63 protein-coding genes (1 of these 63 running past the window's edge) are annotated in these 57,671 nt (G+C 38.3%); 24 read left to right on the plus strand and 39 right to left on the minus strand.

Annotated features, from left to right (window positions below):
• A partial coding sequence (locus J2Z82_RS08305) for a hypothetical protein (RefSeq protein WP_209480342.1) occupies positions 1-248 on the minus strand: 248 nt, incomplete at its 3' end.
• Between the two features lie 436 nt (positions 249-684).
• On the opposite strand from J2Z82_RS08305, the gene tagD (J2Z82_RS08310) reads away from it, so the two are divergent.
• The 4 genes from tagD (J2Z82_RS08310) to J2Z82_RS08325 all read left to right on the plus strand — a co-directional run bounded on the left by tagD (J2Z82_RS08310) (position 685) and on the right by J2Z82_RS08325 (position 3,912).
• A complete protein-coding gene (gene tagD / locus J2Z82_RS08310) occupies positions 685-1,083 on the plus strand; it encodes a glycerol-3-phosphate cytidylyltransferase (protein ID WP_092502352.1) in 399 nt (132 codons plus the stop codon).
• A 112-nt stretch (positions 1,084-1,195) separates the two neighbouring features.
• Positions 1,196-2,260, plus strand: coding sequence for a CDP-glycerol glycerophosphotransferase family protein (locus J2Z82_RS08315; RefSeq protein ID WP_245251291.1), 1,065 nt, complete (start codon positions 1,196-1,198; stop codon positions 2,258-2,260).
• Between the two features lie 112 nt (positions 2,261-2,372).
• Entirely contained in the window at positions 2,373-2,765 is a 393-nt protein-coding gene (gene tagD / locus J2Z82_RS08320) for a glycerol-3-phosphate cytidylyltransferase (protein ID WP_209480344.1), read from the plus strand.
• Complete coding sequence (locus J2Z82_RS08325) at positions 2,758-3,912, plus strand: CDP-glycerol glycerophosphotransferase family protein (RefSeq protein WP_209480345.1); 1,155 nt, start codon at positions 2,758-2,760, stop codon at positions 3,910-3,912. The genes tagD (J2Z82_RS08320) and J2Z82_RS08325 overlap by 8 nt, the downstream gene beginning before the upstream one ends.
• Positions 3,913-3,916: 4 nt before the next feature.
• Here J2Z82_RS08325 and pssE read toward each other — a convergent pair whose 3' ends face one another.
• From pssE to J2Z82_RS08350, 5 genes are all read right to left on the minus strand, one after another.
• Entirely contained in the window at positions 3,917-4,396 is a 480-nt protein-coding gene (gene pssE / locus J2Z82_RS08330) for a PssE/Cps14G family polysaccharide biosynthesis glycosyltransferase (RefSeq protein ID WP_209480346.1), read from the minus strand.
• A complete protein-coding gene (gene pssD, locus J2Z82_RS08335) occupies positions 4,393-4,863 on the minus strand; it encodes a PssD/Cps14F family polysaccharide biosynthesis glycosyltransferase (RefSeq protein ID WP_209480347.1) in 471 nt (156 codons plus the stop codon). The genes pssE and pssD overlap by 4 nt, the downstream gene beginning before the upstream one ends.
• Positions 4,864-4,876: 13 nt before the next feature.
• Positions 4,877-5,977, minus strand: coding sequence for a glycosyltransferase (locus J2Z82_RS08340; RefSeq protein ID WP_245251293.1), 1,101 nt, complete (start codon positions 5,975-5,977; stop codon positions 4,877-4,879).
• Between the two features lie 15 nt (positions 5,978-5,992).
• Positions 5,993-7,318 (minus strand): O-antigen ligase family protein, encoded by a 1,326-nt coding sequence (locus tag J2Z82_RS08345; protein ID WP_209480348.1) that lies wholly within the window; start codon positions 7,316-7,318, stop codon positions 5,993-5,995.
• A 129-nt stretch (positions 7,319-7,447) separates the two neighbouring features.
• Positions 7,448-8,764 carry a UDP-glucose dehydrogenase family protein gene (locus J2Z82_RS08350; RefSeq protein ID WP_209480349.1) on the minus strand — a complete coding sequence of 439 codons (1,317 nt, stop codon included), beginning with the start codon at positions 8,762-8,764 and terminating at the stop codon, positions 7,448-7,450.
• A gap of 172 nt (positions 8,765-8,936) precedes the next feature.
• Here J2Z82_RS08350 and J2Z82_RS08355 point away from each other — a divergent pair, with 172 nt between their 5' ends.
• Together J2Z82_RS08355 and J2Z82_RS08360 are read left to right on the plus strand one after the other, a co-directional pair.
• The gene (locus tag J2Z82_RS08355) at positions 8,937-10,019 is read left to right on the plus strand and encodes a bifunctional glycosyltransferase family 2/GtrA family protein (RefSeq protein ID WP_209480350.1); all 1,083 of its coding nucleotides are present in this window, start codon (positions 8,937-8,939) and stop codon (positions 10,017-10,019) included.
• Positions 10,020-10,065: 46 nt separating this feature from the next.
• Entirely contained in the window at positions 10,066-11,835 is a 1,770-nt protein-coding gene (locus tag J2Z82_RS08360; protein WP_209480351.1) for a hypothetical protein, read from the plus strand.
• Between the two features lie 41 nt (positions 11,836-11,876).
• On the opposite strand, the gene J2Z82_RS08365 is transcribed toward J2Z82_RS08360, so the two are convergent.
• The 3 genes from J2Z82_RS08365 to galU form a co-directional block, all read right to left on the minus strand.
• Positions 11,877-13,337 (minus strand): APC family permease, encoded by a 1,461-nt coding sequence (locus J2Z82_RS08365; protein WP_209480352.1) that lies wholly within the window; start codon positions 13,335-13,337, stop codon positions 11,877-11,879.
• A 125-nt stretch (positions 13,338-13,462) separates the two neighbouring features.
• Positions 13,463-14,611, minus strand: a complete 1,149-nt coding sequence (locus J2Z82_RS08370) for an acyltransferase (protein ID WP_209480353.1) — start codon at positions 14,609-14,611, stop codon at positions 13,463-13,465.
• 293 nt (positions 14,612-14,904) lie between these two features.
• Complete coding sequence (galU, locus tag J2Z82_RS08375) at positions 14,905-15,789, minus strand: UTP--glucose-1-phosphate uridylyltransferase GalU (protein ID WP_209480354.1); 885 nt, start codon at positions 15,787-15,789, stop codon at positions 14,905-14,907.
• A gap of 342 nt (positions 15,790-16,131) precedes the next feature.
• Between galU and J2Z82_RS08380 the strand changes: the two genes are divergently transcribed.
• Together J2Z82_RS08380 and J2Z82_RS08385 are read left to right on the plus strand one after the other, a co-directional pair.
• Positions 16,132-17,049 carry a sulfotransferase family protein gene (locus tag J2Z82_RS08380; RefSeq protein WP_209480355.1) on the plus strand — a complete coding sequence of 306 codons (918 nt, stop codon included), beginning with the start codon at positions 16,132-16,134 and terminating at the stop codon, positions 17,047-17,049.
• Positions 17,050-17,132: 83 nt separating this feature from the next.
• Positions 17,133-20,708, plus strand: a complete 3,576-nt coding sequence (locus J2Z82_RS08385; protein WP_209480356.1) for a CDP-glycerol glycerophosphotransferase family protein — start codon at positions 17,133-17,135, stop codon at positions 20,706-20,708.
• A 153-nt stretch (positions 20,709-20,861) separates the two neighbouring features.
• On the opposite strand, the gene J2Z82_RS08390 is transcribed toward J2Z82_RS08385, so the two are convergent.
• From J2Z82_RS08390 to J2Z82_RS08415, 6 genes are all read right to left on the minus strand, one after another.
• The gene (locus J2Z82_RS08390) at positions 20,862-21,938 is read right to left on the minus strand and encodes a glycosyltransferase family 4 protein (RefSeq protein WP_209480357.1); all 1,077 of its coding nucleotides are present in this window, start codon (positions 21,936-21,938) and stop codon (positions 20,862-20,864) included.
• 290 nt (positions 21,939-22,228) lie between these two features.
• A complete protein-coding gene (locus J2Z82_RS08395) occupies positions 22,229-23,089 on the minus strand; it encodes a permease (protein WP_209480358.1) in 861 nt (286 codons plus the stop codon).
• Positions 23,090-23,158: 69 nt separating this feature from the next.
• Complete coding sequence (locus J2Z82_RS08400) at positions 23,159-23,482, minus strand: ArsR/SmtB family transcription factor (RefSeq protein ID WP_209480359.1); 324 nt, start codon at positions 23,480-23,482, stop codon at positions 23,159-23,161.
• Between the two features lie 132 nt (positions 23,483-23,614).
• Positions 23,615-24,250 (minus strand): TetR/AcrR family transcriptional regulator, encoded by a 636-nt coding sequence (locus J2Z82_RS08405; protein WP_209480360.1) that lies wholly within the window; start codon positions 24,248-24,250, stop codon positions 23,615-23,617.
• An 18-nt stretch (positions 24,251-24,268) separates the two neighbouring features.
• A complete protein-coding gene (locus tag J2Z82_RS08410; RefSeq protein ID WP_209480361.1) occupies positions 24,269-25,285 on the minus strand; it encodes an ABC transporter permease in 1,017 nt (338 codons plus the stop codon).
• On the minus strand, positions 25,263-26,003 hold the full coding sequence (locus J2Z82_RS08415; RefSeq protein ID WP_209480362.1) for an ABC transporter ATP-binding protein: 741 nt from the start codon (positions 26,001-26,003) through the stop codon (positions 25,263-25,265). Before J2Z82_RS08415 ends, J2Z82_RS08410 begins: the two co-directional genes overlap by 23 nt.
• Before the next feature lie 249 nt (positions 26,004-26,252).
• Here J2Z82_RS08415 and J2Z82_RS08420 point away from each other — a divergent pair, with 249 nt between their 5' ends.
• From J2Z82_RS08420 to J2Z82_RS08430, 3 genes are all read left to right on the plus strand, one after another.
• Complete coding sequence (locus J2Z82_RS08420) at positions 26,253-26,684, plus strand: DUF2935 domain-containing protein (RefSeq protein WP_209480363.1); 432 nt, start codon at positions 26,253-26,255, stop codon at positions 26,682-26,684.
• 280 nt (positions 26,685-26,964) lie between these two features.
• Complete coding sequence (locus J2Z82_RS08425) at positions 26,965-27,702, plus strand: threonine/serine exporter family protein (RefSeq protein ID WP_209480364.1); 738 nt, start codon at positions 26,965-26,967, stop codon at positions 27,700-27,702.
• Between the two features lie 42 nt (positions 27,703-27,744).
• The gene (locus J2Z82_RS08430) at positions 27,745-28,182 is read left to right on the plus strand and encodes a threonine/serine exporter family protein (RefSeq protein WP_209480474.1); all 438 of its coding nucleotides are present in this window, start codon (positions 27,745-27,747) and stop codon (positions 28,180-28,182) included.
• Between the two features lie 12 nt (positions 28,183-28,194).
• On the opposite strand, the gene J2Z82_RS08435 is transcribed toward J2Z82_RS08430, so the two are convergent.
• The 5 genes from J2Z82_RS08435 to J2Z82_RS08455 form a co-directional block, all read right to left on the minus strand.
• Entirely contained in the window at positions 28,195-28,485 is a 291-nt protein-coding gene (locus J2Z82_RS08435) for a hypothetical protein (RefSeq protein ID WP_209480365.1), read from the minus strand.
• A gap of 441 nt (positions 28,486-28,926) precedes the next feature.
• On the minus strand, positions 28,927-31,992 hold the full coding sequence (locus J2Z82_RS08440) for an efflux RND transporter permease subunit (RefSeq protein WP_209480366.1): 3,066 nt from the start codon (positions 31,990-31,992) through the stop codon (positions 28,927-28,929).
• A gap of 3 nt (positions 31,993-31,995) precedes the next feature.
• Positions 31,996-32,856, minus strand: a complete 861-nt coding sequence (locus J2Z82_RS08445) for an efflux RND transporter periplasmic adaptor subunit (RefSeq protein WP_209480367.1) — start codon at positions 32,854-32,856, stop codon at positions 31,996-31,998.
• A 24-nt stretch (positions 32,857-32,880) separates the two neighbouring features.
• Positions 32,881-33,735 carry a TetR/AcrR family transcriptional regulator gene (locus tag J2Z82_RS08450; protein ID WP_209480368.1) on the minus strand — a complete coding sequence of 285 codons (855 nt, stop codon included), beginning with the start codon at positions 33,733-33,735 and terminating at the stop codon, positions 32,881-32,883.
• Positions 33,736-33,977: 242 nt separating this feature from the next.
• On the minus strand, positions 33,978-34,478 hold the full coding sequence (locus J2Z82_RS08455) for a competence protein ComK (protein ID WP_209480369.1): 501 nt from the start codon (positions 34,476-34,478) through the stop codon (positions 33,978-33,980).
• Between the two features lie 118 nt (positions 34,479-34,596).
• Here J2Z82_RS08455 and J2Z82_RS08460 point away from each other — a divergent pair, with 118 nt between their 5' ends.
• From J2Z82_RS08460 to J2Z82_RS08515, 12 genes are all read left to right on the plus strand, one after another.
• Positions 34,597-34,785: a YjfB family protein gene (locus J2Z82_RS08460; protein ID WP_092491486.1), complete on the plus strand. Its 189-nt coding sequence runs from the start codon at positions 34,597-34,599 to the stop codon at positions 34,783-34,785.
• A gap of 250 nt (positions 34,786-35,035) precedes the next feature.
• Positions 35,036-35,515: a hypothetical protein gene (locus J2Z82_RS08465; protein WP_209480370.1), complete on the plus strand. Its 480-nt coding sequence runs from the start codon at positions 35,036-35,038 to the stop codon at positions 35,513-35,515.
• 93 nt (positions 35,516-35,608) lie between these two features.
• On the plus strand, positions 35,609-35,875 hold the full coding sequence (gene gvpJ, locus J2Z82_RS08470; RefSeq protein ID WP_209480371.1) for a gas vesicle protein GvpJ: 267 nt from the start codon (positions 35,609-35,611) through the stop codon (positions 35,873-35,875).
• A gap of 65 nt (positions 35,876-35,940) precedes the next feature.
• A complete protein-coding gene (gvpO, locus tag J2Z82_RS08475) occupies positions 35,941-36,210 on the plus strand; it encodes a gas vesicle protein GvpO (RefSeq protein WP_209480372.1) in 270 nt (89 codons plus the stop codon).
• 65 nt (positions 36,211-36,275) lie between these two features.
• Positions 36,276-37,037: a GvpL/GvpF family gas vesicle protein gene (locus J2Z82_RS08480; RefSeq protein ID WP_209480373.1), complete on the plus strand. Its 762-nt coding sequence runs from the start codon at positions 36,276-36,278 to the stop codon at positions 37,035-37,037.
• A complete protein-coding gene (locus J2Z82_RS08485) occupies positions 37,034-37,273 on the plus strand; it encodes a gas vesicle protein GvpG (RefSeq protein ID WP_209480374.1) in 240 nt (79 codons plus the stop codon). Before J2Z82_RS08480 ends, J2Z82_RS08485 begins: the two co-directional genes overlap by 4 nt.
• Entirely contained in the window at positions 37,266-38,075 is an 810-nt protein-coding gene (locus J2Z82_RS08490; RefSeq protein WP_209480375.1) for a GvpL/GvpF family gas vesicle protein, read from the plus strand. Before J2Z82_RS08485 ends, J2Z82_RS08490 begins: the two co-directional genes overlap by 8 nt.
• Positions 38,072-38,317: a gas vesicle protein gene (locus J2Z82_RS08495; RefSeq protein WP_209480376.1), complete on the plus strand. Its 246-nt coding sequence runs from the start codon at positions 38,072-38,074 to the stop codon at positions 38,315-38,317. The genes J2Z82_RS08490 and J2Z82_RS08495 overlap by 4 nt, the downstream gene beginning before the upstream one ends.
• On the plus strand, positions 38,304-38,594 hold the full coding sequence (locus J2Z82_RS08500) for a gas vesicle protein K (protein WP_342453613.1): 291 nt from the start codon (positions 38,304-38,306) through the stop codon (positions 38,592-38,594). The genes J2Z82_RS08495 and J2Z82_RS08500 overlap by 14 nt, the downstream gene beginning before the upstream one ends.
• A gap of 13 nt (positions 38,595-38,607) precedes the next feature.
• Entirely contained in the window at positions 38,608-38,898 is a 291-nt protein-coding gene (locus tag J2Z82_RS08505) for a gas vesicle protein (RefSeq protein ID WP_209480378.1), read from the plus strand.
• A 22-nt stretch (positions 38,899-38,920) separates the two neighbouring features.
• Positions 38,921-39,148, plus strand: coding sequence for a YtxH domain-containing protein (locus tag J2Z82_RS08510; RefSeq protein WP_209480379.1), 228 nt, complete (start codon positions 38,921-38,923; stop codon positions 39,146-39,148).
• Positions 39,145-39,408 carry a hypothetical protein gene (locus J2Z82_RS08515; protein ID WP_209480380.1) on the plus strand — a complete coding sequence of 88 codons (264 nt, stop codon included), beginning with the start codon at positions 39,145-39,147 and terminating at the stop codon, positions 39,406-39,408. Before J2Z82_RS08510 ends, J2Z82_RS08515 begins: the two co-directional genes overlap by 4 nt.
• 53 nt (positions 39,409-39,461) lie before the next feature.
• Here the strand turns inward: J2Z82_RS08515 and J2Z82_RS08520 are convergent, their stop codons facing one another.
• From J2Z82_RS08520 to mreB, 6 genes are all read right to left on the minus strand, one after another.
• Positions 39,462-39,764, minus strand: coding sequence for a hypothetical protein (locus tag J2Z82_RS08520; protein ID WP_209480381.1), 303 nt, complete (start codon positions 39,762-39,764; stop codon positions 39,462-39,464).
• A gap of 143 nt (positions 39,765-39,907) precedes the next feature.
• Positions 39,908-40,327 (minus strand): 3-hydroxyacyl-ACP dehydratase FabZ, encoded by a 420-nt coding sequence (fabZ, locus tag J2Z82_RS08525; RefSeq protein WP_209480382.1) that lies wholly within the window; start codon positions 40,325-40,327, stop codon positions 39,908-39,910.
• 134 nt (positions 40,328-40,461) lie between these two features.
• Positions 40,462-40,815, minus strand: a complete 354-nt coding sequence (locus J2Z82_RS08530) for a DNA-directed RNA polymerase subunit beta (RefSeq protein WP_209480383.1) — start codon at positions 40,813-40,815, stop codon at positions 40,462-40,464.
• A 29-nt stretch (positions 40,816-40,844) separates the two neighbouring features.
• Positions 40,845-41,675: a flagellar hook-basal body protein gene (locus J2Z82_RS08535; protein WP_209480384.1), complete on the minus strand. Its 831-nt coding sequence runs from the start codon at positions 41,673-41,675 to the stop codon at positions 40,845-40,847.
• Between the two features lie 10 nt (positions 41,676-41,685).
• Entirely contained in the window at positions 41,686-42,489 is an 804-nt protein-coding gene (locus tag J2Z82_RS08540; RefSeq protein WP_209480385.1) for a flagellar hook-basal body protein, read from the minus strand.
• A gap of 120 nt (positions 42,490-42,609) precedes the next feature.
• Positions 42,610-43,611, minus strand: a complete 1,002-nt coding sequence (mreB, locus tag J2Z82_RS08545; protein WP_209480386.1) for a rod shape-determining protein — start codon at positions 43,609-43,611, stop codon at positions 42,610-42,612.
• Between the two features lie 245 nt (positions 43,612-43,856).
• Between mreB and J2Z82_RS08550 the strand changes: the two genes are divergently transcribed.
• Positions 43,857-44,858 (plus strand): nuclease-related domain-containing protein, encoded by a 1,002-nt coding sequence (locus tag J2Z82_RS08550; protein WP_245251296.1) that lies wholly within the window; start codon positions 43,857-43,859, stop codon positions 44,856-44,858.
• Positions 44,859-44,933: 75 nt separating this feature from the next.
• Here the strand turns inward: J2Z82_RS08550 and J2Z82_RS08555 are convergent, their stop codons facing one another.
• The 13 genes from J2Z82_RS08555 to J2Z82_RS08610 all read right to left on the minus strand — a co-directional run.
• Complete coding sequence (locus tag J2Z82_RS08555; protein WP_209480388.1) at positions 44,934-45,155, minus strand: hypothetical protein; 222 nt, start codon at positions 45,153-45,155, stop codon at positions 44,934-44,936.
• A gap of 195 nt (positions 45,156-45,350) precedes the next feature.
• The gene (spoIIID, locus tag J2Z82_RS08560) at positions 45,351-45,635 is read right to left on the minus strand and encodes a sporulation transcriptional regulator SpoIIID (RefSeq protein ID WP_342453614.1); all 285 of its coding nucleotides are present in this window, start codon (positions 45,633-45,635) and stop codon (positions 45,351-45,353) included.
• Positions 45,636-46,043: 408 nt separating this feature from the next.
• Positions 46,044-46,172: a hypothetical protein gene (locus tag J2Z82_RS19585; RefSeq protein WP_280922985.1), complete on the minus strand. Its 129-nt coding sequence runs from the start codon at positions 46,170-46,172 to the stop codon at positions 46,044-46,046.
• 77 nt (positions 46,173-46,249) lie between these two features.
• On the minus strand, positions 46,250-47,287 hold the full coding sequence (locus J2Z82_RS08565; RefSeq protein ID WP_209480390.1) for an AimR family lysis-lysogeny pheromone receptor: 1,038 nt from the start codon (positions 47,285-47,287) through the stop codon (positions 46,250-46,252).
• Between the two features lie 221 nt (positions 47,288-47,508).
• Positions 47,509-48,396 carry a stage II sporulation protein SpoIIQ gene (gene spoIIQ, locus J2Z82_RS08570; protein WP_209480391.1) on the minus strand — a complete coding sequence of 296 codons (888 nt, stop codon included), beginning with the start codon at positions 48,394-48,396 and terminating at the stop codon, positions 47,509-47,511.
• Positions 48,397-48,651: 255 nt separating this feature from the next.
• A complete protein-coding gene (spoIID, locus tag J2Z82_RS08575; RefSeq protein ID WP_209480392.1) occupies positions 48,652-49,782 on the minus strand; it encodes a stage II sporulation protein D in 1,131 nt (376 codons plus the stop codon).
• A 127-nt stretch (positions 49,783-49,909) separates the two neighbouring features.
• Positions 49,910-50,926: an ABC transporter ATP-binding protein gene (locus tag J2Z82_RS08580; protein WP_209480393.1), complete on the minus strand. Its 1,017-nt coding sequence runs from the start codon at positions 50,924-50,926 to the stop codon at positions 49,910-49,912.
• Positions 50,927-50,928: 2 nt separating this feature from the next.
• Positions 50,929-51,870: a C40 family peptidase gene (locus tag J2Z82_RS08585; RefSeq protein ID WP_342453615.1), complete on the minus strand. Its 942-nt coding sequence runs from the start codon at positions 51,868-51,870 to the stop codon at positions 50,929-50,931.
• 26 nt (positions 51,871-51,896) lie between these two features.
• Positions 51,897-52,991 carry a mandelate racemase/muconate lactonizing enzyme family protein gene (locus tag J2Z82_RS08590; protein WP_209480394.1) on the minus strand — a complete coding sequence of 365 codons (1,095 nt, stop codon included), beginning with the start codon at positions 52,989-52,991 and terminating at the stop codon, positions 51,897-51,899.
• 21 nt (positions 52,992-53,012) lie between these two features.
• Positions 53,013-53,933: a S66 peptidase family protein gene (locus J2Z82_RS08595; RefSeq protein ID WP_209480395.1), complete on the minus strand. Its 921-nt coding sequence runs from the start codon at positions 53,931-53,933 to the stop codon at positions 53,013-53,015.
• Positions 53,934-54,344: 411 nt separating this feature from the next.
• Positions 54,345-55,988 (minus strand): peptide ABC transporter substrate-binding protein, encoded by a 1,644-nt coding sequence (locus tag J2Z82_RS08600; protein WP_209480396.1) that lies wholly within the window; start codon positions 55,986-55,988, stop codon positions 54,345-54,347.
• A 23-nt stretch (positions 55,989-56,011) separates the two neighbouring features.
• Positions 56,012-57,016: an ABC transporter ATP-binding protein gene (locus tag J2Z82_RS08605; protein WP_209480397.1), complete on the minus strand. Its 1,005-nt coding sequence runs from the start codon at positions 57,014-57,016 to the stop codon at positions 56,012-56,014.
• A 9-nt stretch (positions 57,017-57,025) separates the two neighbouring features.
• Positions 57,026-57,671 carry the 3' portion of an ABC transporter permease gene (locus tag J2Z82_RS08610; protein WP_209480398.1) on the minus strand. 308 nt of this gene lie beyond the right edge of the window, so only the last 646 of its 954 coding nucleotides appear in the window; its start codon lies beyond the right edge, outside the window; it ends in the stop codon at positions 57,026-57,028.

The raw sequence follows: 57,671 nt of genomic DNA on the forward strand, positions 1-57,671 counted from the left end.
GATCCGTCTTCCGTTGTGCTATCTCCAGATCCGTCTTCCGTTGTGCTATCTCCAGATCCGTCTTCCGTTGTGCTATCTCCAGATCCGTCTTCCGTTGTGCTATCTCCAGATCCGTCTTCCGTACTTGTAGTCTGATTTACAGTTTCAGTCTTTTCGTCTTCATCTGCAGTTGTTTCTGCAAGCACATTAATAGGGAAAACTGAACTGAAAATTAGAAATGCAATCAATATAATGGATAACTTTCTCATTTAATACCTCCATGATGATAAATGCTAATTTGACAACTATAAAAAAGTATCCCTTTTCATCACCCCGCCTCTACTTTAATAGATTAATAGTAGTTAAAATTATTAATAAAACGTTTTTTTTAATTTATAACTACAATTTAGTATGTAACAATTACATGTACTATTAATCTATTCTATTATACTAAGAATAACCAATTTTGAATATAAAATATGACAATTTTATTGCAAAATAATCAAAAAGTAACAGATTGCTTACATTAAAGTGGAAATTTGTAATATTACTACGAAATTTGTAATCCACGTTTTTATTATTTCAGTTTCATAGTATAATTAGATATGACATTATTTAACTACTAATTGATAACTGATTGTTACGTTATTGTAAAGATAATATAGTATAATATAAATATCGTAAATTTACATGGAGGGTTTTTCAGTGAAAAAAGTAATCACATACGGAACATTCGATTTACTTCATACTGGGCACATCAATATTCTACGCCGTGCAAAGGAATTCGGCGACTATTTGATTGTTGCCATTTCAGCAGATGTCTTTAATAAAATTAAAGGTAAAAAAGCATATTATAGCTTTGAACAACGTAAAGCGATTCTGGAAGCTATACGGTATGTTGACGAAGTCATTCCTGAGTATAATTGGGAGCAAAAAGTAGAAGACGTGCAAAAGCATGACGTTGATGTATTTGTAATGGGAGACGACTGGACCGGTGAATTTGACTTCTTAAAAGAGCATTGTGAAGTTGTGTATTTACCAAGAACAGTTGGGATATCAACCACAAAAATTAAATCAGATTTGAACAATACTAACAATGGCTAGAGAACTGGCGATTACATTGTACCTTTCTGTTTTTCGTACACTCTTTCTTATCTTTAAAATGTTTCCCCAGAAGAAGAAAACAACATTTGTTGCTTCATTTGGGGATAATATTTTGTATACTGTCAATGAGCTTGAAAAACAGACTGATGATCAGGTTGTTATTCTCAAAACCTCCCATTGTAAGATTAGTTTTGATGATTTGTCGAATAGAAAAGTCCTAGACTTTGAGAGTTTAAATATTATAGATTGGGTTCTGTCCATCTACCATCTGTCAACCTCGGAAAAGGTCATTGCTGACAATTATTATGGTTTTTTAGCAGTGACAGAGTTTAAGGCTAATGTTCAGTGTATCCAACTTTGGCATGCTGCAGGTGCGATCAAACAATTCGGATTAAAGGATCCATCGATTCAAAATCGATCTCCACGCGCGTTCGAGCGTTTCCAAAAGGTTTACCACCGATTTGATTATGTTGTAGTTGGTTCCGAACGGATGGCGTCTATTTTCCGAAAAAGCTTTAATATTTCAAACGAACAAATCTTACGTACAGGAATACCAAGAAGCGACTTCTTTTTCGATACTGTGGCTAAAAATGAAGCAGAAAAATCATTAAAACAGGATTTTCCAGTTATAAATGGGAAAAAAGTTATTTTATATGCACCGACATACCGTGACAATGATCTGAATACAACGGATTTACATTTAAACATTGAAAAAATGTATCGTGAGTTCAAGGATGATTATGTATTATTCTTACGTCTTCACCCAGCAGTTGATGGTGAATATCAGAATAAATTTCCCGGTTTTGTTATCAATGTATCAAGCTATCATAATATGAATCATTTATTAGTGATATCGGATATTTTAATCTCTGATTACTCCTCTATTCCGTTTGAATATTCATTATTAAACAAGCCAATGGTCTTTTATGCATATGATTTTGAAGATTACGCTAAGATAAGGGGATTCTGGGAAGCTTATGATGAACTAGTTCCAGGACCTGTCGTGAAGTCTACAGAAGCTTTAATTGATGTGATTAAAAGCGAAAGTTTTAATATGAATCAAGTTAGCACATTTGCTAATCAATGGAATCAGTATTCAAATGGATATTCAAGTGAAAGTCTGGTTAAAGCTATTTACACCGAAGAAGAGCAATCGAAAGTTGCAGGCCAAGTCTAGACACCCGGAGAACAGTTATTCTGTATTCTCTGGGTTTTTAGTATGATTATCTTTTTATTAATAATGCATACTATTACTACTATAAACCTTATTATAAAGTGGAGGTTTTACTATGAAAAAGGTAATCACATACGGAACTTTTGATATTTTACACACTGGCCATATCAATTTATTACGTCGTGCTAAAGAATATGGCGACTATTTAATTGTTGCTATTTCTTCTGATTCGTTTAATGCGTTAAAAGGTAAAGCTGCATACTATACTTTCGAGCAACGTAAAGCGATCCTCGAAGCTGTCCGTTATGTAGATGAAGTGATTCCAGAGGATACATGGGAACAAAAGCTGGAGGATGTGAAGAAGCATAATATCGATGTATTTATTATGGGCGATGACTGGAAAGGTGAGTTTGACTTTTTAAAGGAACATTGCGAAGTTGTTTATTTACCTAGAACTGTTGGAATATCATCAACAAAAATTAAGACAGATTTGAATAAAAATGATTAGAGAATTAGTATTATCCATATACCTATTTATTCTTCGCATGTTCTTTAATTTATTTACGTTATTTCCCCAAAAGCATAAAACAACGTTTGTTGCCTCGTTCGGCATTAATATTATATATACGATAAACGAGTTGGAGAAACAAACTGATCACCAAGTCGTTATTCTTAAGACACCTCAATGCAAAAACACTTATGAAGATGGTCCGCGCAGAACGATATTGAGATTCGGAAGTCTTAATATAATTAGCTGGGTTCGATCGATTTACCATTTAGCTACCTCTAAACTAGTTTTTGTAGATAATTACTATGGTTTTTTATCTGTGACTAAATTTAGACCGAACACCCAGTGTATCCAGTTATGGCATGCAGCTGGGGCGATTAAGCAATTTGGGTTGAAGGATCGATCTATTGATGATCGCCACCCTAGAGCTTGTGAACGGTTTAAAAATGTTTACGACCGATTTGATTACGTTATTGCTGGTTCAGAAAAGATGGCTGGTATTTTTGGTATGGCCTTTGCTTTGTCGGAAAAGCAACTATTGCGGACTGGGATACCAAGAACCGATTTCTTTTTCGATACGATGGCGATAAATAAGGCAGAACAATCATTACTAAGTAAATTTCCAATTATTAATGAAAAGAAAGTTATCCTCTATGCTCCAACATACCGTGCCAATGATCTTAATTCATCAGAACTTAAATTGGATATTGAAAAAATGTACAATGCTCTAAATGATGAATATGTATTATTCCTAAGTCTTCACCCTAAAGTAAAGGCGGAACTCCAAAATGATTACCCTTATTTTGTTTTCGATGTTTCCAGCTATCTGCATTTAAATCATTTACTGGTAATTACTGATATTTTAATTACAGATTACTCATCGATTCCATTCGAATTTTCTTTACTGAATAAGCCGATGGTGTTTTTTGCATATGATTTGGAGGCTTATGCTCATGAGAAAGGTTTTTGGGAGAATTATGAAGAACTTGTTCCGGGGCATGTGGTTAAACATACGGACTCTTTAATTGATGTAATAAAGGCTGGTGAGTTTGATACGGAAAGGGTTCGGGCATTTGCCGATGAATGGAATCAGTATTCGAGAGGTGAATCGAGTGAGCGTTTGATTAAAGCTTTATATAATCAATAGCTGATTATACTTCGTTTATAAAATTCTCGATCAATTGATATATCTGTTCTCTGCCAGAACGAAAAGGCTTTGGTTGAAATGTCTCGGCTTTTTGAATAACCTCCTCCAGCATTGTACCATCTTCCCAGCTTAAAATATGACCTTGGTTAACTAAGGCAGATACAATCTGTAATTGATGATCATCATTATGTTCACCATATTTCTTCAAGCGGGCGCAAGCAATTACGCTTTTCCCTTTTTTTAGTCCTGCAATAATTGACCCTGTACCTGCGTGTGTAATAATGAAACGAGCCTGTTCGCATAACAAGTCCATTTCTTTATAACTGACAAATTGTTTGATGGTTAAATTATTACTATTATATTTTGTGTGACCAGACTGGACGATAATATCGTCTTCAATTATATTCTCGCTCTTTAATCGCTCTACTTCCTTTAATAGTCTGGTGAACGGCAGCTCATGGGTACCTAAAACAACTAAAATCAATAGATAGACCCCCCATTTACTGCTTTTGGATAAATCTTTTTCATTGTTTCCCATTGTACGATAAACAAGTCGGCTATTGGATATACCAATCTACCTGATAATGTTGGACTGGTCGTCTTTGCAAAGCTTTCAATAAAGATTACTTTTTTTCGGAAAAGCTTAGCAATATAACACATTGGAACTGCGGTGTGTGCCCCTGTCGTGATAATTACATCCGGTCGCTTATTCAGAAAAATAAAGAATGCTTTGAACATGTTGAATGAAAATTTAAATATGTACCGAAATAAATAATTTCTGGCACCATAGACAAGCAAAGATATTGGGTATTTATCTTTTAAGTCCATTGTTATTGCACATTTCTCAGTAACAATATGATATTGATAATTTTTAAATAGGGGTTCAAGCTGTAATAACTGTGTTAAATGTCCGCCTACTGACGAAATAAGTAGTACTTTTTTTGGATTCAACTTTATTTCGCTCCTATTCTTGATGATATAGTTCAATCAGTTGTTCGATTAGCTTTTCTTGGTCATACTTCTGAGCTTTCTCTTCCCCATACGCAATAAGCTCTTTGCGAAAATTATCATTCGTTAAAATAGATTCAATACCTATCCTTAATGATTCTTTGTTTTTTGGCTCCACCAAAACCCCAGCATTATTGGCGAGTAAATAACGCAATCCACCAACATTCGTTCCAACTACTGGCGTATGACAGGACATTGCCTCCAATGCAACAAGGCCAAAACCTTCCATATGGGATGGGATTACGAAAACATCGGCAGCTGATTGCCATCTTGCTAAGTCTTTTTGCTTCATAGGTGGATGGATTTTGATACCCTGTGTGTTCTTGTTTGAGATCTTATCGCTAAGCCATCTCACATATGCTGGATCTTTCTGGGCACCGATTAAATGGAGTTCCAGATTAGGATACTCATTTTTCAAATCGCTGTATGCGTCTACAAGTTCTGTTACTCCTTTAGCAGCAATGATATTGCCTACAAATAAAATAGGTATGGATGAAGGTGCTATATCTAATAAATGCTTAGCTTTCTCCTGGTTCATTGGTGTGAAAACCTGTCTATTGACACCCATGTTTAAAAGGGTAATTTTCTCTTCTTTTACTTTAAAGGCTGTCACCATGTCAGTTTTTAGCTTTTCTCCAACAGCGATGACATGATCTGTTTCATGTAATACCTGTTCTGTTTGTCTGAAAAAGAAAGGACCTTTTTTCGACATCTTGTCCAAGTCTCCGCCATGTGCCGTAACGATTACCCTGGTACCGAAAGTTTTTTGAAATAATAGGGCTAGCCAGCCACTTGGAAAAACGTAATGGGCGTGTATGATGTCATAGCTTCTACCTCTCGTAAGTAAGATATAGATGATTCGAATAGTCCATAAGAAGTATTTTTTTAATACAAATAATTTCCCCATACGCGGGTCCTTGATTGCAGCAACATCTGCTTGGAATCCTCGTGCTTTTAACTCTTCTACCTGATTTTTCACAAAGATCCCAAATGTGGGATTCGCTTTACTTGGATACATCGTACTTATTACTAATATTCTCTCCATTTTTTTAGTCATCTTATACATATCCTTTTATTTTTTGATGTATGATGATCGTTGTTGTTTCGCTAAGGCAAATAGGTAAGCGATAAATATGCCTAAGTATATACTTGAAGCTGGTGATGACAGAACATGACCTGCTATCATGGCACTGCCCAGACCTAAGCTGACAGACAGTCCTACTAGTACAATGACTAAATTGATTTTCTTCAGGTGATAGTTGAAAATATTAATCAGGATATGATACCCAATATAAATCAATGGAAGCATTAACAATACAAAACCTATTAAACCAAAGTTATAATACCAGTCTAAAAAGTCCATTTCGATTAACTTGGGTGATACGACATAATTGCTACCAAACCCCATACCGAATAGCTTCTGAGATAAGGGAGCTTCCCTGTATTGCTTCTTAATATTATTTAAAAAATCACTTCTGCCACTTAACAAATTCTGTTGAAGTTGTCCTTCATTTTCATGGTCCTCCTCCATAGCAGAAGGTCGATTTTCCTGATTGGTAAAGTCTATACCAAAGGAGAAACTCAGGTTGTTGCCAATTGAGGTACTTGGCGTTATTAAAATTGTCGCTGCTAATAATGCTGAAAGCGTGATTACGTTAAACCAATCTTTCTTATTTCGTACAATCTTAGGAATGAGTACTAAGATAGAAATACCTAGTACAATTATTATTGACCCAAAACTGACTTTAGTACCAATTGTTAGCATTGCCCAAATAACCAGGCCGATAAATGGCAATAATTGTGCCTTCTTAAGCCGGGATTTTTGATTAATCATGTATAAAACCATCATACTGAAACCCATTCCTAAAATGACGCTCAGCTCATTTCCTGAAAAAAACCATCCAGAGTGGCCTTCCTTAGCTAGCGCCCCATAGCTTCTTTTTGCTGTATCTGAAAGACCTGCCAACAGCATTACTGCAGCAATACTTACCATATTGATAAAAATATAGAGCTGTATAATTCTTTGCCAGTTTCCCTTTAAAGAAAATGAACGAATTACAAATACATAAACAATAAGTAATTCAACAAAGAAAACGGATTTTATGATATACGTTATTTCAAGCGACATCATAAACTGTTCTTTGACCCTTAAATTATTGGTGAAGTGAATTACCATAAAAAGACTAAGCGTAATGATATATATAAGAGCTACCTTTCTCTCTTTATCACCTGGAAGTATCAAGATGTATATGAATCCCATTCCCATAGCTACAACTCTCAAGATAATTGAGATAGGAATATTAAAATAAGCCAAAATATCTAAGGCTGGCTGTAAGAGAATAAAATAGATAAATAATTTTTCCAAACTGTTCCTATGCTTTTGCAAAGCTAAATTCATTAGGGGGTTCCCCTTTCGATATAAACCCCCGTACAGGAGTAAACGCTATTTTTTACATAAATGTTCTATACTATTATTTGACATTCCTTCTAGTTTTAAACAAAAGAAAAGATGCCAAACAAGGCACCTTTAGTTTTGTCTATTTATTGCTGGTCGACCAACGGAATGGTATTCGATGTCGCTTCCATTAAATTTTTCTAATGAAAAGCAGTTTCTTCCGTCAAAAACCATCGGATATGATAAGTGTTGTCTAAAAAGGCTAATCGGATATTCCTTTATTTCTTTCCAGTCGGTTAAGATTACTGCACAGTTTGCTTGATTCAATGCTCCTTCGATTGTTCTTTCATAATTTACTTCTTTCGGCAGAACGCTCTTGGCATTTTCAACGGCTACTGGATCATAGGCATTAATTTTAGCACCAGCATCTATTATTCTATGTGCCACTTGTATAGATGGCGCACCCCGCATATCATCTGTATTTGCCTTGAACGCCAACCCCAGTATTGCAATTGTTTTATTTTCAATACTGCCGCTAAAACGTTTTATAATTTTGTCGACCAATAAGTCGGTTTGTTTTTCATTTACATATTGAACACTTTCTAGAATAAACATGGGATAGTCCACGCGGTTTCCTAAGGTAATTATGGCATTTGTATCTTTTGGAAAACATGAACCTCCATAACCAATACCTGCTTTCAAAAATCGCCCACCGATACGACTATCCATTCCTATTCCGTTTGCTACATCGTCCACGTTTGCACCAACATGCTCACATAGGTTGGCTATCTCATTAATAAAGCTGATTTTGGTTGCCAGGAAAGTGTTCGATGCATACTTAATCATTTCGGCACTTCGAAGGTCTGTTTTTACAATTGGGATATTATATGGTCGGTATATTTCCTCCATAATCTCCATCGCTTCATCATCTTCAGAACCTAATACTATACGGTCGCCATTAAACGTATCATAAACGGCAGATCCTTGACGCAAAAATTCAGGATTGGAGACGACTCTGACAGAAAGGTTAGTTACTGCAATTCGCTCAATATTCGCTTTAATATGTTCGTTCGTTCCAATAGGGACTGTACTTTTGGTTACTAATACAACATCGTTATGTAAGTATTTTACTATATCGCTGCAAACTGTATTTAAAAATGTTAAATCTGCCGAGCCATCTGCCCCTTGAGGTGTTCCTACGGCTAAAAAGATTACCTCTTTAGCAGCTAGCCCTTCCTCATAATTGGAAGTAAAGTGTAATCTTTCTCTCTGGATATTAGTCTGTAATAGTTCCTCTAAACCTTCTTCATAAATAGGAGACTTGCCGCTCCTTAATGTCTCCACTTTCTCCTCATCAATATCAATACATGTAACATCATTGCCGATTTCAGATAAACAAACACCTGTAACAAGACCTACATAACCGGTACCGATTACAGCAATATTCACTTTGGCATGCCTCCTTTTTTCTGATGAACTTCTAATTTATACCTATGTATCGCAAAGCTGTTTTAGTAATTTTTATACTTTATTAGAAAGTGCATACAGGTTTCAAGCTATGGCAATGATGTATGTGTTAATACTTTTAAGTTTGATGCATATGGAGGATTACAGAATAACTATGAAGACTATCAGCAATGTCACTATAATAATTCCTGCCTATAATCCAGACGAGAAATTACTCAATTTAGTCGATCAAATTGAGCAGAACTTTACTCGGATCATTGTTGTAAATGATGGTAGTAATGGCGATTCACAAGATATATTTGATCAGCTAGCTAAATCAGAAAAATTCACGATTCTTAAGCATGCAGTAAACCTTGGTAAGGGCAGAGCATTAAAAACAGCCTTTAATCACTTTTTAAATAATCATAATGAATCGATAGGGATAGTAACTGTAGACGCGGATGGGCAGCATTCTGTTGAAGACATCAAAAAAGTTGCACTGAAATTAAACCAGCGTCCTAACAGTTTGATTTTAGGTGTGAGGGATTTTTCCGAGGATAATATTCCATTGAGAAGCCGATTTGGCAATATACTTACTAAAAGGATTTTTAGCTTTGCTAGCGGGATAAAAATTTCCGATACTCAAACAGGATTAAGAGGGATATCCTATGCATTTTTAAAGGAATTACTGAATGTTAAAGGTGAAAGATTTGAGTATGAAATGAATATGTTATTTGAATGTAAGAACCAAACTATTCGAGTAGAAGAAGTAGACATTGAGACTATTTATATTGAAGAGAATAAATCTTCTCATTTCAATCCGATTGTTGATTCAATAAAAATATACTCGATATTTTTGCAATATGCCTTTTCATCCCTATCTTCCTTTGGATTAGACATTTTGCTGTTCTCCATCTTGTCAATTTTCTTAAAAGACTTGATGCCTCAATCGTTTATTATTGTTGCAACAATTGGTGCAAGAATTTTATCATCAATCTTTAATTATACATTAAACAAAAACCTTGTTTTTAAATCGAATTCCAAGAGTTCACTATATAAGTATTACGTTTTGAGTATTAGTCAAATGCTTTCATCTTCTTTACTGGTTTACGTCTTTTACCTTTTAATTGGTGATGGAGAAGTTGCCATTAAAATTGTAGTAGACTCCTTACTATTTATTATAAGTTTTTACATCCAGCGACTGTGGGTGTTTGATAATGATCCAGGTGAAGTAAGTGAGGTAATAAAAAGTGTTTGAATATATTTCTATAATATTCTTATTTTTATCCCTATTGGGTTGGGGGATGTTGGTTCTACATGAAATTAAAATTCATGCAGCTTTCATTCCCATCTTTACGTTTTCAGCAATTACAAGTTTTGTTTTTTTAGCAGGGTTGTTTCAAATCATGCCGGAAGCAGTTAACCTTATATTTTACATCGGACTGCTTTTATGTGGAAGGTATGCTTATTTATTTTGGAATAAGAAATATGTCTTGGAAGAGATTGCTGTACCATCCACAGTAATGCTCGTTGTTTTGACTGTATTATTTATGTTTTTACTTAAAGGATTAGCTTTACTTCATTATGATAATTTCAGCCATTGGGGTTTAATTATTAAAGAAATGTTTGATCTTAATAGTCTCCCTGATGACAGAACCGTAATCCAATTTAAAAATTATCCGCCCGGCAGTGCTGTCTTTATTTATTTTATTAATAAAATTATTGGCTATTCAGAGAGCCATGCATTAATGGCGCAGGGGTTTTTAGTAGCTGCCAACCTTGCTGTCTTGCTCGTTTATTGCAATTGGAAAAAGCCTTCTCAAATTTTGCTAAGCATCGTATCTGGCTTTACCTTATTAATCGTTATAAAAGCTAATATTTATAATTTGCTCGTGGATACTTTATTGGGGTTAGTCGCAGTATCGATTACTGTTATTGCTTATTATTATCGCAAGAATTGGTTGAAGAGCCTTATAGCCACTATGCCTATCCTAATATTGCTTCTGTTGGTTAAAGACAGCGGTAAAATTTTCTTTATATTTAATATTGCTCTACTATTATGGTTTGTCATTTCTTATGAGTCTAAAAAAAAGACAAAAGCGCTTGTATTTGTAACTATATTTGCCATTTTTATTCCCTTGTTTACTAGCTTTTTATGGGGAGAATATACGGACAAAGCTTATCCTAATACTACTTATGAAGATAATAAGTTTGCGGTAACATTAGACACATTGTCGTTATCTGGCATTGATAAATCCGAAGAAGCTATTTCAAATTTAGGACCAGATTTGCTGCAAGCTGCTACGAAATTTGATGCAAATAGTAATGTCGAATCGTTATTTTGGCTGAATAGCATTTCCATCCTATTCATAATAGGTATTTACTTACATAGAAGAGAGAAAGCAAAGCTGTTAATTAGCACAACTGTCCTGATAAACGTTTTCTACGCTTTTTATATTGCTGCATTATATTTGATGTATTTATTTCTGATGCCGGAAATAGAAATGGTTTATTTGGCTGGTTTTTATAGATATCATTCAACAATTGTCATTTATTGTATTGGATTACTTATGACTGCACTAATACAGGAATGGTCCAAAAGTGACCTGATTCAGAAACATATCTTATTAAAATTGGGGACAATGATTTGCTTAATTACTGTCTTTGTATTTCCTTTCCATGAACATATTAAATCCATTACGACGAGACCTGAAGTGGCAAATTCCCTTCGTATGGATTTGAAGAACGCTTATGACAAAATAAGATATCGTGACTCAGAAAACCCGACTGTTCTATATTATAGCTCCGAGAGTCAGGGAGACAGAGGCTATTTGAGAAACATGGTGTTATATGAAATGCTTTCCTGGAGATTCCATATAACTTATAAATTAGACGGCGAGGAAGCGAAACAATCTTTTTTAGATGAGATGAAAAAATCCGATTATATCATCGTTTTAGATACGGATAAGAATTTTAAATCATTCTTTTCAACGTATGTAGACTCTAATAATATTGAGGGAGTTTATAAGGTTAATAATAGTGATAATGGGTTAACAACTGTGCCTGTACATTAGAAGCCCCGGAGCAGATATCCAATCCGCTCCGGGGCAATTATTCACTCTCTATTCTTTGCTTCTATTTTCTTATTACCTAATATTAGGTAGTTCAGTTCTTCTTTTGGAATTTTATTGAATTCAGTTCGCTTGGCTAGGTAGAATATTATGCCTAATAGGATCCATGAGATCAGTGCGATTCTGGACTCGATTCCCAGGAATGCTGGTGAAGCTGGGATAAGCAATAAGCTCAAGAATGTCAGGCTGGCTAGCATTCCTACTCCAGCAATTGTCTTTTTCAGTGGTGCTACAACATGTTTCTTATGATTAAAGTCCTTGTCTTTTGACCATTTAAAAAGTGAAAATGCTGTAAAACATGTATAGAAATATGCAATTGTTACACCAATTGATGACATGTCTACTACCCAGATAAGCGCCTCACGCCCAAACCATGGTGCAAACATGGAAACAATTACCGTGAAAATAATACCTACATACGGTGTTTTGTATTTTGGATGAAGTCTAGAGAATGCTTCAGGAATTATTTTCGCACGTGACATAGCGAATAGTAAACGGCTTGATGAGATAATAAAACCATTTAAGCCTGTGAAAACACCCATTGTCAGCGCTACAACGAGGATCACGAGTCCCATCGTGCCTACCGTATCCTGAATAGCTGCTCCTGTTCCCCATTGCTGGCCTTCAGCAACTAATCCTTGCCAAGGCTGTGTCATAGCAGTAGCAATAATCATCAAGCTATATAATACAGCTGCGAAGAGTATCGCCAGAATTATTAATGTGAATGCTTTTTTAGATGAAAAACGAAATTCTTCTGCTGCCTGTGGTATATTATCAAAACCAACGTAAGCCCATGGCGCAATTGCTACGATTGAAATAATTGCAGCAAATGCTGTTGTTCCTGTTGGGAATGCTGGTGATATGTTCGATAATCCTGCGCCAGGCTGTCCGCCAACTAAAAATGTAATGGCGAGGACGCCTAATATCATAATAGAACAAAAAATAAATTGCATACGGCCTGTTAAGCCAGTTCCTCGTACGTTTAAAAAGCCAAATAACCCTAATGCTGCGGATGCAATAATGATTTCCATTCCATAAACATTCCACCCAGCAATTTGGTAAAGATGCAAGTTTTCAATTAATGCGGGAAAAACATATTTAAACATTAATGCAAAAGCAGATGCGTTTAGTGCGACGATACAAATGTACCCCAGCGTTAAAAACCACCCGCTAATAAATGCGTGTGTACGACCTAAACTTATAAATGCATAGGCAAATTCCCCTCCTGATACCGGGAAACTTTTTATTAAAAATCCATAGCTCACAGCGATCAACATCATTAGTAATGCGCCAATACCGAAACCTGCGATTACTCCTAATGGACCTGCCTGGGACATCCAGTTCGTTGGCTGTACGAAAGCACCCCAACCAATTGAGGAGCCTAGGGCAATCGCCCATACCCAGTGTGGCTTTAGTGATTTTTTCAGCGTCTGTCGTTCTTCCATGCTTCGTCTCCTTTTAACCTCTTTTTTTGATACTACCCCGTTATACCAAAATTCGACTATTTTCGCAAAATTTCTAGTACTAGCATATGCGAGGAATGGAATATTATTTTGGCGTTATTTACCCCTTATTTTCTGTGGTAAGGAATTTTGGGATTAAATGGAGAGATTTGGGATGATTCTCGAATAGCTTTCCAACGATATACTCTTTTCATACTGTTTCCGGTTTTAAGTTGTTGTATCCCAATATACAGGAAGTATGCCACAATAAATACTGTAGGCGTGAATAGGATATTCCACAGGATTGTATCCTGAACAAATGTAATTTCAAGACGCTTTACCAGCAGTCGTATTGCTTCCATGACGAATACGTGTGAAACATAGATGCCGACTGAATTGGCACCAATCTTAGATATGAGTGAGTTTTTACCAATTTTGTTGTGCTTTATAATTGCCATGAACAGTATAATAATTAATGGGATTGTAGCCAGGAAGTAATTTTGTTCATTTCCCTCCAAAATCTTAATTGTGTAATATCCCTCTAATACTTGAACAAGTGAGAATACAGTAATAACCCCTATATACACAAATACTGGGATTTTCATCGCAAATTCTTTTACCTGACCTGCATATTTGCCCACTAATCCGCCAAGCGTTGTGTAAAATAGCCCCATGAATAGAGCATCCCGAGTATTTAGGGCTACCTCAAAAAAGGATGAATACGATTGGCCAAACAGTCCATATATGTTAAGCCCTAACGAGATAATAAAAAGTACTCGCAGGAGCCTGAATTTCGTAAAAATAAATAAAATAGCAATTGACCAAATCAGTGCCAACAGAAACCATAGATGGTATTGAGTATGGCCAGCTCCATAATAAAGCGTTTCCCATGTAAAGTAAGTTGCAAGATATTCCTGGAACATTACGTGCATTGCTTGTACCGATTTTTCTGTCTCAATATAGTTGATTGCCAGATCGTACAGAAAATAGAATGCAAACCATGCAGTCCATAACTTTGTTAATTTTAAGATGTATTTTTTAAAATAGGTAAACTGTTGTTTTGTAGAATCGATTGTGTTGATTTTTTGAATGAATAAATAACCCGACGCTACAAAAAAGAATGGCACAGCGAATCGCGCCAATATGTCGATTATAAAATCAGCTTGGTCTCCGTCAATAGCACCTAACTGCACTCCACTTACTGTCCCTGTGTGGATACAAACCACAGCAAGGATAGCAAAAAATTTCACAAAATCGATTGTATAATTACGTTCCATACCCTATACTCTCCCATTGCTGCAGCCCCAATTTTTCGATAACTTTATACTAAAATCTATTCGAAAATTATTTGGTAGTTTAGGGAGATGTTAAAATGCCTTAATAATTTGATAAGTCATTGAAATGTTGTATACATTAGAAAACTTGGCATTCGCCAAGCCTTAATATAGATAAGCCTTAGTTGTACTTATGCAGTAAGAAAGGATTTATACTTTCTTAACTGCCAAAGAAACACAGCTGCTTCGCTGTGTCAGAGTTTCACTCTTATGTGGTTTATTATAGTTAATTTAGGTTAGTTTTTTTGTCGGCTTAGTGTCGTATTTAATTCATTCAAATAGTTCATTAACGGTTCTCTTAAATCATCTCGAGTTAGTGCCATTTCTATTGTTGTTTGGATAAATCCTAATTGTTCACCAACGTCATAACGAGCTCCTTCAATTTCCAAAGCAAAAACGCGTTGAATTTTATTCAATTCTTGTATAGCATCTGTTAATTGAATTTCTCCACCGGCACCAACATGTTGTTTTTCCAGAAAATCAAAAATCTCTGGTGTTAATATATATCTTCCAATAATCGCCATGTTGGATGGTGCTGTTCCTTGCTTAGGTTTCTCGACGAAGCTTTTTACCTGATGGGAGTTACCTAGCTTTTTCAATGGATCAATTATGCCGTATCTATGTGTCTCTTCAAACGGGACATTTTTCACCCCAATTACGGAGGATTTCTTCAGCTCATATTCATTTATTAGTTGATGTAACCCAGGGTTCTCACTATGAATAATATCGTCACCAAGTAAAACTGCAAAAGGATCATTGCCGATAAATTTCCTGGCACACCAAATAGCATGTCCCAGCCCTTTTGGCTCTTTTTGTCTTATATAATGGATATCAACATTTGCAGACTTCCTGATTTTCTCGAGCAACTCAAATTTTTCCTTCTTCATCAAGTTCTCTTCTAATTCAAGTGACTTATCAAAATGGTCTTCAATTGCCCTCTTCCCTTTTCCGGTGACTATGATAATGTCTTCGATTCCTGAATCTATTGCTTCATCAACGATATATTCTATCGTGGGTTTATCAACAATAGGCAGCATTTCCTTAGGCATTGCTTTGGTAGCAGGTAAGAACCTTGTCCCCAGTCCGGCAGCAGGTATGATTGCTTTCTTAATACTTTTCATATAGAACCTCCATCACTCTAATGAGTACTATTAATTTGGCCTCAATAGTCAATTTAATAACAAAGCTTATTATAATATATTTTTTAGATTCTAAAAAATTCATAATAACCATTTTAAAACTAGCGGATAGCTTTTTATTTTTCTATAATGTTATTTTTTTGCAGGGATTATCATAAATTAGTAGAACTTAAACATAGATATGCTTCTCAAATTTAATAAAGCTTGATAAGACGTTAATGTAATACTTTCAATGATTAATAGTACCATTACCATAGTTATAATACTAACTTTTCAGGGTTTAGAAAAACGAATTATAACTCCAGAGTGGAAAGGACGAATACTTTGAATAAAAATATGCTAATAGCAACTGGTACTTTGTTAAGTTTGGTTGTTTTCATTAACAAATATAAGAAAAAAGAAGAAACAATGAATAAAGCAGTTGTTGTTCTTGGTTCAGGTCGTTCTGGAACATCAGTACTCGCCCGAGCAATAAACATTATTGGAGTCGATCTTGGATCAGGCTTCATTAAAAAGAATAATACCAACCCAAAAGGATTCTTTGAAGATAAAAAAATTGCATCAAGACTGAAAACAAGACCATTTCCAAAGGGATTTCAATACTTTAGTGACATTCAACCCTTCAGAGATGAACTAAAACAATACGTTCAGGAAAAATTCTCCGCAAAAGAAATTTGGGGATGGAAGGATCCTCGTAATAATGAATTTCTTGAAATGTGGAAGCAAATTCTCAAGGAACTAAATACTGAAGGGAATTACCTCATTATTATACGCAACCCTGTTGATGTTATCGCTTCCTACAAGAGGGCATACAATAGGGATGAGAATTGGGCTAAACGGCAATGGCAGTTGCGAACTCTCCTGTCTTTAAAGGAAACTAAAAAGGAAAAAAGGGTTATTGTTGAATACGATGAGTTATTTAACAATAGTCTTCAAAGTTTACGAAGGATTGCCAATACTCTTAATCTACCATGGCCACAAGACGAAGCAACAATTAAGAGTGAACTAGACGAATTTATTGATCCGAAATTACAGCATAGCAACAGTGGAACAAACCTTAAAGATTTTAAGAAACGACAGGATATTGATCAGGAAATTAAAAAACTTTACTTGCTTTGTCTAAAAGGGGCAAAGTCACAGAAGTATTTACAATCAAAAACCTTTCAATCGCGTGTTGATAAATTATATAAATCTTTTTTACGTAAGCATGGAAAACTTCGGGTTATGCCACCTAAAGCGTAATTACCTTAAGGAAAGAGTCGGAAGTTTGAAGTTGATAACATCTTAATTTAATTTTCACTAAAAAATTAGAGGGTGTTTATTGGATGAATAGGAAGACGATTAAAAGAAAAATGAATTTCGTTCTACAGCCAATTAATAATTACTTGTTCAATAAGAATCATAGGATCGCATGCCTGTATGCTAAGTACTATGATAACTTAGCAATTAAGAAAAATACTATTTTATATGAAAGCCGTGACGGTTCCAGTATTACCGATAGCCCATATGCAATGTTTAAATATATGATTAAAGACCCCAATTTCAATGATTTTGTACACATTTGGTCAGTACAAGACTTTCATAATCTTTCTAGTATCATTTCAAAATATAAAAATACCCCTAACGTCAAATTTGTCGAGCGGAATTCTAAAAATTATCTTAAATGTTTAGTAACCTGTGAATATCTAATTAATAATTCGACCTTTCAACCTTTTTTCATACCTAAAAACGACCAGATATACATTAATACTTGGCACGGTACCCCCTTGAAATACATGGGTTTTGATATCCCTGGAAACCCCTCTCAGTCACAAAACGTTGTAAGGAACTTTCTAAGTACAGACTATATATTAAGTCCTAATAATCATACAACCATGATATTTACTGAAAGCTATAAATTGAATGGGATATACGAAGGAACAATTATCGAAGAGGGATATCCTAGAATAGATCTGACATTGAACACAAATCCCAAAAGGTTTAGTGCTGATTTACGAAGCCAAGGTTTGAGAATTGATAACAGTAAAGAAAATATATTATATGCTCCAACATGGAAAGGAAGTCATATATCAAAAGTTGACGATGATGTTGATCAAATCATTGCAGATATTAGTTACTTAGAAAATGAAATTGGAAATAACTATAATATATTGATCAAAGTTCACCCTTTTCTTTATAAAGAAGCCTTAAAACATGATGATATTAAAAATAAATTAGTGCCAGATTTAGTTGATACAAATGAACTGCTAGCAACAATTGATATACTGATTACTGATTATTCAAGTATTTTCTTTGATTTTCTTGTAACAAATAAACCAATTCTTTTTTACACATGGGATATAGATTCTTATGATACTGAAAGAGGACAATATCTTGCAAATGATGAACTTCCAGGTCCCCTAGTTTTTAATCCTATCGAGTTAGTAGATACAATTAAGAATATTGATAAGGTAATTACGGACTTTCGTGAAAAGTATATAAATATGCAGCAAATATTCACTGGTTACGAGGATGGAAAAGTAACAGAAAGAGTTGTCCGAAATATCTTTAACAAAACTACAGAAAACTTAAACACAATATCCAGTTCATCTCCCCAAAAGAAAAAAATACTAATTTATTCTGGCGGAATGAAAGATAATGGTATTACAAGCTCGTTTATTAATTTGATGAGTAATATTGATTACAGTAAATATGATGTTAGTTGCTTTACAGCAACGCCTCATGATGATGAAGTAATTAAGAATTTAGGTAAAGTGAATAAAAATGTACGATTTCTGTTTAAACCTGGCCTCCCTGTTTACAGACTATCTGAAGTATACAAAGATAAATTTATACACAATAGGGGCGCAAGTGGATTCTTAGGAAGGCTGCTCTTTCCGGAAAATGCCTATATTAGAGAACACACACGTTTATTTGGTAAAAACAAATATGACTACGTTATTGATTTTAGCGGATATAGTCTGTTTTGGGCTAAGTTCCTTGTAGTCACAGATGCTAAAAGAAAGATTTGTTTTATGCATAATGATTTACTTAGTGACAGTGAAAGAACTATCAACGGTAAACGGCCTCATAGAATCAATTTAAGAGGGCTTTTTTCGATATATAATCGGTTTGATCTGCTTGTAAGTGTCTCTAAAGGGACAATGGAACTAAACCGCAAGAATTTGTCTCAGTATGCTGAATTTAACAAGTTTGAGTATGTTATGAATTCTATTAAACCTGATAAGATACTTCAAATGGCCACTGAGAACGTTAGTTATGAAGAGATAAATAATGAAGACATCATTACCACTGAAAAATATAAAGCAAGAGCAATTGTTTCTGACTACAAAAATAGTATTTTATGGAACACACTTTCTAATGATCAATATGCCACTCAGCTTCACTTAAAGAATGAATATGATAATGCTGAAATTACTATCTCAAGAAAAGCTATATTAAATAATACTACATATTATCAGTTCAGTCATGCCCACCAAGTGATTGGTTGGATTAATTCTGAAGCAATAACATTGTTGCCAGATGATATTATTTATGAGAAAAATGTTAATAGATTGGCCAAACTGACTAGGCCAAAAGGGAATCATATTTTCTCTGACCCTTACGATATTGCTGGTTGTGAAAAGGTTTCAAGCAGTTGGGATTATAGATATAAGTTGTTGAAAATTGATAAGGAAGCGAAAACACAGCATAGTATATACAGCAGGATTTCTATTAACAAGACGGTTATAGGATGGGTAGATAATTCTGCACTTAATTTTTACGAGTTTAGTAGTATAAGAAGAACGGTTGCTTTAATACGAAACTATCAAAAATATAGGTCATTTATAAAAAATATTGAAAACAGAACGTTAAGTGAAATCAATATAAAAGAGAATATGTTCGCGATAGTAACAAACCCAGGGGACTATATAATCTGGACAAAAGCTTACCCGAATTACGATACTAAAGAAATAGCTAACGCAACTGATTTTGAAGGAAAAACAATTAAAATCAAAACTATTCATAAGACAAGACAAGGATATTATTATCTATTTTATAGTGTAAATGTGAAGATTGGCTGGTTAAATTATGAAGCAGTTACAATCATAGACAATCCAAAGATTATAGAAGAAAATAATGTATCTAGAACTGCAAAAATCTGTTTGAGGGAATCAGACCATATTTGGAGTAAGCCATATGGTATACAGGGTGCTCAGAAAACAATAGATAATTTAGATGGGCTTGAAGGAAGTACAGTCAGCATTGATAAGGAAGTCATTACACAGGCTGGTGATTATTCCCACATCATAAAAGATGGGGTATCTATAGGATGGTTAGATAACAGGTCTTTAACTGTTAAAAAAGTTTTTGGTATTGAATTAGATGGGCAATATATTCCTGAACCTAGTGAGAAAGATATCAATTTTGTTAACATGGGGCGATTATCACCTGAAAAAGGGCAGGATAATCTTATAAAAGCATTCGCTAATTTCCATAGTAAACACCCAAATAGCAAGCTCTATTTTTTGGGGCATGGTCCTTTAAAAGCAGACTTACAAACGTTGATAGACGACTTTGATTTAAACGATTCTATCCATCTATTAGGACAATTAGAAAATCCCTTTTCCTTTATGAATAAGTGTGATTGCTTTGTCCTTTCATCGCATTATGAAGGACAGCCAATGGTTCTATTAGAAGCAATGACTTTAGGAATGGATATTCTTGCGACAGATATAGTTGCAAACCGAACAGTTTTAGAAGACGGCAAATATGGATGGCTGGTTGAGAATAGCGTTAGTGGACTTGAAGAAGGGTTATATACAATTGCCAATAAACAAAATGTCCATACTAAGGAAAAATTTGATTACATTAAGTATAATTCAGAAGCAATGGCTACCTTTTATAAAAAATTTGAATAGTTAAGATCAGGGAAAAGGAGGACTTTCTATAATCGAAGAAAGCCCTCCTTCCTACCTACTACGTGCAACAGGAAACCTCCACTTATTCATTAAGAAAGTATTTATACTTACTGCCGGCAAAATTCGAATGGTGCCCGTTGTCACTACCGAATCTTACTGATCACGGTTCCTTTTTTTTAACACTTTCTTCATTGTATCGACAATTGGCTTTTTTCCACCCATAACCAAACCACTAAGTTCAGCAATAATGTGCAACAACGCGAGCACGATAAACGTGATGATGAGCGATGTTGTTAATGTTGCATTCGAGAATAGAATCGCCATTGCTCCGAAAAGTGTACTAAATGCATAGATGATAAGTACTGTTTTTCGATGGCTGAACCCAGACGCAAGCAATTGGTAATGAATATGCTTATTGTCCGGCATCATAATATTTTCCTTATTGTAAGCGCGACGGACAATGGCAAATAGTGTATCGAAAATCGGTACAGCTAGAACGATAATTGGAATAATAAAGCTGAACAAGGCAATATTTTTAAACAACCCTAGCATGGAAACAACTGCAATTGCATAGCCGAGAAAATTTGAGCCGGTATCACCCATATAAATTTTTGCAGGGTAAAAGTTATGATACAAGAATCCCAAATTGGCACCTATCAGGACGATACATAGGTACGCGGCCATGATTTGTACATCTATCAAAGCCATAATGAACATGCTTGTCAACGCAATCGTCGTGACACCTGTGGCGAGCCCGTCCAGACCGTCAATTAAATTAATTGCATTTGTTATGCCGACAACCCAAAGTACAGTAACAAGTACGCTCACAAATCCGAGATCGATCATCCCTAAGATTGGCAGCGTGATTTTGTCAATGATTAACCCTGATGAGAGGAGAAATGATGCTGCTATTAACTGACCACCGAGTTTAACAACAGGGCGAATATTGTAACGATCATCGAGGGCACCAGTTATTAGAATCACTACAGCTCCAAGAATGATTTCGGGCAGGTGTTCATGCTGCGGCTGCAAATAAAGCGCCCCTAAAAACACCCCAAGGAAAATGGCTAGACCACCTAATCTCGGCGTTACTTTTGTATGTATTTTGCGATGGTTTGGCAGATCAACGACACCTATTTTTATTGCGAGTTTTTTTACAGGGTAGGTTAATAGGAATGTTGCAATAAGCGCAATAAAAAAGGCTATCGTCAAGTCGATATAATTTATCATAAAACTTCTCCTAGTTTGCTTGATGTTTGACTTTGGTGCGTAATTGACTTAAATTATATCGAATAGATGCAGTGTTAAGCAAATTATAGTTGGATTGGGAGTCACTGTTCACCTTTTAACATAAGCTAGGAGGACTTTCTGCTTTATTGAAAGTCCTCCATCCTACCTACTTCGTGCAACAAGATTCCTCTTTAACCTCGCTGATTTCTACGTCACAGCAATCGTTGTCTTTATTATTTTTAGAAAATAATTTTACGATAAGCTTCTTCATTCAATCTCACCTCCCTTCATTAAACCAAGTAGAAGATAAATCCTGATATGGTAGCCATTGAAATGACTGAGGCGACAAATGCGATCACAAGCTGTTTTTTGAAAATGGATTTCAGTAATATTAGTTCCGGCAAACTTGCACCAGCTGAACTGATCATCATTGCCATTACTGGTCCCAGTGCCATTCCCTTCATGATGAATACATGGGAAATAGGTATCATACTTGATAACCGGATGTACAAAGGTATTCCGATCACTGCCGCGATTGGCACAATCCACCATGTTTCTTTTCCAAGCCATTGGGCTATCCATTCAGTTGGGACTAATCCGTGAATGATTGCACCGATTGCTGCCCCAATGATTAGATAAGGATATACGCTTTTCATAAGTGTTATTGTTTCATCCCATGCCCCTTTCCAGTTAAATTGTTTAGATTCTTCCTCATATCCTGTCATCATTACATTTTTAACATAACGATCGAATTTCAGTTTACTTAAAGTAAATCCAGTTATGACGGAAGCGATAGCGGTCACTACGGTGTAAATCAGGGTAACCTTCCATCCTAGAATGACTCCCATCAATGTTAGAATAGTAGGATCGAGTACCGGTGATGCAAAAAGAAAAATCATTACAATTTTGAATGGCATATTTTTTCGCAGCATGTTGACCACCACCGGAATCGTTGAGCATGAACAAAAAGGTGTAATGAAGGCAAATAACAACGCTGCAAGGACCCCTACCAGTTGATTACTTTCTGCTAAGTAGTGTTCTATCTTTTTGTATGGGATGTAAGCCTGCAGTGCACTAAGGACAAATGAGATGGCAAAGAATAGTACGGTTAATTCAAGTGCAATCATGAAAAAGTTTTTTAAAGTTTCCATATTGAATATCTCCTTAAATCAAATTATTTTGATTAATATATCAAAAAAAATTGATATATAGTCTAAAAATTAACAGCAAGATGGAACGAATACACAGCAGAGTTCGTCTGATAACAAGCTTTTAACTTCGGTATCGTTCAATTTATAATATCCCCATGTACCTTTAGTTTCCTTTTCAATAAGGTTAGCATCCAGGAGAATTTTAAGATGATAGGATAGCTTCGATTGGGGCATTCCAACCATATCAACAAGATCACAAACACATGTTGAGCCATTATGACATAAGAGATTCATAACTTGGAGCCGCTTTGTGTCTGAAAGTGCTTTGAATTTTGATGCATAGATTGTAAATGTTTCCTCACTTGGATTATTAAGAACATTTAATTCCTTCATTTGGATTCGCTCCTCTTTAATATCAACTTTTTTTGATTTAATGTTATTATATACCATTTTTTTGTTAATGCAAGTTATTATATCAAAAAAAGTTGATTAATCGTTCGACAAATTTCGGGGAGAGACAGGCACCTAGCTGCCCACCCCTCCCATTATATAGGCTATCGTCTGGTTTATTTCTGCTTCATCGTCCCAGTCTTTGTCTGGCTGGACGATGAATCTTGTTATCATGAATCCTAGGATTGTTGTGACCATCATGCGGATCATCGTTTCATTTGGCAGGTCCTGCAACTCACCTTTTTCTTTGTAGAAGTCGAGCGCTTGATTGAATGCTGGAATGACTTTGTCACCGAATTCTTTTTTGTAGGTGGTTTGGATCTCCGGGTGAAACGCTAACTCCTGCAATAGAATTTTTATTAACGGAAGATTGGATTGTGCGAATTCAAAGCGATTTTTTATAAATGCATAAAGCAGGTCCTCAAAGTGTTCATAGTCATTTTGGAAGACCTGGCTGACGAATTTTTTTGCAAATACGGGTGCTGAGAAATTCGTTATAACAGGGGTGACAATCGCAACGAGCAGGTCTTTTTTTGTGTGATAGTGGCGAAAAATTGTCCCTTCAGCCACTCCTGCCCGTTTGGCGATTTCACTTGTTGATGTGTTGTAGTAGCCTTTTTCGGAAATAAGCTCGATGGCAGCTTTGACGATTTCGATTTGTTTTGGTGTCATCTTTTCTTCATTACGTAATGTTTCCATCATATCTGACATGAGTGGTTCCTCCTGGGATTATACTGTTCGATGGCGTTTGAGCGCGAAAATATTCAGGATAATAAATACTGTTGAAAATCCTACTAATACACTTATGTCACCGGTAACTGCCGCTAACTCTTGCCCTTTGATCATGATTTCCTTTAAGGCATCTGCTCCATACGTTAATGGCATTATTTTTCCAATGGCATTTATCCATTCAACTGATTCAGTCGGGAAAATACCGGAAAAGAACACCTGTGGAATGATGATGATCGGGATAAACTGCATCATTTGAAATTCATTTTTGGCATAAGCTGACAGTAAAGTGCCGAGACTTAAAGCCGTGATAGCGAGCAGGAATGCGATAAACAGTACTGCTATAAACGACCCCGCCATGTAAATACCAAGTACATAGATGGAGAATGCTGTAACGATAATTGATTGAATAATAATAAATATGCCAAACCCGAGCAGGTAACCAATGACAATTTCCCAGCGTTTTAATGGGGTTGCCAGTAAACGTTCGAGTGTCCCTTGCGTTCGTTCGCGCAGGAATGAAACGCCGCCAATAATAAATACGAAAAAGAAGACGAAGAATCCGATTAAGACAGAGCCTGTTTGATCGAATAAATTCAAGTCAGATGTGCCATGGAGAAAGTTAATTTCCAATTCGGGCGCGTTTGGATTTATTTGTTTTACCGCATTACTGATGACACGCTGGACGGCAGATGTTGCTGATGGGTTACTTCCTTCCATTGTCAGTTGTGCCTGATTTTTTTCAAAGGACAGATGGGCATCAGCATTTTCATTTTGGAGTACGGTTTCGGCCTTGTGTTCGTTTGCCTCCAGAATTGTTGCATCCTGCTGTTCGAGAGCACTTTGCATTTGTACCGGGACATCCGTGATTGCGATTGTTGGCTCGTATTGATCCATATCCAGCACAAGCCACAATAATGTCATTACTAATAATGGTGCGACCATCATCAAAGCGATACTGCGTTTATCGCGAAGAAATTGATGTATGATCCGTTTAACGATTGCTTGAATGCGCATGTGCGGCACCTCCAAACTGTAAGAATGCCTCTTCCAAGGTTTCGGTATTGCTCTTTGATTTTAATTGTTGTGGGCTTCCTTGGGCGATGACATAGCCATTCCGTAAAAGTGCGAGATTATCACATTTCTCCGCTTCGTCCATTACGTGGGTAGTGATGATGATTGTGGTGCCCTGTTTTTGCATGTTTCGCAGTTCTTCCCATATAGACGCGCGAAGAACCGGGTCAATGCCGACAGTCGGCTCATCCAGAATCAGCAGGTTTGGCTGGTGCAAGAGTGATACCGCCAATGACATGCGACGCTTCATGCCGCCTGAATATTTTTCCAGTGTCTTATCAAGATGATCCTGGAGGTCAACAATTTTTGCAGCTTCTGCGACCCGTTCTTTCTGCTGCTTTTTAGGGATTTTGTAGATACTCGCAAAAAAATGCAGGTTTTCCCGGGCTGTCAGTTCACTGTATAACGCGTCTGACTGGGCCATGTAGCCGATTTTCTGCATTTGCTTGAAGGATGGCATTTGTTGATTTTCTATGTGGATTGTTCCGTTGATGGGGGTCAGCAAACCGATCATGATTTTGACGAGTGTCGTTTTGCCTGAGCCTGATGGACCAAGCAGTCCAAAGAGCTGCCCTTCTGGAATAGATAGGTCGATATCCTTTAATACAGACTCTTTGTTGTAGCTGTGAGCGATATTGTTCATTTCAATAAAGGCGGACATGGTGGCGCCTCCTTTTGTTGATGTGTTTTTTTGTGAGCGTTGTTAGCTTTTGTGAGTGATTACTCACTTTTTATAATAAGCTATTTAAGTTGAAAAGTAAAGGATGTGGCGGGATAGATTATTCGACATAAACCGGGGAGTGACAGGCACGACCCGAAATCACGGGCCCGGATTTTCACAAGCATGAACTGGCTTCTTTTCGCATAAATATTATTGGACATATTTTATTTTCATCAGGGAGGCTGGGAGATGCAGTTTTATTATGGGAGTCAAATGCCGCTTCGGGTTTTGGATGAGGCGGAGTTTTGGAAGGAACAGGAGTCTGAACATACAGTAGTGATGCGGGAGCTTGTTCAGAACTTAGAGAGTGAATACGTTGATGCGCTGAAGCGTTGGGAGGATGTGCTGAATACGACACACCAGCATGTTAAGCGCTTTGTTGAGTCAGTTATCCGAAGCAATAATCAGATATCGCCAGCATTATATAATCAGGTGCTGGAGTTAGTGACATTTTGTTTACAGGAGAGTGTGGCATTTACACAGTTCTGCAGGCAAGTGAAGAGTGAAAGTGATGCTGTTCAGGCTAACCCAACCGCCAAAGTCGTTATCGACCACATAATTGACGAGTCAGAATACTTTATTGGGATCGCACAGACAATATTATACGAGCAGCAGAAGTAATTTAGTGAATGGGCGCCTCTTTTGGTGTCCATTTTTGTTGGTTGGAGGGTGAATATTGAATGAAGTAGTCTGTAGTTAAAATAAATAGGGTGATTTTCTGCTCCATTTGTGAACTTCAGCGATTGGATTGTGAACTTCGAGCAACCTTATTGTGAACTACGGTAGATTCCATGTGAACTTCGGCTTTTACGTTGTGAACTTCAGCATTTCAGCTAAATTTGCTTTCAAAAACGCCTTACACACCTTATAATAAAAAAAGATAAAGGTGGTGTTGACTGTGATGGATCGCGTATTAATTGCCAAAGTGTGTATGCTTGCGGGAAAAATTATGCTGGAGAGTGGCGCGGAAACGTATCGAGTGGAGGATACTATGAGTCGGATTGCGTCTGCTTATGGATTGGCGAATGTGCAGAGCTATGCAACGCCGACGGGGATTAATTTTTCTGCTGACTTTGCTGATGTGACGAACTTCATCCGAATTTCCAATCGGTCAACTGACTTACATAAAATTGCGGAAGTTAATAGCATTTCTCGTAAGATTGCAGCAGGTAAGGTCACCATAAATGAAGCGTTAGAGTCGCTAAATAACGTCAATGATGCCAGTTATGCGTTTCCTTACTGGATTCAAATCGTCGCTGCTGCTCTTGTTAGTGGAAGCTTTGCGATCATGTTTGGTGGCGTTTGGCCAGATTTCATTCCTTCCTTTATTGCAGGTGGGGTTGGCTATGCGGTAATGGTATGGTTTAAACAGCTAGTTGAAATTGGGTTTGTTGCTGATTTTGTTGCATCCTTTGTGATTGGGATTTTTGCAATGTTGTTTATCGCAAATGGATTTGGGGTGAATTTGGATAAAGTGATTGTCGGGGCGGTAATGCCACTCGTGCCTGGGCTGCATATCACAAATGCTGTCCGTGATTTAGTTGCAGGACACTTGGTTGCCGGTTTATCCAAAGGCGTCGAAGCAATGTTAACAGCATTCGCAATCGGAGCTGGCGTAGCTGTAGTGTTTGCTTTTTAGGTGGACCCTTCACCAGTTTTGTGAAAGGTGGTTTTTGCCGTGATGATCGTTACTCAACTTATAACAAGTTTCATAGCTGCCGCTGGGTTTGGGGTGCTTTTTAATGCGCCAAGGCGGGCGCTCATACAATGTGGCCTTATCGGTATGCTCGGCTGGATTTTATATTACGTTCTTGTCCTGGGTGAGATGGATGTTGTGCCAGCAACTGTTTTTGGTGCGATGCTTGTTGCTGTTTTGAGTCAGCTTAGTTCAAAAATATTTAAAAAACCGGTGATTATTTTTAATGTATCCGGGATCATCCCGCTCGTTCCAGGCGGAATTGCTTATGATGCGATGCGCCATTTTGTGGAGAATGATTATTTTACAGCAGTACAGCTATCGGCTAAAGTCATGCTGCTGGCAGGAGCAATTGCGATTGGATTGATGTTTTCAGAGGTAGTGAATCAGTTATTTAAAAAAATAAATTCGGCAGGCGCATAACACCTGTCGAATTTACTTTTTGTTTATCATAGCGTCAATTAATAGAACGATTGCTGTAATGATGTGCATAATCATACCAAGAATCGGGATAACAGCTACAACAGATGTAACCATTCCAATAATGCTTCCGGCCTTACTTCCTTTTTCATTGTGTGCGACGAGCAAGGTTACCAAGTGCAAGATGAACATGACGAACAAAGCACCCCAGCCTGAGCTAAGTATAAATGCGCCGCCAATGAATGGAATTCCAAGGAATGCTTCACACCCTCCAGTTATCCATTTCATAATACGTGATAGTGACATAATGTTGCCTCCTAAATAAATATCTCATTTAATAGTAGCATATTGTGTAGGACAAAACACTATTTTTGAATAACGCGATTAATTTGGGATCATATATCTTAAAAATGTAACTGCACAACTTAAGGACGCAGAAAAGCATCCTTATTTGTGGGTTGTAGTATTCGCGCGGATTATTCAGGCTGTTTTGAGTCAATAGGCTGTTTATTCAGTATTAGTGGCTGCGGATCCAGTATTTGTTAAGCCCTAATCAGTTTTCACACGTGATTATTCAGTTTTCGAACCAATATTGCCACAGCAAAAAATCCTCCTGTTTTGTTATGTGTGGTACCTATACTTCTCGGTATTTGTCGAATACTATTGCGCGAGGTCGCCCCCCTATCGCGTGACTCTCCCCTACAATCTCCACAAAAAAGCTCCCCGCCGTAGCAGGGAGCTTCTTCATTATGCTGATTTATTTTTCCGTCGTACTATTTTCGCAGTTAAATCGTCGAACAATGTATAGACGACTGGGATTAGCAGCAATGTGAAGATGCTGGAGATTCCGAGTCCGAATATTATTGTTACGGCTAGTGGCTGCTGCATTTCTGCACCTTCGCCTAATGCGAGTGCTAATGGCACCATTGCTAGTACGGTTGTTAGGGTTGTCATCAGGATTGGGCGTAATCTGCTTGGTCCTGCTTGCAGGATTGCTTCGTACCGCTCTTGACCGTTTCGCCGTAAAATATTGATGTAGTCAACGAGCACGATCGAGTTGTTGACTACGATACCGGCGAGCATGATTATTCCGATAAACGCTGGAATACTTAATGGTAATCCTGTTACAAATAACCCTACCATAACACCGACAACGGTTGCTGGCATGGAAAACATGATAATCAATGGGAATAGGAAGTTCTCAAATTGTATTGCCATGACCGCATAGACTAGGAATATTGAGAAGATCAGCGCGATCGAAAGGTCTGTAAATGATTCGGCCATATCCTGTGCCTGGCCTCCGATTTCATAGCTGTATCCTTCTGGCAGATTAATTGCTTCTAATTCTGCTTCGATATCTGTCGTGATGCTGCCGAGATCGCGATCAACAATTTCGCTTGTTATATTCATTTGCGGTTGTTGATTTTCTCTCAATAATGTTACAGGTCCTTGCACTTCTTTAAATGTTACAACGGAATCCAATGGAATTGACGCACCTGATTGTGATTGTATTTTCATATCTTGTAAGTCATTTATTGTGCTGCGTTCGTCCTCTGGGAACATTAGCTTGACGTTCATTTCGTTGCCTTCTTCACGGTACTTCGATGCAACTTGACCCGTGAATTGCAGCTGTATTTGACTTATAATTTGTTGCTGATTCAAGCCGTATGCTGCTGCTTTTTCCTCATCAACTTCAATTGTCATTTGTGGTATGCCATCTTCGGCTGCAGACGTCGGATTGTATACACCATCAACAGTTGAAATTTGATCGACTACACGACTGGATAATTCGCGCAACACTTCATGCTCTGGTCCTTTAAGCTGAATTTGTACAGGGTCTCCCATACCCATTCCGCTGTCAGTAGCGTTTACTGTTATTTCAGCACCTGGAATTGATTGAACATCTTCATCAATTTCCTGCATGATATCTTTTGTTGTTTTTGATCTGTCGGTTGAAGGGATTAGCTGCATTGTGTATGTTGCCTGATTTCCGCTTGCAGCCATCGCACCAAATCCGCCACCTCCAACACTGACATAGTTCGTCTCGATGACATCATCATATTCGGTTAGCTGTTCATTGATTTGATCCACGATTCCTTGTGTGTGTTCCAATGAACTTCCCGGTGCTGCTTCAACACGGATTTCCATTTGCCCCTGATCCGAGGATGGGATAAATTCCGCTCCAATTAATGGTGTCAGCGCCAAGCTTCCTGCAATCGCAATGATAGTGCCAAACACGGTTGTTTTACGGTGCTTGAGTACCCATCTCAGTACGCTGCGATAGCCATTATTGACATGATCTAGGAAGCGGTCAAACCAGTATCGGCGTCCATTATCTTCCATCGCCTTCGTTAGTAATTTTGATGAAAGCATTGGCACGAGTGTTACCGCTACAACAAGTGATGCGATTAACGAGAAGGAGACTGCTAATGCCAGTGGTGTGAACATGTCGGATGCGATTCCTTCAACATAAATAATTGGTAAAAATACGACCAATGTTGTAGTTGTTGAGGCAATTACAGCGGGTGCAAGCTCTGATGCACCTTTTGTTGCCGACTCCATTATCGAATAGCCTTTTTTCCGGTATGAATAGATATTTTCTAAAATAACGATTGAACTGTCGACCATCATACCGAGCCCGAGCGCCAGACCACCAAGTGTTAGCACGTTCAGTGTTTCGCCGGTAAAATACATTAAGGTAAATGTTGAGATAATCGCAATTGGTATAGATAGGCCAATAACAATTGTTGCTCGAACACTTTTCAAAAATAATAGCAAAATAAAGATCGAGATAATGCCACCAATCAAAATGTTTTTGACAACGGAACTGATCGACATTTCAATGAACTCGGATGTATCAATAATCACACCCAGGTTGGCATCGGCTGGCAGTTCTCCTTTAATTTCTTCCATGCTTTCTTTAATGTTCGTTGCAACTTCTACCGTGTTGTCGTCTGTTTTTTTCATAACGGAAAGCACGACAGATGGTTCACCGTTTACAAGTGTTTCTGTCGATGATTTTTTATATGTGTCCTTCACTTCAGCGACGTCATCTATATAAACTTTTCCACCAGATTGAGTTTGAACAAACGTTTGTTTAATTTCTTCAACTGACTCAAATTCCCCTGTCACACGAAGCTGCAGGTTCTTATTTCCTTTTTCAACAGAGCCGACTGATGCGGACTGATTCGAACTATTCAGCGATTGGGTTATCATTTGGGCTGAGACGCCGTACTGCTGTAATTTTGCCTGATCGAGTACCAGCTGGATTTCTCGTTCTTTGGCCCCTTCGACTGTAACGGATGCTACTCCACCTTGGCGTTCAAAGAATGGAACAACTTGATCCTCAGCAACCTGTGTAAGTGTTGCAGGGTCATCACCAGTTAGACCAACCCACATAACAGGTAGCTGGTCTGGGCTGAATCGCATCACACTTGGTTCGCCCGCTTCTTCAGGCAAAAATGCTTTAGCCTGATCGACCTTTTCTCGTACATCAAGTAAGGCTTGGTCAAGATCAACCCCATTATTAAACATCATGATGACAAGAGAAGATCCTGATTGGGACTGTGATTGCACCGTCTGGATTCCTTCCACTGAGCTCACTGATGATTCAATTGGCCGACTAATTAAATTTTCTACTTCCTGTGGTGCAGCATCACCATAACTTGTTGCTACAACAGCTACCGGAAGATCGATTTTTGGAAAAAGATCAACTGTCAAGCTTCGGACTGAAACAATGCCTAGGGCGATAATCGCCAAGACAATCATGATGACGCCAACAGGACGTTTTACGGATGTATTTACTAGTTTCAAGATTTATTCCCCTTCTTTCACGACGTTGACTTTGCTTTCGTCCGTAAGTGTCAGTTGTCCATTCGTGACGACCTGAGCACCGTCGTTGACCTCACCCTCAATCGCTGTTTCATTGGATTGAGATTCTTTGATCGATACTTCTTTTTTAATTGCTTTTTCATCTTCAATTACGTAAATAAACGTTTCGCCACTTTCATCGACAATCGCTGCGGTTGGTACGATAACGGTGTCTTTCACTCTTTTTTCTGGAACCTTCATAACTGCAACCATTCCAGCTAGAACAGCGTCATCTTTATTTTCAATAGTTGCCTCTACTGGAAAAAGTCCAGTGTCATCAGGCATTGAGCCAATGGAAGTTATTTCTGCATCGTATTCTTTGTCGTCAATTAATGCGGTGAATGTGTCTTCTTTTTCAAAAAGATCCAATGTACCAGCTGCTAGGGTAAAGTTTAGCTTCATTGTGTCAAAATCAGCAATTACTGCTAATGGCTCCGAATTAGATACCATAGCGCCTTCTTCAGCATTTAGATTAGCAATTTCGCCATCTTTGGAGGCATAAATATTCTGGTTCCCTCTTGCTGTTTTAATGATTGCTATCAGGTCATCCTCTTCGACCATCTCACCATTTTCGACTTCCAGTTCCGTGATCTCTCCAGGATTTTGCAACGTGACTGGCATCGTGCTTACCGGTGCTGTTCGTCCGTAGAGTGATTTTTCAACAACCAGGTCACCTGTTGTTGCTTTGACTGTTTCGACTGGTGTTACAGTTTCTTTCTTATCTTCGTCTGATTCGTCGTTTTGATTACATGCAGCAAGAACACCGATTAAGGCTATTGCTGTCATACTTACAAACATTTTGCGCATTGATGTAACTCCTCTTCTATTAATTTAATCAAGCAAATCGATATGTAATATTTTTGCGATCTCTTCACATTCTTTTTCCAGTTCCGGAATTCGCTGAAAATGAACCAGCAATCCTTGGACCATCATGTATTGCGGTTCGTCTTTACTTATTTCTTTTAAAATAATATCAATTACATCAATCAGCTGCTCGACTTTTTCATGAGGCAACTGAAGCTTGTGGACTTTTTCTTTAAGATCTGCTAATTGCTGCTCGCCATCCCGATACAAGTTGGCAATAGTTTCTTCCGTGATTAGCGGTATCTCATCACGGTCAAACAGACCACTCACAAGATCATCGATACGCCTTACAAGGTATGCACCTATTTTCGTCCGATCAATAGCGATGTCATCGATAACAATCCATTTAAAATAGCCATTCATCAGACCATCCAGCTGAATACTTACATCTACTAAATAGGGAGTGACTTTTTCGCCATATATATCGCTTATATTTTGCCGCAGCCAATAAAAATTTTGCATTTTCATTTGCCTGATAAACGTATCTGTATCTTGCCCAATTGAAATATTTTCTCGAAGCTGCATCGTAAGAAAGTCCTTGTACTCGTATATGTACGCGATAATGACTTCTATTTGTTTCGCTAAGCTTGTGCGGGGCTCGAGATTTTGTTCACTGACATTTTTGATTTGCTCGGTAATCTCATCATGGTAAAAATGAAAAGCTGTTGTGATGAAATCCTCTTTCGACTGAAAATATAAATAAAATGCACCTTTGGAAACGCCCGCTTCAGACGCTATTTCCTGAATTGATGTCTTATGGTAGCCCTTCTCAGCAAATAATTTCATGCCTGCTTCAATGAGCTTCATTTTTTTCTCATTCATTTAAACACCTGTTTCGTTATACGATTTAATTGCTATTTGGTTTCAAATTCCAATTTCCTAAAAGTTGGTAAATATAAATGCTGTAAGTAACTGAACTTCCGAGTCAGCTACGTCCAGTCCATACGGCGCTAAACATGCGCTTGTGCTTTTGGTTGCCACCAAACTAACCGGTCAGTCACTTTTCCTATATTACATTATACAGAGTTATTTTGACAAGAAAAAAACTCCCGGATTTCGGAAGTTTAATAAAGATTCCACGGTAATGAGCGTTTGCCAAAAAATATCGAACGATTTAATTGAGCAATAACCTGACTTGTCCGTTTGAATTGGAGGTCAAATGATTTTTCTGACGTGTTAACATATAGGCCTGTACCGTCATTAAATACGATATATGTTTGGCCATCGCGCTGTTCATAACCTTTGATTTGATAAAAGGAAAGCCACACGCAATCTTTATTTTTCGTTGACGATGTGGGCAGCATGAAAACACCTTTGCCCGGAATAATTGGAACAGGAACCTTACTGTTAATCTTAAGAATATCTTTCACTGCCGCCCGCCGTCCTTCAAGTGTTGAACCGTACAATAAACATGTATGATCAATGATTTGCTCCGGCCTATGGATCGAGTGCGATTCGCGCTGTGTCTCCAAAATTCGTGACCGGTAATACGAAGAATCATGCGTTAAAATTGCCTTTGTTTGCTGTGTGATTATGTATACTGATGATGAAATACCATCCTCCATTAACTTCCCCCCCCGGTAAGTTATAAGCATATTGTACTATGTTTTACCAATATAATCTATTTGATGTTCACATTTGTACGATTTTTGTCGATAAAAGAAGCGTAAGGAGGCTTGTGAAATGGATATAGCAGCAATGTCTGTTGTCTCAGCGAATCAACAGGTACGTTCAGATGCAAGTTTGGCTGTCATGAAAAATGCAAAAGGGCTTATGGAGCAACAGGGCCAGCAACTAATTGAAATGATGCAAACGCCTCAAGCTTCAGCGCCCCACCCATCTCTCGGAAGTTCGATTGATGTAAAAGCATAGCCTTTTGAAAAATCCTCTGCATGAGCGGAGGATTTTTATTTTGCCAAAATTTTTTCCAACCCCCCTTCATATAAAAAATAATATGATTGTAATATTTGTCATATTTTTTCTTGGAATCCCCATCATTTACAGATTTTCAATTCATTTCTCCTTAATATCTTAGTTAAATTATTCCAATAGTATATATTACTCAGTTTCACCTTTTATAAGATGGGTATCTAAACACCAAAGAGCGTAAGGGAGGTTTTTGATGGATCAAGAACAACCAACTGGAACTACTATTGCGGCTGGTTTAACAGCTGTTGCAGCTTCATCTCTTGCAATCCCTAAGGTTCGAAAAAAAGCTAAAAAAAAGGTACCTCAATTATCAAAAGTTTTAAAACGAGCAGATAATCCAAGTGACCTTAAGGATGAGGCTGAAGTAGAAGTAAAAGATGAACTGACTTCTAAGATGCAGGAAAAATTTCAGGATAGCCTGCAATCTATGGTTCACTCAAAAGCAAAAAGCATGGAAAAAAAAGCACAAGAAGGACTGCTTCAAGTACGAAGTAAACTAGCAACTATTAAAGAGGCTGGAGAAGAATTTCAAAGTGAGCTGAAAAGCAGTAACTCAAGAAAGCTGGTCCCTGGTGCTAATGATATTAAGGGCGTTAGTTCTATTAAAAGTTCCACGAATATAAAAAGTTCAACAAACATTAAAGGCCCGCAACATATCAAGCATCATTCCTAAAATACTAGGCTTATCGTAAAATTTTATCAGCAAAAGGCTTAGTTGCGTTTATGCGGCAAGAAAGTACTTTAAACAACAGAGAGGAGTTTTAACATGGCAATTCAAAAATCTACAGAAAGCTCAGGATTAGCAGATGTCGTGGACCGCATTTTGGACAAGGGTATTGTAATTGATGCCTTTGCTCGTGTCTCCGTTGTAGGAATTGAATTAATTACAGTCGAGGCACGAGTTGTTGTTGCAAGTGTGGACACTTGGTTACGCTATGCAGAGGCTGTAGGACTCCTGCGTGATGAAGTTGAAGAAGATGGTTTATCCGATCGTCTATCTGCCCGCAGTGAGAGTGTTGAACAAGGTGCTTAATTGAAATTCATGGAGCCAGGGGCCAAACCCTGACTCCTATTCCATTTTCAGCGAGGTGATTAAAGATGCAGATCCTGGATGAAGTTACAGATTTCTTTAACAACTATATCACTCCTCCCCATAAAATAATTTCCGTCAAAAAACAAACGGATGAAAGTGAAGAAGAATGGAGAGCTTTAGTCGAAGTAATTGAAGAAAAACAATATATGAAAAGATATGCGAATGACCAAATGGTCGGACTCTACGAAGTATTTTTAGACGCGGATCTGAATGTGACCGGCTTTTCCCGGATTAGTTTACGTTATCGCAGTGATCTGGAAGAAGATACAGGCTGACTATACGAAAATTCGATATAAACCGGAAAGTACCAAAGGATGAGCATTCGACAGAGGAGGTTGATATGATGGATGGTATTTATGTGTTTTGCAGTATTCCGAATGGTGATGGTTTGCCTGATTTGGACTCGATTGAGTTTGAAGATGTGAAACGGGAGGTTTATACGATTTCTTATCAGGATGCGGTGATGGTTGTTGCTGACATGCCAATGCGGATTTACCACCCAAAGAAGGAAAATCTGCTGATGCACCAGCAAGTGATTACAGATGTTATGGGTAAGGTCGATTCTGTGGTTCCGATCAGTTTTGGTAACATCTTCAAATCAAGAGAAGATATTGTAGCTTTACTAAAAAATTTATATCCGCAGCTTATTTCTCTATATCCGAAAATCAGAGGAAAAATCGAAGTTGGACTTAAGGTAATCGGGAAGAAAGAATGGCTTGAATCAGAAATTAACAAGAAGCCCGGCATACAGAAAAAGCAGAAAACCGTTAGAGAAAAGTCAGAAGCTGCAGGATATTTTGACCGGATTGAGCTTGGTGAAATGGCACAGGATTTTTTTAAGAAATTGCAATCCAAAGTGGAGGAAGAAATCCATGATGCTTTAACCCCTATTGCTGAGTCGGAGCAGGTAAACGAACCAATTGGAGAAAAAATGCTTCTAAATGGAGCATATCTGGTTGATCGGGAAAATGAGTCGCTTTTCGATCAGAAAGTTAATGAGGTGTATGAGGCATGGAACGATAAAGTTGAGTTTAAATATACCGGACCATGGCCTGCATATAATTTTATCAATATAAAACTTAAGGTTGAGGAACCATCATGATTCATAAATTGTTCACCTCTCCTATCAATCTTGTAGTCAAAATTGGAGAAAAGGTACAGGAAGAAGTTGATAAGGAACTTTATGACCTTGAGCATATTCAAAAAAAACTCGCCCACCTGGAAATGATGTATGAATTAAATGAAATTACTGATGAGATGTATAAGGAACAAGAAAATGATCTGATGAACCGATATGAAATAGCTAAAAAGCGTGAAGTGGAGCAATGGTATGAGTGATTTAATTTATGTATATGGAATTATAAACGAAAACCAAACCCCCCCTGTGTTTAAAGGAATTGATGGAGAGCGCGATGCTCACACAATTTCCTTGGGAAAAGTAGATGCTGTTGTATGTGATGTAAGCCAACAGGAATTTGGTGAAGAAGCCCTGCAACAAAAGGTTGAGCAGGCAGATTGGCTACATGAAAAAGCATTCCATCACCATGAGGCTCTTATGAAATTATATGAGTACTGCACCGTTATTCCCATGAAATTTGGGACGATTTATAAAAGTTTTGAAAACCTGGAGAGGACAATTGCAAAACATTGTGATCAGCTTATCGAATCACTCGAGGTGCTTGTTGACAAAGAGGAATGGAATTTTAAAATATATTGCAACAATGAAAAGCTGCGTGAAGGTATAGCTATTCATAATCCAACCGTAGAATCAAAAAAAGAAGAAATTGCCGGGTTATCACCAGGACGCCAGTATTTAGAGAAACGAAAGCTTAGCCAACTTGTTAATCAGGAGCTAGAAAAGGAAAAGGAGTCATTCTCCACATTGGTGCATGATAGCCTTCAAGCATTTAGTGTTTCAAGTGAAGTTAAGAAAAACTGGAATAAAGATGTAACAGGAAGAAATGAGGAAATGTCCTGGAATAGTGTATATCTTATCCAGAAGAATCAAGTGGAAAGCTATTTAGACCATATTAAAGAACTTCAGAAGAAATGGGAGGACTCAGGTTGGATGCTTGAAGCCACCGGACCGTGGCCAGCGTATCATTTTGTTGCTTTACCAAAAAGTGAGGGAACACGATGAATACACGAACAGAATTCGAAAACAAAGATGTTGCTCTCATCGATATTTTGGATGCTGTTTTAGATAAGGGTGTCGCGATTAAAGGGGACCTTATTATCTCCATTGCTGGAATTGATTTGGTTTATCTTGATTTGCGCGTACTTGTTTCTTCTGTTGAAAGTCTAATGCATTCATCAAGAGATGGACTAACTTCCGAACAATTTGATGAAGAAAAGGAGGAGCTTAACCGTGTCATCAGCTAAACTCGATGAGAAAAACAGCAGAATAAACCTGGACACTCAAAATGCGGAACAAGGCCTTTCCCAGCTTGTCCTAACTGTAATCGAACTTCTGCGTCAGCTTGTAGAAAGACAAGCACTGCGCCGGGTTGATGGTGGCACATTAACCGAAGAAGAAATTGAAAAACTTGGTGTAGCCCTTATGAACCTGGACATTAAAATGGACGAGTTGAAGGAAATTTTTGAGCTTAATGATGAAGATCTAAATATAGACCTCGGACCATTAGGAAACTTACTTTAACAGGAGGATAACAATGTCTATTGAACAATCATCACAATCAAACAGCCTTGTTGATGTTCTCGAAACGGTCCTGGATAAAGGGGTCGTTATAGCGGGAGATATTCGCGTCGGCATTGCAGACATCGAACTCTTATCGATCAAAATAAGGTTAATTGTTGCATCTGTCGATAAAGCTAAAGAGATTGGGATGGACTGGTGGGAAACAGACCCTTATCTAAATTCCAAAGCATCGCAGGACAAACTACGCGAAGAAAACGAATCCATGCAAAAACGACTAGAAGAATTGGAAAATCGATTAGGATAAAAACAAAGAGGAGGAATTTATCATGGCAAAACAAACTAAAAATACGTTAAAACAAAAAGAGGTTGTTACAGGAACTGTTGTGGGTGCACTAGTTGGAGCTGTTACAAGTCTACTGCTTGCTCCAAAACCAGGTAGGGAAATACGTACCGACATTACGAACAAAGTAGAATCTGGAAAAGAAAAAACGAGACAAATTAGTGATAAAACCAAGGTTAAGCTAGATGACTTTAAAACAATTCTAAACAGGTGAAGGAGAAATTCAACCGTAAGAATAATGAAGACCCTGAGCCAGCCAAGGAAGAATTTACAAGCCAGAACCCTGGTGAGCTTCATTCTGAGAAGATGGCTGAGGCTCAAGGAGATGATAACAAACAGAGTGAAACTAAACCTAAATCCACATCCAGTAAGAAAACGACTTCCGGAAATAATAAAGGTTCCGGTTCAGCCAAGAAGAGCAACACTTCATCACAAAACAAAAAGCAGACTGCAGCCACTTCAAAAGCTAAATAAATTAAAAATCCCCTATATTTTGATAAGGGGATTTTTAATGGTGTGGTGAACAATTAGTTATCGTCTTCGTCATTCATTGTATCTTCATTTCCATTATCCATGCCATTATTGTTATCTGTATCAGTGTCATTGTTGTTACCATTACCATTCATGTCACCATTTGTTCCGCCATTCTCGTCTTGATTCATGCCGCCATCCTGATTGTTCTCGTCTTCATTCATATCACCATTATCTTCCTCTTGATTCAATGGTGCCTCATCCTCAACAGGGTCCTCCTGCTCATCAGTTCCACATGCAGCAACTAGTGACAATGCTAATATTGGCGCACCAAATTTAATTAGTAATTTCCTTTTCATGATGTTTCCCTCCTTAAATTGTTCACTATCGCCTATAGCTTATCCATTTTCTAAAAAGTGATACTCGATTTAAAGAATTTATTGCGATTAAATAGATAATGCTAAAAAAATTCCCCACATACGTAGTGTGGAGAATTCCAATATTATTGAATAGCGAATGTAATTTCAGCTTCACAGGCGACTTCGCCATCGACTGTTGCGACAGCTTTTCCCTTTCCAATTGGACCTTTTACTCGAATAATCTCAACGTCCAATTTCAGCTGATCACCTGGCTTGACCTGACGTTTGAATCGGCATTTATCCAGTCCTGCCAGAAAGCCAATTTTGCCTTTATTTTCTTCGATCCCAAGCACAGCAATTGCTCCAGCTTGTGCTAATGCTTCGACAATTAAAACACCTGGCATAACAGGATAATTTGGAAAATGTCCTTGGAAAAATGGTTCGTTTGTGGTTACATTTTTAAGTGCGGTAACACGCTTTCCTTCTTCCATTTCGATTACTTTATCGACTAGTAAAAACGGGTATCGATGTGGAATTGTTTCCTTAATTTGTTCAGTATCCATTCGTATCTCTCCTTTTCTTTTTTGCCTTTATTATAGCAAAAATCATTTTTTTTAGTACAAGCATTACGGCGAATGTAGTTGTTACAGTGCTCTTTTAACTGCTAAAATAAGCATATCCATTCGAGTGGATATGCTTACTCTCTTTTTATTACAATATCGATAATGTGCTGCCACGTTTCCATTTCCAATGCGTCGCTAGGATTGCCCTCTCCGATAATCCCATAACCAACCATTAACCCGGCCGCTAATGCTGCTGCACATACAATAAGCACAACAATAATCCGTGCCCATATTGGAAAAATACGGCGACGTGGCTTCTTGTTTTGTCGTTTTTCTATCTTCTGTTTTTTCTTCTGCTCTTTACGCGTGGATTTGTCTGTTGATTTTTCATTTTCCCGCTGCTGGGTAAGTTCTTTTTCCTGATCAGCAGACTGCTTCTTACTTCTTGTCTTTTTTTCAACAGGTTTCTCCGTTTGTTTTGTTGGCATGGTTTCTTTCTCCTTATATCCTTTGTTACTTATCGAAGCTGATTGACGAGTCCCATCATCTGATCACTCATTGAAATTGTTCTGGAATTAAATTGATACGAACGTTGTGTTGAAATCATGTCCGTCATTTGCTTAGAAATATCTACATTCGAATGTTCTAAAGCTCCACTTTTCAATACATCGGTATTCGGGGCAACCGCTTGAATTATTTCATTAAAATTAAACCCTAATTCATCCAGATTTGGCATACGAAATGCATTTTCACCCGTAGCTTCTAACAGTCTAGGTCGTACCGCTTCAGCAATTGCTAGATTACCAACATTTTCCGTTTGGTTCCCTCGTTTGACTGTAATTTGCCCATCAGGCTGGATATTAATCGCATCGAAGCCTTCTTCAATAACAATTGGTCCATTTTCTCCCATTACTGGGTTGCCATCTTTTGTCGTCAGCATAACCGATTGATTATTATTGACCGGGCTTAAATAAAATGATCCATCACGTGTATATCGAGTTTCCGCATTGCCATTTTCGGTAACCTGAATTTGATATAAATGATTTTTTCCGAGTAATGCAGTATCCAACGCACGATCTGTCTCGGTGATCGACCCTGGTGCAAGATCAATATTGACCGAACCAAGCTTGGCACCTGACCCGACTCGCACTCCATCAGGGGTTAAGCGTCCTTCGGCATTGGCAGGATTTGTCATGTTATTGATTTGCTGAAATAACAATGAGGAGAAATCTGCTTGGCGTGTTTTATAGCCGGTTGTTTGGCTATTTGCCATGTTATTTCCAATCAAATCCAGTTTATTTTGCAGCTGATTCATTGTTACTGCCGCTTGAATCATCGTTCGTGACATAGTATCCCTCCTAGCCTAGTCGGCCAATTTCGCTGACTGCTTTCCCCATACTTTCATCATAAGCCTTCAACACGCGCTGGTTCGTCTCAAACATTCGGTATGACTCCATCATTTGAGTCATCGACTGTAATGCATTGACGTTGGAACGTTCTAAAGCTCCTTGTTGAACATTGAATGTTGCACCAGCAGGTACTGCACCTGCTTCACCATTAAATAGTCCATTTCCTTCTTTGGCAAAATCATTTGCGTTCGCAGTGTACGCAATACCAAGTGGAATAGTCTGCCCATTAACTTGAAGTTCGCCTTCCTGCGTTACATCAAATTCCATACCGTTCGTCTGAATTGGATTTCCAGCCTGATCTAATACGTAATAGCCCTGGTTCGTTGTGAGAAATCCTTCTCCATCAACTGTAAAATTCCCATTACGTGTGAAGCGCTCTTCCCCATTCTCGTTTTGTACAGCGAAGAACAGACTACCTGTTTCATCTGGAAGTTGTCCATTCACAAGCGCCAAGTCTGTTCCAATACCCGTTTCCCGAATATCGCCTTGTTTAAAATTAGGGACGTCTTCATGCACGTATACTCCGCTGTTCATGGACCCAATTGGATTTTGCACTGGCAAATTCAACCCGTGCGTAGTCGGGATGTTTTTTTCACCCATTTGCTGCATCAACATCTCCGGAAAAGCACGTAACGTCGGCTGATCCGCTTTATAACCCGGTGTATTAGCATTGGTAATATTATTTGAAAAAGCTTCCTGTGCACGTTGCTGCGAAATCATTCCGCTGGCTGCTGTATAAAATCCTCTAAGCAAAATTTTCAACCCCCTTAAAAAGTGGTTATTTCAAGAAGTTATATAATGTAATTTTCTATTGTTAAGAACGATTACTAAAGCTTTCACTACAAAAGAGTGAAGGAAAGCCAAGTTTTCTATTTAACCAATTTTTTTCCGTTCAATTTTATCGATATTCTCTAACATTATGCCTGTACCTTTTGCGACACAATTCATTGGCTCTTCTGACATAAAAACAGGAACCTTTAATTCTTCGGCCAACAGCTGATCGATACCGTGGATTAGTGCTCCGCCACCTGTTAAAATGACGCCGCGATCGATAATATCCGCTGATAATTCTGGAGGTGTACGCTCAAGTACCAGTTTAGCACCCTGCGTAATTAATGAGACAGGCTCACGCAGTGCTTCTTCAATTTCATCAGAATAGACTGTAATTGTGCGCGGCAAGCCAGACACCATATCACGCCCGCGAATGTCCAGTTGTTCCTGGCGTCCACCTTTGAAAACAGTCGCTACATTTATTTTAATTTCTTCTGCTGTACGTTCACCAATCAGCAGTTTGTATTCTTTTTTTATGTATTGAAGAATTTCAGCATCAAACTTGTCCCCAGCCATTTTAATCGATTCAGCTGTGACGATATCACCCATGGATAGTACTGCTACGTCAGTGGTTCCTCCACCTACATCAACAACCATATTTCCGCTCGGCTGGAAGATTTCCATGCCAGCTCCAATTGCTGCAACTTTAGGCTCTTCCTCAAGGTAAACCCGTTTACCCCCAGATTTCTCAGCCGCTTCTTTAATCGCTTTTTGCTCCACTTTTGTAATATTTGTCGGGCAGCAAATAAGCATTCTTGGCTTAGAAAGAAAACCTCTTACATTAATTTTATTTATAAAATGCTTTAACATAGCTTCTGTAACATCAAAGTCAGCAATCACACCATCTTTCAATGGACGAATGGCTTCAATATTTCCTGGTGTACGCCCAACCATACGACGCGCCGCTTCGCCTACTTCAAGCACACGACCTGTATTACGATCCATCGCAACAACAGATGGTTCGTCTAAAACAATTCCTTTACCTTTTACATGTATCAACACATTGGCAGTTCCAAGGTCGATTCCGATGTCCCTAGAAAACATTAATTTAGATCCTCCCTGCTACAATTACTTTCTCGCATCTGTAAGAGAACACAATGCTACTAATATTATATTTTACCACAAAAGTCCACATATAACTGCAAATTTTGAAAAAAAGGTAGTGAATTTTAATCATAATCATGACATACGAAGCAGGATATTCGTCTTTCCTGTCGAATTTATATTTATTAAGAGAAAAGGAGTGGTTTCCACTGAGTGCAAAAAATAGAATTAAGAATTATGACCTCTTGACCTACGAAGCTGTATTTCGGCAGCTGCAGGATGATTACTGGAAAAGTGATAGCATCATTTCTGGTTATAAGAAGGAGAAGGCCGGATTCGATGGTGAAAAGAATGTTGATTATAAACTCTCCACCTATCCACAAAAGAATTTCTTCAGTTTTCTCGGTATTCGTCTTCCAAATCCTCCATTTCATTTTCAAATCGATACACTCATATTGACTCGAAAGTTGATTTATATCTTAGAAGTAAAAAATTATCAAGGCAAGTTCCAGTATGACTCCAAACTGCAACAATTGACACAGGAAGTCGACGGAAAAATTACAGCTTATAAAGATCCCATTTTACAGGCTGAGGCCCAAAAGACACATCTGCGGCAATGGCTGGAGAAACATGGAGTCTACAATGTGCCAATAGAGACACTTGTTGTCATTGCATTCCCTTCAACTATCATTGAAAATATCCACCAAGACCCAGAAATTTATAAAAAAATTATTCACAGCGAAAGCTTGCACCAGCATTTGAATAGACTTAGTGAAACGTACACGAAAGATATTTTGACGACATCGACAATACGAAAACTTACGAAAGCGCTGCTACATGAGGATCAACCCCTTCGCACAAACATACTCGATTATAACAATTTATGCGAGCAGCAACTGATTAAAGGAGTTCCTTGTGAAAAATGTAATCACTCTCCAATGTTGCGGTTATATAAAAAGTGGCTATGTCCGAGATGCAAAGCTACTGCTGTCAAAGCACACGAACGGAAGATATTAGATTATTTTCTTTTACATGGCGATATCATTTCGAATAAACAGTGCCGCGAACTTCTTCAGGTTGGTCCTAGGACCGCATATACAATATTAAATTCAATGAATCTCAGCCACAAAGGTAATAACAGCGCAAGAAAGTATTATTCTCCCTCTTTAAATGAATTCCCACAAAATTCATATCTACCTACAAACAGACAGAGACATATGCTACTTTCTAATTTACGAATAAAGTGACACCACACATAATAGAATGTGCTTCTGTTGATGTTCACGGTGCTTCTGTTGATGTTCCGGCTCTTATGTTGATGTTCACCGTGCTTCTGTTGATGTTCTCGCTCTTCTGTTGATGTTCCAGCTCTTCTGTTGATGTTCACGCTCTTCTGTTGATGTTCCAGCTCTTCTGTTGATGTTCTGGCTCTTCTGTTGATGTTCGCGGTGCTTCTGTTGATGTTCTCGCTCTTCTGTTGATGTTCCGGCTCTTCTGTTGATGTTCGCGGTGCTTCTGTTGATGTTCACCGCAATTACGCACAATTTCGACCCTAAATCCCGAAAATCAACAAAACAGGAACCCGGCCATGACTCGGCTGGGTTCCTGTTCTGTCCTTCTGTGAAGTGGAAAACTCTTGCTGTGTATTCTTTTGCTGTCGCTCCACCACCTCCTTTAGGATAGGGATGTTGTTTGTCAGGTTCACTCTCATGTAAAGTAATATTCCCCCTATATAAGTATCACCCGACTGGTTTGACTGTGGAGTCTTCCGTTTTTTGATCTAGTCTGTATTTGTTACGGGTTGCTTCTCCTCCACGGAGATGGCGGATTGATTTGTGGTAATCGAGTATGCTTTTTACTTCGTTGTAGAGTTCTGGGTTTATTTCTGGTAATCTCTCTGTCAGATCTTTATGGACTGTGCTTTTAGAAACACCAAATTCTTTTGCTATCACTCGGACGGTTTTCCTCGTCTCCACGACATATTTCCCTATCCTGATAGTCCTCTCTTTGATGTAATCGTGCACACCGTTCGCCTCCCTAAGTTGGATATTTCCGAGGTGTGGATCGAGACAAGGTGATACAATTTTCATGCTGCTCACTTATCTACTGACAAATACTCATGTGCAGCTGCTACTATGATTTTGTTATGAACATGGACAAAATGGTCCGTGTTATATGATGTTTTGTCTATGTAGTGGGTTTTTGTGGTGGGTAGATGGAAAGCTACACAAGCTCTCACCTCAGACTTTTCTGATTGCTTGGTTTGTAATATTTTATTAATGTACAGCGAGGATTATGATTAAATTTACATCTTTTGGAGATAAGGACAAGAAGTATTTTTCAAAAGAGCTTATTAAAAAGAAAATAGGGTGTTCATCTTCCATCGAAAATCACTTTTTACCGTGTTTTTTCTACAAAATTACTTTAGATAATTAATCGAGGCCGCCTAATTCTGGATCATGATAATTTGGCTGTTCATCGATTGCGAGTTCATCAAAATCAAATGAGCTACTCATTAATATCAATAAACTAATACCTGCAATAGCTGCTAACTTTTTCAATTTTTCTCCTCCTTTATGTTTACTATTAAATTACACCCTATTTTCGAAAACACTATTTATAAAATTACTTTGGGAGATTATGCACCCATTTCACGGATTGATTGTAGTGGTAGTCTGCTGAAGAAATAATCACTTCGGTTCTCAATAAAGCTGTTATATGATTGAAGAAGGATGTTTTTATCTTGTTTTGCAAGTCCCAGATAGTACATCTTAAAGGGACTATCTATTGGAACCTCACTTAGAATGGATTCTGCTTTTGCATTATTTCCCTTTGCAATTTCAATATGGGCTTGTTCGCTTTTATCTGTAGATGTCACTCCTTCTACCTTCTTGAAGTGTGCTGATAAAAATGGAATATTTTTTTGTTCAGTTACTGTAACATCTGTTCGCAAATCATTTTTTTTAGCTATTTTCAATGCTTCTGACATATGATACATACCTTGAAAATAAGTGTCGAAAAGATAGGAAAACCCAAGATTTGTATGTACATTTATTTTTGTTTTTGGACAAGTAGTATCATTTAGAACTCGAAATGCATATTTTCGTGCCATGATCACTTCATTCCGTATTAAATAAAAGACAAATAAACTTTGATTTAAACGTATTTGGAATAATGATAGCAAGAATCTGTCCTCTATTTTTTCAAACAAATATTGCTGTTTTTCAAGGGAGTTACCGAATTGACTATAATCATTCATACTGTGATATATGTTGATTTTCACGAACTCCATTAAACATTGCAGTGCAGGCTCGTCCGTCACTATATTCCCTAATTGTTTTATTGTTTCACTCGGGGGGTATCGCTTATATTTCCGGTCAATGGTCACCTGGTACACTGCTGCCCATTTTTGATTGGAAGTACAATCAGATGCTTTATTTTTATTAATCAATTTCTGCAAATCATCATAAAAGCCGTTCATATATAGGAATTCCATGCCTTTTTTGCTAATTTCATTTGATGTTGTTTGCAGGCAAAAATTACGGACAAGCCGATCTGCAGTTTGCTCATCATGTTCTTGTTTTAATACTTGTAAAACTTGCTCCAATGTATACTGATCATTACTGGCCATTGTTATAATAGAGTTAGGCATTAAATCTGCTTTGGAAAAGTGCATTGTGGGAACTCCTTTCTAATCATCTATATGATAGGCAACACTGCATTTACCTAAATATTCCGTCAATTATCTACAATAATTTTATGTACTAAGGATTATATTACCACATATTTATCACATAAAAACCTTAATCGTTCGACATATTTCGCGCCATGGCAGGGATTATTTTTAATTGGCAAAAAAATAACCCTAGTAGTTAAACTAGGGTTTGCGTTAATAGATTACGCGTCATCTTCTGAGGAAGACGAATCGGATGTATCATCCGTTGAATTTTCACCTTCAACATTTGAGTTTTGACTATTTTGGCTTGATGCATCTTCAGCACCTGTACCTGACTCTTCTGTGCTTTCTTGTGTTCCATCAGATTCAACACTTTCTTCTTCCGTTGCTTCTGATTCAGTACCCTCGTCTTCTGTTGAAGCTTCATCCAGTGCGCTTAATGGTTGGTTGAAAAATGATTCTGGATTAACTTCTTTTCCATCTTTTCTAATTTCAAAATGGACGTGTGTACCACTTTCCTGACCAAACATGTTTTCTCCAGCGTTACCAAGAACATCGCCTTGCTGAACCTTGTCACCAGATTTAACGTTGACTCCCTGCAAACTCGCATAATAGGTTACAACATCATTTTCATGCGATAGTGCAACAACGTTACCTAGCAGTGGATCCTCTCTAACTTCTGTAACTGTACCGCTTAACGATGCTAACACATCAAATGTTTCACCGTCTGCGGATGCAATGTCAATGCCTGTGCTTTGGTAAAAACGATTGTTAAACATGACCAATGCATTTTCCTGTTCCTCTTGTTCTGCGTTGTAATCATAGAAATTAGTTACGATTTCTGCTTGATCTTGGTTTACGACAGGCATCTTAATGACTTCCTGTTGATCCATAACGGATTGTGCATCCTCATCATGTTCTGCTGGTGTATATGATTCTGAACTTTGATCATCCTCTGTTTCCTGAATCTGATTGTCCAGGTTTTGATACCATACCACCACCGATAGAAGAAGCGCAGCAATCGTTAAGTACACTGCTGGAAAAAACCACTTCTTGCGAAAAATTCGACTCCACTTGTTTTTTGGAGTACCGTTGTTTTCTTCTTTCATATTGTTATCACCTCAACAACCATTCTGAGCAGAAAAAGGAAATTCTATACATTAAATGAAAAAAATTTCTTGTTTTAATGTATTTTTTGAATTATTCAGGGTAAATTAAGCATTTATTGGCAGCACAGTGGCTATTAATAGACTATTTTGGTATATTCATTGATTTATTTTTGAGCGGTATAGAGCAGTTCATATGGAATACTTCAACTTCCATAAAAAAAGCCCCAGGATGTATTTCCATCCTAGAGCTTCATATTATTTAGCTACTAATGTTGGTGCTGTTTCATCAAGTGGGTTAACTTCTATACCTTTGTAGTAGTACTTGACGATTTCCTTGTAATTCTTACCTTCTTTAGCCATTCCGTTTGCACCGTATTGGCTCATGCCGATTCCATGTCCGAAACCTTTTGTTGTAAAGATCAAATGGTCATTTTTTTGCTCGATGGAAAAGTCGCTTGATTTTAATTCTAGTTTTTCACGGATTTTCCGCCCTGAATAAGTTTGGTCTGCCATTTTCAATTTGTCGACACGGTTGCTTTCTGTCCGGGTAATTTCCATTGCAAGTTTTTCATTGTTTGGCAAATCTACCCCCAGAAGTGATTCCACTTCCTGCATGGTAAATATTTTTTGGTCTAGAAACTTTGGTGAGTTTTTATCCCATGGACTTTTCACACTGCGTAAATAGGGTACTTCATTTTCCCAGTAATCCTCGGAATTCTCGGTATAACCGTTACTTGTTGAAAAAAAGGCTATTTGGATTGGTGCATTATTATAGGTTAGAATTTCTCCTGAGGTTTCTGAAACTGCTTTTTTTATCTTATTTATTTTCCAGCTATAGTCACTGCCCCATTCTTCCCTAAGCTCTTTGTCATTATGATAAACCTGATCGTATATGGTGTCGGTGACATCTGAGCCCTTTGAATTACCTTGCTGCATAAGATGATTGACGATGAATGTCCTTGCTGCTAGCGCTTGTGCCTTTAATGCCTCAATTTCAAATTTAGCTGGCATTTCAGAAGCCACTACACGCGAAACATATGTCTCGAGTGGTACATCCTCGACAGTTTCGGAATTAGCCCGCATTACCGCAACAGAGAATGGTGATTTTCCCATTGTAATTTCGACTTGTTCAGGTGTATCATTTTCAACCGTCACATTCTTCTCCCCATCCTTTGCAACAAACGGAACAACTACTAACGTCGGAATGACTAGAATGATGGTGATCAAACTTGCAAAAAATAAGATGCTTGGAACTTTCCACGATGTGGGTGTCTTATTGAGGTTTAATGGTTTCTTTCTTTTCTGAAGTAATTGCAGTTTTAATGTTTCACTTTTGCGCTGCTTTTTCTTTTTCCAAGCTTTAGGAAGGTTTTTATTTTTTTTCATTAACTGCCTCCTTACCAATATGATTAGTATTGTGCCTATTGGGACTCATTTCTAGCATTCCTACTATTAAATTTATACAGTAATCGAAAACAATAGAACTAGATAATGAAAAAAAGCCTGTGCAAATTTATCGCTGCACAGACTCAGCTCCGACTCTACTATTTTTCTCTTGTTCTTCCAATGATTCATCATATAGGTGGCAAGCGACATAATGATCTTGTTCAACTTCTCTCCATTCCGGGACTTTCGATGAACATACTTCCATCGCCATTGGACAGCGTGTGCGGAATACGCAGCCGCTCGGCGGGTTAATCGGGCTTGGCAATTCGCCTTCCAGGATAACCCTCTCTCTACTGTCTTCAATATCCGGATCTGGAATTGGGATAGCTGATAATAAAGCCTGTGTATATGGATGGAGCGGTTTTTCATAGAGTGCTTCACTCGCCGTTAGCTCAACCATGTTCCCTAGATACATAACACCGATGCGATCAGAAATTTGTTTAACCATTGATAAGTCATGGGCAATGAATAGGAATGTGAGCCCTTTTTCTTCCTGTAGCCTTTTTAACAAATTGACCACCTGTGCCTGGACGGATACATCCAATGCGGAAATAGGTTCATCCGCAATCAGGAAATCCGGATTTAATGCCAATGCACGTGCAATACCGATCCGCTGACGCTGCCCACCGCTGAATTCATGCGGGTAACGATTAGCATGGTCCCGATTCAGCCCAACCTCTTCCAATAATTCATAAACGCGATCGAGTTGTTCGCTTTTATTTTTAAACATACCATGCACTTCCATTGGCTCGGCAATTACTTCTTTAACCGTTGAGCGTGGGTTAAGCGATGCATATGGATCCTGAAAAATCATTTGCATGTTGCGGTAGAATTTAAATCGTTCCTGTTCATCCATTTCATGAACGTTCTGTCCATCATAAATAACATCGCCTGAGGTTTTTTCATAAAGGCCCATGATGGTGCGTCCAGTTGTCGATTTTCCACAACCGGATTCCCCAACAAGCCCAAACGTCTCCCCTTTGTTGACGTGAAACGTAACGTTATTTACAGCTTGTAGGACTTTTCCTTTACCCATTTTAAAATATTTGTGCAGCTCGCTAACTTGTAAAATTTTCTCATCCATTCTTATTTCTCCTTTGCTTCCTGCCAGTATCGTGTGGCAGCACAAAGCTCTTTTTCATATACAGTTCCACTGAGATTAATGATTTCAATGCCTTTTCCTGTTTGTGGGGAATGAAGCATCTTTCCATCGCCATAATAAAATCCGACATGGTGCAATCTACCCTTTCCCTCTTCATATGCAAAAAACAATAAATCGCCTGGTAACAGCTGATCATATGGGACTCTTTTCCCTGCCTCTGCCTGATCACCAGCATCACGAGGAATCTGATAGCCATTTGCTTTATGCATCGCATAAGCAAATCCTGAACAATCATAGCCAAATGAACTCATGCCACCCCAAAAGTAATCAAGCCCTACATAACGCTCTCCATCTTCAACAAGTTTGTGACCACGTTGTTTGTCCAAACCTTTAATTGTAGGGAAAACAGTTACGGCTGAATTTGGTAAAAACCCGGCTCCATGCGGTGTATTCACTTTGACTCGGTCACCCGTCTGTTCAATAACCGGCAGAGACGTCATGTAACTGAGTTTTAAGACATTGTGGCCATTTTCAGATTCAAGCCACGCTTTATCATCGACTACCGCTGCAGTCTGATCGGTTTGCCAATCCTGTTGATTGACTTGTTTAAGCTGTTGCATCGGAACCCACCCCGGATAACCACGGTCATCCTTTTTAGATGGCTGTGTTGGTACGACAACATGTGCCCAGTCATCTTTTGTTTCGGTAATGATAACTGCCTCGCCATATAGTAATTGAGATTGCACGCGATTTTCATCACATAGGGCTACATTTGTTTCGTATGTTAAACTATCAATCCACTTATCTATGTTGGTTGGGTTTGTAATGCCCGGGGTATCTAACGTACGTGCGGATGTTGGTGAAGTCCACACTGTAGCCACTTGTACCGCCGTTACCCATAATTGATCAAACGTTTGATTAATCACTTATTTGCTCCCCCTTTTGCTACTTATTAATCCACAATAAATTTATCATTAATTTTCTCAATTCCTAAACCAGTGCCAACCCCTAACTCAATATCACTTTCCTTATATGTGATTCCGCCCTCGATTAAATCTTCGGCAAGCATTAAAGGTGCATCAAAATCATATCGGTTTACATTAGGCTGACTTGCAGCAAAATGCGCAGCTGCGGTAATTCCAATTTTAGTTTCGATCATGCTGCCAACCATACATTCAACCCCGTAAATATGGGCTAGTTTGGCAATCCTCAATGCTTCGTGAATGCCTCCTGCTTTCATAAGCTTAATGTTTATTAAGTCGGCAGCACCATTTTCCAGCACACGTTTTGCATCATGGATTGAAAAAACACTCTCATCAGCCATTATTGGTGTTTGGGTATTTTCCGTTACATATTTCAACCCCTCTACGTCATGTGCTTTAACCGGCTGTTCTACTAGCTCAACATCAAGACCGAGGTCCTCCATCTTCTGAATCGCACGAACAGCTTCTTTTGCATGCCAGCCTTGATTTGCATCGAGGCGAATAAGCGCGTGACCTCCGATGCGTTTTCGAATTGCTTTGATACGTTCAATATCTTTCTCGATTTTATCCTTGCCGACTTTAACCTTTAATATGGAGAATCCGTCATGGATATATTGCTGTGCATCATCAGCCATTTCATCAGGTTCGTTTACACTGACTGTATAGTCCGTCTCTATTGTACTGGAATAGCCGCCAAGAAATTCGGACAGCGGCATACTGGCTTGTTGTGCAACGCAATCGTAAATCGCCATATCAACTGCTGCTTTAGCACTTGTGTTTCCAACAGCACTTTTATAAAGCCTTTCAAAGACCTGCTCACGGTTCCGTAATGATTCTCCAAGTAATAACGGTTTGAAAATTTTTGTGATCGCATAGTTAATACTTGGTAAGCTATCGCCTGTTATGACATGTGTTGGCGGTGCTTCACCATAGCCAACGACACCGTTATCACAGGTTACTTTGACTACAACAGACTCGGCAACAGTCACTGTTCGTAACGCAGTCTTAAACGGTTTATGTAATGGTATTGCTATTTGAAATGTTTCGATGTTTTGTATATTCATAGATTTGACTCCTCCAGTAACTTACTTCACTCCTGCATCGACAGTGAGTGTTTTCTTAGCTGTAGACAATTTTGCCGATGTGCCAAGTGGTACTGAAAAATGCGGGAGGCAATGGCCAATTTTAAAGCCTGACATCACCGGACATTGAAGGTCGGCAAAATAATCATGAAAAACCTGTTCCAATGAGAGCGAGGGTTTTTCTTTTTTTGGTTCAGCTTCGGCAAAATCCCCAACAATAATTCCCGCTGCATCAGTAAGTTTTCCGGCAAGTTTTAACTGGTTCAGCATCGCATCAACTCGATACGGCTCCTCTCCTATATCTTCTAGTAACAGCAGTTTTCCTGTTGTATCAATTTCATATGCTGTACCTAACGTGCTAATCAGCAGGGACAGGTTTCCCCCAACTAACGCGCCTGTTGCTTCGCCCGGGACAAGGACTTGCAGTGAGGAAATATCTTCTGTGTAGAATAGTTTCGCAGGTTTAAATAATTGCTGGATTAAGCGTGCGGACAACGAATCAAAATCAGCATCCGCAATATCAGATGCAAGCATTGGACCATGAAACGTAACAAGGTCAATTGCTTGGCGAATCGTCGTATGTAAATAGGTTATGTCGCTATAGCCCCAAATGATTTTCGGATTTTGTTTAATTAGCTCGTAATCAATATCCTTGGCGATTCTCCCTGTACCATATCCACCTCTGGCAAAAATAATTGCCTTAACACTAGTGTCAGCTATCATATCGTGAAAATCAGCTAACCGCTGTTCATCCGTTCCAGCCAAATAGCCGTGAACTTCATCAATATAATTTCCCAGTCTGATGTTCAGGCCCATTTTTTCAAAAAAAGGAATAGCCCGATTCAAGCGTTTCATATCAGCTGGGCTTGCTGGTGCAATTACACCGATCGTATCACCATAATATAAACGTTCTGGAAGTATCATTAGAATACCTCTTTCTATAGTCTAAATTTTAAAGTGGAAAGAAGGGGTGGCCCGGCATGAGCCATTCCTCCTTAACACTTAATAGATTGTCGCTCGAGTTTGGGTGCTTCTCGCTCGAGTTTTGCTGCTGTCGCTCGACTTTTGCTGCTCCTCGCTCGAGTTTGGGTGCTCCTCGCTCGACTTTTGCTGCTTCTCGCTCGACTTTTGCTGCTTCTCGCTCGACTTTTGCTGCTCCTCGCTCGAGTTTGGGTGCTTCTCGCTCGAGTTTGGGTGCTCCTCGCTCGAGTTTGGGTGCTGTCGCTCGACTTTTGCTGCTCCTCGCTCGAGTTTGGGTGCTCCTCGCTCGACTTTAGCTGCTTCTCGCTCGAGTTAGGAGCTTCGTCGCTCGAGTTTCATGAAATAAGATGCAATCTATTTCTTATCTGCCCATTTAAGTTCTAAATAACCTACTGGATGGCGCACAACTCCAGTCACGTCATCTTTATAGATAAACACTTGGTTATAATAATGAATTGGGAAAATAGGCATTTCTTCAGCTAGTAAGCTCTCCGCTTCATACATTAATCCCCAACGCTTTTCTTCATCTGTTTCTGTTTTAGCCTGTGAAATCAACTCGTCATATTTTTCGTTTGACCAGCCAGTACGGTTCATAGTTGAATCGGTAACAAAGCTTTCCAGGAAGTTTACCGGGTCGCCATAGTCAAATATGAATGAGCTACGTGACAGCTGGTGTTTCAATCCTTTTTGATCTTCAAGGAATACGTTCCACTCAGTGTTCTCAAGTGTTACATCAACACCAAGGTTTTCAGTAAACATATCCTGTAGTGTTGCAGCGATCGCTTTGTGTGACTCACTTGTGTTATACGTTAATGTTACAGGTGGTAACTCGTCATAACCTTCTTCGGCCATACCTTCTTCTAGTAATTTCTTAGCTTGTTCAGGGTCAAAATTCACAAGATCACCATTGGCTTCACGGAATTCTTCGCCACTCGGTCCTGTAAACCCAGGTGATACAAAGCCTGTTGCCGCTTTTTCTTTATTTTTTGTTACATAGTCAACAATATCTTTCTGATTAACCGCTAATGCAAATGCTTTACGGATCTTAGCATTCTGGAACGGTTCTTCTGTCACATTAAAGCGGTAGAAATAAAGTCCAGCTTGTTCCTCGATAACCACATTATCGCCATCCAACAGCTCTTCAGCCATGTCTGGTGGAATATTTGTCATATCAAGCTCATTGCTTTCAAACATTTGGTACTCGGTATTTGTATCATTAACCATTGCCCAATGTACTTTATCCAATTTCACTGTATCTTTATCCCAATACTGATCGTTCTTTACCATAACCATTTCACTATCGTGTGACCATGATTCCAGTTTGAATGGTCCGTTAGCTACAAATGTTTCTGCTTCTGAAAACCATTCTGGGCTTTCTTTTGCCACTTCAGCATTTACCGGGAAGAATGCTGGATTCGAAATAACTTGTAAAAAGAATCCTGTTGGTGCGGTTAGAGTTACTTCAAATGTTTTTTCATCTACTGCTTTTACCATGACATCATCAGCAGATCCTTCACCACTGTTATATGCTTCGCCACCTTCGATAAAGTAGCCTAGGAATGCAGCAGGTGAACCAGTTTCAGGATTTAACAGTTGCTTCCATGCATAAACAAAATCTTCTGCTGTTACAGGGTCCCCATTTGACCAGTTTGCATCCTCACGAAGATGGAATGTGTACGTTTTATCACCATTCGATTTTTCCCAATCCTCAGCCATTGCTGGTTGTGGGTTATCGTCTTTCCCTAAACGTGTTAAACCTTCCATCAGGTTGTTCAAGACATTCCATGAAACTGAGTCAAAACCAACTGGTGGATTTAATGATGTAGGTTCTTCCCCATTGTTCATGTACAATACTTTTTCTTCACTTTCTGCCCCTTCACTGTTGCTCTCTCCCTCATTACCTTCATTGCCTGAATCATCGCCACCCGAGCTTGTTGTACACGCAGCTAATGCGATAATCGTTAATACAGAAATAAATAATAAAAACCATTTCTTCATAAGTTGTAACTCCCCTTTTGTTTTTATTTTGTTGCTGTACTTGCTAAAAGCTGTTTAGCCCGTTCATCCTGCAGCCAGCAGTCCACTTTGTGTGAGTCGCTGAGTTCAGTCTGATTCGGGTAAACTTTATCACACACCTCCATTGCAAATGGACATCTCGCTGTAAATGGACATCCTGCGGGAGGTGAGAATAAATCTGGTGGTGTTCCGTCAATCGGAATTAATTTTTCGCCTTGTAAATCTAGGCGTGGGACTGATTTAAGCAGCCCTTTTGTATATGGATGTTCTGGGTTGTAAAAAATTTCTCTCCTGCTGCCAACTTCAATTATTTTTCCAGCATACATAACGGCAATACGGTCAGCAATTTTGGCAACTACCCCAAGGTCATGGGTAATCAGAATAATGGAGACACCCGTTTTTTTCTGAATTCTATCAAAGAGTTCCAGGATTTGCGCCTGAATCGTTACGTCGAGTGCTGTTGTAGGCTCGTCTGCTATAAGCAGTTCTGGTTCACAAATAAGTGCCATTGCAATTACGATTCGCTGTCGCATGCCACCGCTAAATTGGTGGGGATATTGCTTTAGTCGTTCATCAGGATTTGGAATTCCTACTAAATCCATCATTTCAGTTGCTTTTGCCTTTGCATCAGTACTTGACGTATTATAATGTTGCCGTAACCCCTCAACAAGCTGTGTGCCAATTGTTAATGTTGGGTTTAATGCTGTCATGGGATCCTGAAAAATCATAGATATATCAAAGCCACGAATGGATCGCATTTCTTTTTCCGGAAGACTTGCTAAATCTGTTCCATTAAATGTAATAGTTCCGTTTGAAATTTTCCCTGGTGGATCTGGTATCAGGCGCATGATTGCATTTGACGTAACACTTTTTCCACAGCCTGACTCTCCAACGATAGCTAATGTTTCTCCTTTATTTAAATGGAAATTCACCCCCCGGACAGCTTTGACAGTTCCTCCATAAGTGGAGAACGTAACGTGAAGATTGTTTACTTCGAGTATTTTTTCCATCTGTGTCACCTACTTCCTCAGCTTCGGATCAAGTGCATCCTGAAGCCCATCGCCTAATACGTTAAATGCAAACATTGTAAATGAAATAAAGAATGCCGGGAAAAATAATGTCCACCAGTTACCGGACAATATTGCTCCTAATGAATCATTTGCCATAACACCCCAGCTTGCGAATGGTGTTTGAATACCTAATCCCAGGAAACTTAAGAAAGCTTCTGCGAAAATTGCGGTTGGCACAGTTAATGTCATTTGAACAATAATCGGTCCCATCGTATTTGGCAGCAAATTTTTCCGAATGATTCGTTTTGTCTTTGTCCCAAATGATTTCGATGCGAGCACAAATTCATAGTTTTTAATTTGCAGAACCTGCCCCCGAACAATCCTGGCCATTCCAACCCATCCAGTTATCGTCAGTGCAAGGATAATCGTTGTTAGACTTGGTCCTAAAACTACTAACAGCAAAATAACTACTAATAAGTATGGAAGTCCATATAATACTTCGATAATACGCATCATGATGTTATCTGTACGTCCGCCTTTATAGCCAGATACACCGCCATAGATTACCCCGACAAAGAAGTCAATAAGTGCCGCCATCAAGCCGACAAATAGCGAGATTCGTGCACCATACCATGTACGTGTAAATACATCCCGT

This window comes from Virgibacillus litoralis (assembly GCF_017873675.1).
In the GTDB taxonomy this organism is placed as follows: domain Bacteria; phylum Bacillota; class Bacilli; order Bacillales; family Amphibacillaceae; genus Lentibacillus; species Lentibacillus litoralis.

Excerpts from the sequence above, each read along its gene's own strand:
- J2Z82_RS08460 (WP_092491486.1), top strand. The coding sequence starts at position 34,597 with ATGGATATAGCAGCAATGTCTGTTGTCTCAGCGAATCAACAGGTACGT.
- J2Z82_RS08370 (WP_209480353.1), bottom strand. The coding sequence starts at position 14,611 with ATGGAACGTAATTATACAATCGATTTTGTGAAATTTTTTGCTATCCTT.
- J2Z82_RS08340 (WP_245251293.1), bottom strand. The coding sequence starts at position 5,977 with ATGACTAAAAAAATGGAGAGAATATTAGTAATAAGTACGATGTATCCA.
- J2Z82_RS08435 (WP_209480365.1), bottom strand. The coding sequence starts at position 28,485 with ATGTCACTATCACGTATTATGAAATGGATAACTGGAGGGTGTGAAGCA.
- J2Z82_RS08450 (WP_209480368.1), bottom strand. The coding sequence starts at position 33,735 with ATGAATGAGAAAAAAATGAAGCTCATTGAAGCAGGCATGAAATTATTT.
- J2Z82_RS08520 (WP_209480381.1), bottom strand. The coding sequence starts at position 39,764 with ATGAAAAGGAAATTACTAATTAAATTTGGTGCGCCAATATTAGCATTG.
- J2Z82_RS08400 (WP_209480359.1), bottom strand. The coding sequence starts at position 23,482 with ATGAAGGAATTAAATGTTCTTAATAATCCAAGTGAGGAAACATTTACA.
- J2Z82_RS08510 (WP_209480379.1), top strand. The coding sequence starts at position 38,921 with ATGGCAAAACAAACTAAAAATACGTTAAAACAAAAAGAGGTTGTTACA.
- mreB (WP_209480386.1), bottom strand. The coding sequence starts at position 43,611 with ATGTTTTCTAGGGACATCGGAATCGACCTTGGAACTGCCAATGTGTTG.
- gvpO (WP_209480372.1), top strand. The coding sequence starts at position 35,941 with ATGCAGATCCTGGATGAAGTTACAGATTTCTTTAACAACTATATCACT.
- J2Z82_RS08595 (WP_209480395.1), bottom strand. The coding sequence starts at position 53,933 with ATGATACTTCCAGAACGTTTATATTATGGTGATACGATCGGTGTAATT.
- fabZ (WP_209480382.1), bottom strand. The coding sequence starts at position 40,327 with ATGGATACTGAACAAATTAAGGAAACAATTCCACATCGATACCCGTTT.
- J2Z82_RS08495 (WP_209480376.1), top strand. The coding sequence starts at position 38,072 with ATGAATACACGAACAGAATTCGAAAACAAAGATGTTGCTCTCATCGAT.
- J2Z82_RS08505 (WP_209480378.1), top strand. The coding sequence starts at position 38,608 with ATGTCTATTGAACAATCATCACAATCAAACAGCCTTGTTGATGTTCTC.
- J2Z82_RS08390 (WP_209480357.1), bottom strand. The coding sequence starts at position 21,938 with ATGATAAATTATATCGACTTGACGATAGCCTTTTTTATTGCGCTTATT.
- J2Z82_RS08345 (WP_209480348.1), bottom strand. The coding sequence starts at position 7,318 with ATGAATTTAGCTTTGCAAAAGCATAGGAACAGTTTGGAAAAATTATTT.
- J2Z82_RS08455 (WP_209480369.1), bottom strand. The coding sequence starts at position 34,478 with ATGGAGGATGGTATTTCATCATCAGTATACATAATCACACAGCAAACA.
- spoIIQ (WP_209480391.1), bottom strand. The coding sequence starts at position 48,396 with ATGAAAGAAGAAAACAACGGTACTCCAAAAAACAAGTGGAGTCGAATT.
- tagD (WP_209480344.1), top strand. The coding sequence starts at position 2,373 with ATGAAAAAGGTAATCACATACGGAACTTTTGATATTTTACACACTGGC.
- galU (WP_209480354.1), bottom strand. The coding sequence starts at position 15,789 with ATGAAAAGTATTAAGAAAGCAATCATACCTGCTGCCGGACTGGGGACA.
- J2Z82_RS08355 (WP_209480350.1), top strand. The coding sequence starts at position 8,937 with ATGAAGACTATCAGCAATGTCACTATAATAATTCCTGCCTATAATCCA.
- J2Z82_RS08485 (WP_209480374.1), top strand. The coding sequence starts at position 37,034 with ATGATTCATAAATTGTTCACCTCTCCTATCAATCTTGTAGTCAAAATT.
- J2Z82_RS08410 (WP_209480361.1), bottom strand. The coding sequence starts at position 25,285 with ATGCGCATTCAAGCAATCGTTAAACGGATCATACATCAATTTCTTCGC.
- J2Z82_RS08325 (WP_209480345.1), top strand. The coding sequence starts at position 2,758 with ATGATTAGAGAATTAGTATTATCCATATACCTATTTATTCTTCGCATG.
- J2Z82_RS08530 (WP_209480383.1), bottom strand. The coding sequence starts at position 40,815 with ATGCCAACAAAACAAACGGAGAAACCTGTTGAAAAAAAGACAAGAAGT.
- J2Z82_RS08600 (WP_209480396.1), bottom strand. The coding sequence starts at position 55,988 with ATGAAGAAATGGTTTTTATTATTTATTTCTGTATTAACGATTATCGCA.
- J2Z82_RS08365 (WP_209480352.1), bottom strand. The coding sequence starts at position 13,337 with ATGGAAGAACGACAGACGCTGAAAAAATCACTAAAGCCACACTGGGTA.
- J2Z82_RS08405 (WP_209480360.1), bottom strand. The coding sequence starts at position 24,250 with ATGTCAGATATGATGGAAACATTACGTAATGAAGAAAAGATGACACCA.
- J2Z82_RS08480 (WP_209480373.1), top strand. The coding sequence starts at position 36,276 with ATGATGGATGGTATTTATGTGTTTTGCAGTATTCCGAATGGTGATGGT.
- J2Z82_RS08535 (WP_209480384.1), bottom strand. The coding sequence starts at position 41,675 with ATGTCACGAACGATGATTCAAGCGGCAGTAACAATGAATCAGCTGCAA.
- J2Z82_RS08425 (WP_209480364.1), top strand. The coding sequence starts at position 26,965 with ATGGATCGCGTATTAATTGCCAAAGTGTGTATGCTTGCGGGAAAAATT.
- J2Z82_RS08415 (WP_209480362.1), bottom strand. The coding sequence starts at position 26,003 with ATGTCCGCCTTTATTGAAATGAACAATATCGCTCACAGCTACAACAAA.
- J2Z82_RS08580 (WP_209480393.1), bottom strand. The coding sequence starts at position 50,926 with ATGGATGAGAAAATTTTACAAGTTAGCGAGCTGCACAAATATTTTAAA.
- spoIID (WP_209480392.1), bottom strand. The coding sequence starts at position 49,782 with ATGAAAAAAAATAAAAACCTTCCTAAAGCTTGGAAAAAGAAAAAGCAG.
- J2Z82_RS08565 (WP_209480390.1), bottom strand. The coding sequence starts at position 47,287 with ATGCACTTTTCCAAAGCAGATTTAATGCCTAACTCTATTATAACAATG.
- J2Z82_RS08445 (WP_209480367.1), bottom strand. The coding sequence starts at position 32,856 with ATGCGCAAAATGTTTGTAAGTATGACAGCAATAGCCTTAATCGGTGTT.
- J2Z82_RS08590 (WP_209480394.1), bottom strand. The coding sequence starts at position 52,991 with ATGAATATACAAAACATCGAAACATTTCAAATAGCAATACCATTACAT.
- J2Z82_RS08395 (WP_209480358.1), bottom strand. The coding sequence starts at position 23,089 with ATGGAAACTTTAAAAAACTTTTTCATGATTGCACTTGAATTAACCGTA.
- gvpJ (WP_209480371.1), top strand. The coding sequence starts at position 35,609 with ATGGCAATTCAAAAATCTACAGAAAGCTCAGGATTAGCAGATGTCGTG.
- J2Z82_RS08360 (WP_209480351.1), top strand. The coding sequence starts at position 10,066 with ATGTTGGTTCTACATGAAATTAAAATTCATGCAGCTTTCATTCCCATC.
- J2Z82_RS08430 (WP_209480474.1), top strand. The coding sequence starts at position 27,745 with ATGATCGTTACTCAACTTATAACAAGTTTCATAGCTGCCGCTGGGTTT.
- J2Z82_RS08385 (WP_209480356.1), top strand. The coding sequence starts at position 17,133 with ATGAATAGGAAGACGATTAAAAGAAAAATGAATTTCGTTCTACAGCCA.
- J2Z82_RS08465 (WP_209480370.1), top strand. The coding sequence starts at position 35,036 with ATGGATCAAGAACAACCAACTGGAACTACTATTGCGGCTGGTTTAACA.
- J2Z82_RS08420 (WP_209480363.1), top strand. The coding sequence starts at position 26,253 with ATGCAGTTTTATTATGGGAGTCAAATGCCGCTTCGGGTTTTGGATGAG.
- J2Z82_RS08605 (WP_209480397.1), bottom strand. The coding sequence starts at position 57,016 with ATGGAAAAAATACTCGAAGTAAACAATCTTCACGTTACGTTCTCCACT.
- J2Z82_RS08490 (WP_209480375.1), top strand. The coding sequence starts at position 37,266 with ATGAGTGATTTAATTTATGTATATGGAATTATAAACGAAAACCAAACC.